Annotated in this window: 48 protein-coding genes; 38 read left to right on the plus strand and 10 right to left on the minus strand. The window is 40.9% G+C overall.

Annotated elements, in window-relative coordinates; genetic code table 11:
* Positions 1-49 precede the first annotated feature (49 nt).
* Complete coding sequence (locus BTO21_RS00895; RefSeq protein WP_052672691.1) at positions 50-1,249, minus strand: EAL domain-containing protein; 1,200 nt, start codon at positions 1,247-1,249, stop codon at positions 50-52.
* Between the two features lie 372 nt (positions 1,250-1,621).
* On the opposite strand from BTO21_RS00895, the gene BTO21_RS20000 reads away from it, so the two are divergent.
* On the plus strand, positions 1,622-1,783 hold the full coding sequence (locus BTO21_RS20000) for a hypothetical protein (RefSeq protein ID WP_170064489.1): 162 nt from the start codon (positions 1,622-1,624) through the stop codon (positions 1,781-1,783).
* Between the two features lie 414 nt (positions 1,784-2,197).
* On the opposite strand, the gene ppx is transcribed toward BTO21_RS20000, so the two are convergent.
* The 3 genes from ppx to BTO21_RS00910 all read right to left on the minus strand — a co-directional run bounded on the left by ppx (position 2,198) and on the right by BTO21_RS00910 (position 6,459).
* On the minus strand, positions 2,198-3,727 hold the full coding sequence (ppx, locus tag BTO21_RS00900) for an exopolyphosphatase (RefSeq protein ID WP_045030806.1): 1,530 nt from the start codon (positions 3,725-3,727) through the stop codon (positions 2,198-2,200).
* Positions 3,714-5,834, minus strand: coding sequence for a polyphosphate kinase 1 (gene ppk1, locus BTO21_RS00905; protein ID WP_045030805.1), 2,121 nt, complete (start codon positions 5,832-5,834; stop codon positions 3,714-3,716). The genes ppx and ppk1 overlap by 14 nt, the downstream gene beginning before the upstream one ends.
* 115 nt (positions 5,835-5,949) lie before the next feature.
* Positions 5,950-6,459, minus strand: a complete 510-nt coding sequence (locus tag BTO21_RS00910; protein WP_332839900.1) for a glycine cleavage system transcriptional repressor — start codon at positions 6,457-6,459, stop codon at positions 5,950-5,952.
* Positions 6,460-6,632: 173 nt separating this feature from the next.
* Between BTO21_RS00910 and BTO21_RS00915 the strand changes: the two genes are divergently transcribed.
* The 4 genes from BTO21_RS00915 (at position 6,633) to phoU (ending at position 12,099) form a co-directional block, all read left to right on the plus strand.
* Complete coding sequence (locus BTO21_RS00915; RefSeq protein WP_045030800.1) at positions 6,633-8,861, plus strand: ABC transporter permease subunit; 2,229 nt, start codon at positions 6,633-6,635, stop codon at positions 8,859-8,861.
* Between the two features lie 15 nt (positions 8,862-8,876).
* Entirely contained in the window at positions 8,877-10,514 is a 1,638-nt protein-coding gene (gene pstA / locus BTO21_RS00920; RefSeq protein ID WP_045030799.1) for a phosphate ABC transporter permease PstA, read from the plus strand.
* Between the two features lie 68 nt (positions 10,515-10,582).
* Complete coding sequence (pstB, locus tag BTO21_RS00925; protein ID WP_181314537.1) at positions 10,583-11,380, plus strand: phosphate ABC transporter ATP-binding protein PstB; 798 nt, start codon at positions 10,583-10,585, stop codon at positions 11,378-11,380.
* A gap of 11 nt (positions 11,381-11,391) precedes the next feature.
* On the plus strand, positions 11,392-12,099 hold the full coding sequence (gene phoU / locus BTO21_RS00930) for a phosphate signaling complex protein PhoU (RefSeq protein ID WP_036795870.1): 708 nt from the start codon (positions 11,392-11,394) through the stop codon (positions 12,097-12,099).
* Positions 12,100-12,220: 121 nt separating this feature from the next.
* On the opposite strand, the gene BTO21_RS00935 is transcribed toward phoU, so the two are convergent.
* Together BTO21_RS00935 and BTO21_RS00940 are read right to left on the minus strand one after the other, a co-directional pair.
* Positions 12,221-12,961, minus strand: a complete 741-nt coding sequence (locus tag BTO21_RS00935) for a copper homeostasis protein CutC (RefSeq protein ID WP_045030796.1) — start codon at positions 12,959-12,961, stop codon at positions 12,221-12,223.
* A gap of 235 nt (positions 12,962-13,196) precedes the next feature.
* Entirely contained in the window at positions 13,197-13,808 is a 612-nt protein-coding gene (locus tag BTO21_RS00940; RefSeq protein ID WP_045030794.1) for a peroxiredoxin C, read from the minus strand.
* A 131-nt stretch (positions 13,809-13,939) separates the two neighbouring features.
* Between BTO21_RS00940 and BTO21_RS00945 the strand changes: the two genes are divergently transcribed.
* From BTO21_RS00945 to aceA, 3 genes are all read left to right on the plus strand, one after another.
* Positions 13,940-14,842 carry a hydrogen peroxide-inducible genes activator gene (locus BTO21_RS00945; protein WP_065192580.1) on the plus strand — a complete coding sequence of 301 codons (903 nt, stop codon included), beginning with the start codon at positions 13,940-13,942 and terminating at the stop codon, positions 14,840-14,842.
* Between the two features lie 691 nt (positions 14,843-15,533).
* A complete protein-coding gene (gene aceB, locus BTO21_RS00950; protein ID WP_105026657.1) occupies positions 15,534-17,147 on the plus strand; it encodes a malate synthase A in 1,614 nt (537 codons plus the stop codon).
* A 37-nt stretch (positions 17,148-17,184) separates the two neighbouring features.
* Entirely contained in the window at positions 17,185-18,492 is a 1,308-nt protein-coding gene (aceA, locus tag BTO21_RS00955; protein WP_045030792.1) for an isocitrate lyase, read from the plus strand.
* Positions 18,493-18,553: 61 nt separating this feature from the next.
* Here aceA and BTO21_RS00960 read toward each other — a convergent pair whose 3' ends face one another.
* The gene (locus BTO21_RS00960) at positions 18,554-19,063 is read right to left on the minus strand and encodes a CBS domain-containing protein (RefSeq protein ID WP_045030790.1); all 510 of its coding nucleotides are present in this window, start codon (positions 19,061-19,063) and stop codon (positions 18,554-18,556) included.
* 273 nt (positions 19,064-19,336) lie between these two features.
* Between BTO21_RS00960 and queA the strand changes: the two genes are divergently transcribed.
* From queA to secF, 5 genes are all read left to right on the plus strand, one after another.
* A complete protein-coding gene (queA, locus tag BTO21_RS00965; RefSeq protein WP_045030788.1) occupies positions 19,337-20,389 on the plus strand; it encodes a tRNA preQ1(34) S-adenosylmethionine ribosyltransferase-isomerase QueA in 1,053 nt (350 codons plus the stop codon).
* Positions 20,390-20,641: 252 nt separating this feature from the next.
* On the plus strand, positions 20,642-21,811 hold the full coding sequence (gene tgt / locus BTO21_RS00970; protein ID WP_105026811.1) for a tRNA guanosine(34) transglycosylase Tgt: 1,170 nt from the start codon (positions 20,642-20,644) through the stop codon (positions 21,809-21,811).
* A gap of 26 nt (positions 21,812-21,837) precedes the next feature.
* A complete protein-coding gene (gene yajC / locus BTO21_RS00975) occupies positions 21,838-22,176 on the plus strand; it encodes a preprotein translocase subunit YajC (protein WP_045030785.1) in 339 nt (112 codons plus the stop codon).
* Between the two features lie 37 nt (positions 22,177-22,213).
* Positions 22,214-24,067, plus strand: coding sequence for a protein translocase subunit SecD (gene secD / locus BTO21_RS00980; RefSeq protein WP_045030784.1), 1,854 nt, complete (start codon positions 22,214-22,216; stop codon positions 24,065-24,067).
* 12 nt (positions 24,068-24,079) lie between these two features.
* Positions 24,080-25,027, plus strand: coding sequence for a protein translocase subunit SecF (gene secF / locus BTO21_RS00985; RefSeq protein WP_045030782.1), 948 nt, complete (start codon positions 24,080-24,082; stop codon positions 25,025-25,027).
* A gap of 408 nt (positions 25,028-25,435) precedes the next feature.
* Here the strand turns inward: secF and suhB are convergent, their stop codons facing one another.
* On the minus strand, positions 25,436-26,236 hold the full coding sequence (gene suhB, locus BTO21_RS00990; RefSeq protein WP_045030781.1) for an inositol-1-monophosphatase: 801 nt from the start codon (positions 26,234-26,236) through the stop codon (positions 25,436-25,438).
* A gap of 245 nt (positions 26,237-26,481) precedes the next feature.
* Between suhB and trmJ the strand changes: the two genes are divergently transcribed.
* From trmJ to BTO21_RS01100, 22 genes are all read left to right on the plus strand, one after another.
* Positions 26,482-27,222, plus strand: a complete 741-nt coding sequence (gene trmJ / locus BTO21_RS00995; RefSeq protein ID WP_045030780.1) for a tRNA (cytosine(32)/uridine(32)-2'-O)-methyltransferase TrmJ — start codon at positions 26,482-26,484, stop codon at positions 27,220-27,222.
* 107 nt (positions 27,223-27,329) lie between these two features.
* Entirely contained in the window at positions 27,330-27,845 is a 516-nt protein-coding gene (iscR, locus tag BTO21_RS01000; RefSeq protein ID WP_045030779.1) for a Fe-S cluster assembly transcriptional regulator IscR, read from the plus strand.
* 31 nt (positions 27,846-27,876) lie between these two features.
* A complete protein-coding gene (locus BTO21_RS01005) occupies positions 27,877-29,091 on the plus strand; it encodes an IscS subfamily cysteine desulfurase (protein WP_045030778.1) in 1,215 nt (404 codons plus the stop codon).
* Positions 29,092-29,124: 33 nt separating this feature from the next.
* Positions 29,125-29,511, plus strand: a complete 387-nt coding sequence (gene iscU / locus BTO21_RS01010; RefSeq protein ID WP_045030777.1) for a Fe-S cluster assembly scaffold IscU — start codon at positions 29,125-29,127, stop codon at positions 29,509-29,511.
* 16 nt (positions 29,512-29,527) lie between these two features.
* A complete protein-coding gene (gene iscA, locus BTO21_RS01015; protein WP_045030776.1) occupies positions 29,528-29,851 on the plus strand; it encodes an iron-sulfur cluster assembly protein IscA in 324 nt (107 codons plus the stop codon).
* 87 nt (positions 29,852-29,938) lie between these two features.
* The gene (hscB, locus tag BTO21_RS01020; protein WP_045030808.1) at positions 29,939-30,454 is read left to right on the plus strand and encodes a co-chaperone HscB; all 516 of its coding nucleotides are present in this window, start codon (positions 29,939-29,941) and stop codon (positions 30,452-30,454) included.
* 33 nt (positions 30,455-30,487) lie between these two features.
* Entirely contained in the window at positions 30,488-32,341 is a 1,854-nt protein-coding gene (hscA, locus tag BTO21_RS01025; RefSeq protein ID WP_045030774.1) for a Fe-S protein assembly chaperone HscA, read from the plus strand.
* A gap of 2 nt (positions 32,342-32,343) precedes the next feature.
* A complete protein-coding gene (gene fdx / locus BTO21_RS01030) occupies positions 32,344-32,682 on the plus strand; it encodes an ISC system 2Fe-2S type ferredoxin (protein ID WP_045030772.1) in 339 nt (112 codons plus the stop codon).
* Positions 32,683-32,808: 126 nt separating this feature from the next.
* Positions 32,809-33,006 (plus strand): Fe-S cluster assembly protein IscX, encoded by a 198-nt coding sequence (gene iscX / locus BTO21_RS01035; RefSeq protein WP_045030770.1) that lies wholly within the window; start codon positions 32,809-32,811, stop codon positions 33,004-33,006.
* Between the two features lie 146 nt (positions 33,007-33,152).
* Complete coding sequence (gene pepB, locus BTO21_RS01040) at positions 33,153-34,436, plus strand: aminopeptidase PepB (protein WP_045030768.1); 1,284 nt, start codon at positions 33,153-33,155, stop codon at positions 34,434-34,436.
* A gap of 129 nt (positions 34,437-34,565) precedes the next feature.
* A complete protein-coding gene (pepB, locus tag BTO21_RS01045; RefSeq protein ID WP_105026658.1) occupies positions 34,566-35,843 on the plus strand; it encodes an aminopeptidase PepB in 1,278 nt (425 codons plus the stop codon).
* Positions 35,844-35,910: 67 nt separating this feature from the next.
* A complete protein-coding gene (gene ndk, locus BTO21_RS01050) occupies positions 35,911-36,339 on the plus strand; it encodes a nucleoside-diphosphate kinase (protein WP_045030764.1) in 429 nt (142 codons plus the stop codon).
* 248 nt (positions 36,340-36,587) lie between these two features.
* Positions 36,588-37,709 carry a dual-specificity RNA methyltransferase RlmN gene (gene rlmN / locus BTO21_RS01055; RefSeq protein ID WP_045030763.1) on the plus strand — a complete coding sequence of 374 codons (1,122 nt, stop codon included), beginning with the start codon at positions 36,588-36,590 and terminating at the stop codon, positions 37,707-37,709.
* Positions 37,710-37,766: 57 nt separating this feature from the next.
* A complete protein-coding gene (gene pilW, locus BTO21_RS01060) occupies positions 37,767-38,525 on the plus strand; it encodes a type IV pilus biogenesis/stability protein PilW (RefSeq protein ID WP_045030761.1) in 759 nt (252 codons plus the stop codon).
* Positions 38,515-39,483, plus strand: a complete 969-nt coding sequence (gene rodZ, locus BTO21_RS01065) for a cytoskeleton protein RodZ (RefSeq protein ID WP_045030759.1) — start codon at positions 38,515-38,517, stop codon at positions 39,481-39,483. The genes pilW and rodZ overlap by 11 nt, the downstream gene beginning before the upstream one ends.
* 16 nt (positions 39,484-39,499) lie before the next feature.
* The gene (gene ispG, locus BTO21_RS01070) at positions 39,500-40,612 is read left to right on the plus strand and encodes a flavodoxin-dependent (E)-4-hydroxy-3-methylbut-2-enyl-diphosphate synthase (RefSeq protein WP_045030757.1); all 1,113 of its coding nucleotides are present in this window, start codon (positions 39,500-39,502) and stop codon (positions 40,610-40,612) included.
* Positions 40,613-40,716: 104 nt separating this feature from the next.
* Positions 40,717-41,985 (plus strand): histidine--tRNA ligase, encoded by a 1,269-nt coding sequence (hisS, locus tag BTO21_RS01075; RefSeq protein WP_045030756.1) that lies wholly within the window; start codon positions 40,717-40,719, stop codon positions 41,983-41,985.
* A gap of 13 nt (positions 41,986-41,998) precedes the next feature.
* Positions 41,999-42,610: a YfgM family protein gene (locus BTO21_RS01080; protein ID WP_045030754.1), complete on the plus strand. Its 612-nt coding sequence runs from the start codon at positions 41,999-42,001 to the stop codon at positions 42,608-42,610.
* A gap of 10 nt (positions 42,611-42,620) precedes the next feature.
* A complete protein-coding gene (bamB, locus tag BTO21_RS01085; protein ID WP_045030751.1) occupies positions 42,621-43,784 on the plus strand; it encodes an outer membrane protein assembly factor BamB in 1,164 nt (387 codons plus the stop codon).
* Between the two features lie 176 nt (positions 43,785-43,960).
* On the plus strand, positions 43,961-45,469 hold the full coding sequence (gene der, locus BTO21_RS01090; protein ID WP_045030749.1) for a ribosome biogenesis GTPase Der: 1,509 nt from the start codon (positions 43,961-43,963) through the stop codon (positions 45,467-45,469).
* A gap of 75 nt (positions 45,470-45,544) precedes the next feature.
* Positions 45,545-46,471, plus strand: a complete 927-nt coding sequence (locus BTO21_RS01095; protein WP_239998034.1) for an alanyl-tRNA editing protein — start codon at positions 45,545-45,547, stop codon at positions 46,469-46,471.
* Between the two features lie 516 nt (positions 46,472-46,987).
* The gene (locus tag BTO21_RS01100) at positions 46,988-47,218 is read left to right on the plus strand and encodes a zinc ribbon domain-containing protein (protein WP_045030747.1); all 231 of its coding nucleotides are present in this window, start codon (positions 46,988-46,990) and stop codon (positions 47,216-47,218) included.
* Between the two features lie 69 nt (positions 47,219-47,287).
* Here BTO21_RS01100 and xseA read toward each other — a convergent pair whose 3' ends face one another.
* A complete protein-coding gene (gene xseA / locus BTO21_RS01105) occupies positions 47,288-48,640 on the minus strand; it encodes an exodeoxyribonuclease VII large subunit (RefSeq protein ID WP_045030745.1) in 1,353 nt (450 codons plus the stop codon).
* Between the two features lie 273 nt (positions 48,641-48,913).
* Between xseA and guaB the strand changes: the two genes are divergently transcribed.
* The 3 genes from guaB (at position 48,914) to BTO21_RS01120 (ending at position 53,466) form a co-directional block, all read left to right on the plus strand.
* Positions 48,914-50,377 (plus strand): IMP dehydrogenase, encoded by a 1,464-nt coding sequence (gene guaB, locus BTO21_RS01110; protein ID WP_065194877.1) that lies wholly within the window; start codon positions 48,914-48,916, stop codon positions 50,375-50,377.
* A gap of 113 nt (positions 50,378-50,490) precedes the next feature.
* On the plus strand, positions 50,491-52,074 hold the full coding sequence (gene guaA, locus BTO21_RS01115) for a glutamine-hydrolyzing GMP synthase (RefSeq protein ID WP_045030740.1): 1,584 nt from the start codon (positions 50,491-50,493) through the stop codon (positions 52,072-52,074).
* A gap of 564 nt (positions 52,075-52,638) precedes the next feature.
* A complete protein-coding gene (locus tag BTO21_RS01120; protein WP_045030737.1) occupies positions 52,639-53,466 on the plus strand; it encodes a hypothetical protein in 828 nt (275 codons plus the stop codon).
* Between the two features lie 823 nt (positions 53,467-54,289).
* On the opposite strand, the gene BTO21_RS01125 is transcribed toward BTO21_RS01120, so the two are convergent.
* The coding region (locus tag BTO21_RS01125) for a transposase domain-containing protein (RefSeq protein ID WP_146107823.1) at positions 54,290-54,446 on the minus strand (157 nt) is incomplete at its 5' end.

A 54,446-nucleotide genomic window follows, 5' to 3' on the forward strand; every position in this document is an offset into this window, starting at 1 on the left:
CGCCACGATGGGCGGTATTTAACAGTATATCTATTTATGCGTATCAAAGTTAGTGGCTATTTTTATAATTAAAACCATTCTTATTTCGTCTTTTTAATTTATCTTTAGCGATTAAAAAGTTATGCATTAATATGTCATGATTCAAAGCATACATTTCTTGCGTTAAAATAATTGATTTTTCATTTAATAATTTAAAATTGGCTAGTAATTCGACATCATCATTAAAGTGATAATTGTTTAACATATTACGCGCTATTAAATGCACTTGATAATGCATATCGCTCAATGCTATAAAATGTTTATTTTTTTTAAAAAAAGAATGCTTTTTATTATTATACCACTGACCAAAATCACATTCATTCCCATTTTTAATATAGCGTAAGGTCTCATTTTCGTTTATATGTTCTTTTTTTATTTTTTTATTAACAACTTCTGTAATGTTCTCAATCCATAAAATATGATTTAATAAAGATAATTTAACAGGTGAAACACAACTATAAGAAAAGAAAGTTTTATCTTCAGACATGAAGGTTACAAAATCGTCATAAGGCAAGGGTTTTGATATATAATACCCTTGTATTTCAGAGCATCCATTTTCTAATAAAAACTCATATGTTTTTAAATCTTCAACACCTTCAGCAACAATTCCTATGCCTAACTTCTTAGCTAAAGCAATCGTTTCCGTTATGATTACTTGATTTTTCTTATTATCAAACAAACCACCTATAAGAGTATTATCTAACTTTATCTTGTTAAATGGTGTATTTATCAATGAAATAAGATTTGAATATCCTGTCCCATAATCATCCATAATAAGAGATATATTTTCAAAAACAAGCATATCGTCAGTTAAGTTATTAACTGCCGTTTCTGTTATTTCATAGTTAATATTTAATTTACAGTCTCCATCCTGATTTTTATTGATTTTATCAAGAAAACATTTATCCTTTAGATCTAAAACAGATAAATTCATTGAATACTGTAAGTTTTTATTAACTTTTAATAAATTTGAAACATCCTTAATAAATACATCAATCATATAAAAAGAAAGAGTAGTAATAAATCCATTTTCTTCGCAAAAAGGAATAAACTCATATGGCGATACTATTTCGCCACTTGGTTTAATCCATCTTATTAAAGCTTCAGCTCCACACACTTTATGTGTTTTTAGATCAACTTGAGGTTGATAATAAAAACAGAACTCATTATTTAATAATGCTTCTGTTATATTATTAATAGTCATGGTCATTATTTTTCTTCTATTATTCCTATAAATAGCAACATATTATTTTTAAAAAACATATACCATTAAATTTAAATACCACCCTCATATATTTCGTTACAAAATATTACATCACAAGCAGAACCATAACCCAAATACCCGTTAAATAGCCCCTAGAAACGATTTTAAAGCCATAAATACCGATCATTCAGCTCGTAGTATGACTTTGCGCTAAAAACGCCTGTATTTAACATATGGCATCTAATGCGATCTGAGACAGTGTAACGGCTAGATACAAGAAAGGCTGGCATGACGATTGATTAGGATTAATCAAAACAATAGTAAACATATCTCATATAATCTACTGTTAGTCATCTAAGACAAACAAGGACAGTGAAAATGAAAAGGAAATGCAAACTACTTAGATACTACAGTGAACTTAAACATATTGAACGACAGCAGCCAGAAGCAATAATCTCAGTAAAAGAAGTTATTGCTCGTCTACATGAAATTAAAATTGATTTAGATACAAAAAAGACAAAACAAAAAGAAATTGCCTAGATATTTTAAAAGGTCTTTTTAATCCTACCTAAACACCCGTCAAATCGCCTCTAGAATCGATTTTAAGACCATAAAGACCTATCACTCGTCACCTAGCATGACTTTTCTCTAAAAACGGCTCTATTTAACATATGGCATCTATCCCGTACTGCGCGATCACACTTCGCTTAAAATAGAGCCCATAAGCCTTGTTTTAAGACGTTGAGATTGCCAACAACTACCAAAATACAGCATGATTATTTTGTTAACGATGTTATTAAATCGCCAAACAGTGTTATCAATCGCATTTCATTAAAAAACCCGCAAAAGTTGCTGTTTAGCTATCACAATCCTGTTTTAATTTATCGCCACTCGCCACTCGCCACTCGCCACTCGCCACTCGCCACTCGCCACTCGCCACTCACCACTCGCCACTTATTCCCCAATACTCAATGTCCAGCCTGCCTTATGCCAATATTGCTGCTCGGTTGCCAGATCGGCAGCGAGAAGGGTATTGATTGCTAGCCAACCTTGGGGCAGGGTTAATTGCCAGTGCTCGTTATTGGCAGTGACACTAATTTGCGGCATGGGAGTCGTACTGCGTTGACCATTAAGGGTGACACCCAACCGTAAGGCGCGAATTAATGGGTATAACTGCTTACGCTTATAAATCGTCAGTGGTGGCATTTCATCTAGTTTTAACCGCTTACGTTGAAAGCGAGCTAAGGTGGCAAGCAGTGTTTGTTGATCGACACTGAACCCCGGCATAGTGCTATAACGTAATAAATACGCTGAGTGACGATGAAAACCGGGGTAACTGATGCTCAAACCGACCTCATGCAATAATGCTCCCCATGCTAATAAAGAGGCTAATTCGGGGTGTTTGTCAGTAGGTGATAATTCAAGTTGTGCATACAAGGCGAGGGCGGTGTTTTTTACTCGCTGAGCTTGGGGCATATCAATATTATATTGTTCTGCTATTGCATTGGCGGTGCGGCTGCGAATATCACAATGACGGAAACGTTGCTCCATTTCATACAATACCCCTTCTCGTAATGCACCCGTTGAAAAATGCATTTTATCAATGTTAAAGGCTGAAAAAAGCGCACTCACAATCGCCACGCCTGCTGCAAAAACAGGTTTTCGATCTTCACTTAATCCGTCTAACACTAATTTATGTTGCTGTTTACAAGCGATGATTGCGGTGATTAATTGCTGTAATCGCGGTTGGGTTATTACCCCATCATGATGACCTTGAGCGATGAGCACTTCTCGAATAGCTTTGATGGTGCCTGATGTGCCGAGCACTTTTTGCCAGCCAAGTTGCTTATATTGATTGGTGATTGTTTCTAGCTTCTGACGTGCGGCTAATTGTGCTGCGGAAAAATTAGTGTCATTGAGCTTACCATCAGCAAAAAAGGTTTTATTGTAGCTCACGCAACCGATGTGTTTACTGGAAATGATATCGGTGTCAAACCCTGAGCCAATGATTAATTCAGTGCTACCACCGCCAATATCAATCACCAGTCTTTTGTGTTGTTGTGGTTGAGTATGTGCCACCCCTAAATAGATTAATCGAGCTTCTTCTGTGCCAGCAATAATTTCAATCGGGTAAGGTATAATCGCTTCTGCGCGACCCATAAAAATATCGGCATTACGTGCTTGGCGCAGGGTGTAGGTTGCTGCAACGCGTACATTTTCAGGTTCAAAACCTTGCAGTCTTTCAGCAAACATAGCTAGACAGGTTAAGCCGCGTTCAATCGCAGCTTGGCTAAGGTTGTGCTGACTATCAAGCCCTGAGGCTAACTGAACTCGTTGTTTATAGCGGCTAATGATTTGTAAGCGTTGACCAATAATCCGCGCAATCACCAAATGAAAACTATTAGATCCAAGATCAAGAGCTGCAATATGTCGTGGTTGTGACGGGTGTTGTTGTGGAGCATGAGGTTGATTATGGCTTGGCATGGTATTTTTTCTCCTTGTGTGCAAGTCGCTGTAAGTGATCTTCACTGCGTTGTAAATAGTGGTAAATCGCGGTTTGAGCGCGTATTTTTGGCTGCTTACCACGACTGACATAACGGTTGCTCATTGATTGATCAAGGAGCCGCGCTGTGATGTTATCAGCCAGTTGTAGATTAATAATATCAATAATACGTTGCTTAAGTACTGGCGATAAAATAGGACAACCGACCTCAATGCGCCGATCAATATTACGGTACATCCAATCGGCGGAGGAAATAAACACTTTAGGGCTGCCATTATTGGTAAAGATATACACTCGCGCATGTTCAAGAAAGCGATCAACAATACTAATAACTGTAATATTGTCACTAATGCCTTTCAGACCTGCGATTAGGCTACACATTCCACGGACGATTAATTGGATCTTAACCCCATGTTGACTGGCTTTATAAAGTTGATCAATTAAGCCTTTATCAATCAAATTGTTCAGTTTGAGGGTGATGCCAGCAGGGTGATGTTGTTGCGCGTGGTCAATTTCACTGTCAATCAGTGCGTTTAAACGTGCCCTCGCATCGGTTGGTGAGACAATTAAATAGTTGAAATGCACTTTACGGATGGGGTTGGCAATGTAATCAAATAATTGCTGCACTTCATGAGTGATCTCTGGGTGACATGTGAACAATGAAAAATCGGTATAGGTTGTAGCGGTTTGCTCGTTAAAGTTACCTGTACCTATATGAGCATAATGAACTAACTGATGCTGTTCCTGACGGCTAATAAGACACAGCTTAGAATGAATTTTCACCCCAACAACGCCAAATAAGACCGTGATCCCTGCGGCGATTAATCGTCGTGCCCAACGAATATTCGCTTGTTCATCAAAACGGGCTTGCAGTTCCACCACTGCTGTTACCTGTTTACCATTATTGGCTGCGGTGATCAGGCTATCAATGATGGTCGATCGTTTTGCGACCCGATAAATATTAATTCTAATCTGACTCACCATCGGATCTAACGCGGCTTGACGTACAAAATCAATCACATGATCAAAGCTGTGGTAAGGGTAATACAATAAGATATCTTGCGCTTTTATGGCATCGAAAACTGTTTTAGCGCGGCTAAAAGGGTAACTCTTAATTGTCGGTAATGGCGCATGGTTAAAGTATTTATTACCGATAATAGGAAAATCAATAAAATCATTGATGTGTTGATAACGCCCGCCAGCAATAATGGTATCGAAACAAGATAGCTTGAGTTGATGTTTTAACAAGTTGAGTAAGTGTGGTGGCATGGTGTGTTGATAAGCTAACCGCAGTGGTTTTGCCGTTAGGCGTTGATTTAGCCCCTGTGACAGTTGCTCTAAGACGGTATCTTCACTGGTCTGGTTAAGCGCATAACAAGCATCACGGGTTATCTTGATGGCATACACACTGAGCTGATCTGCGGTTGGTTGCGCTGTAAAAATATCACCAATACAGTAGCGGATAATGGTTTCAAGCCACACTAGTTGGTGTTGATTGTTACTCGCGGGGAGTTGCACTAATCGGGGCAATTTATCGGTTGGAATTTCAACTAGTGCATAATCAACATTATGATTACGTTTGATTGTTACGGCTAAGTACGCGCAATGATGATGTAAACGCTGCACTAAATCAAAGGGTGCTGAATGTAGCGGTGTCGTATTCAGCTTATTGGGCAGTGATATCGTCGTAAGATGAGGCTGGATATGCTGCCTAAAATAGTCCTTGAGCCATTGTTGCTGCGGTGACTGGAGTTGATGTTCATCAAGTAGACAAATCCCCCGTTGTGCCATTTCCATTAGCAGTGCACGATAGATAACATCAAAAGTGTGTTGTGCTTGTAAGCTTCGTTGTTGAATCTGATCGAGTAATGATTGTTGTGGATGATGTTGATCTCGGCAATGTAATAGTTGGCGTTTAATCTTTGCCACCCGCACTTTGTAAAATTCATCAGTATTATTGGCATAGATGCCCAAAAAACGGACTCGCTCTAGCAGCGGTACCGATTTATCCGCTGCTTGTTGTAATACTCGCTCATTAAATGCTAGCCAGCTAAGTTCTTTTTCAAGATAACGATTGTTGATGGTCATTCGGTGTCAATATCCTTGCCACTTTACAGCCATTAACTCGGAATATTAGGATAAATGGCATGGTAAAGCATGATGATTCGCGTTACATTGCTCTAGTGTATGCCATCTAATTGATTTAGCTAAGTGTTTCAATATCTATAGTTAAATCATCTGCTAACTGCTCTAATTGTTGCTGAATCATATGCTGGTTAATTTCTGTTGGCGTGTGCAATTGAAATTCAGCCACAAAAATAGGATAGCCCCAGTTAGGTGCGCTGTGGGTCTCGGTTTTTAGTTTAGCAATGTTAATCCCAAGCTGAGTTAAATGCTGGGTGACTTCTTTAACAATACCGCAGCGGTCATTACCCGTAACAGTGAGTTGTTGAGCAACATAAGGGGTGGCGGTTTGAGTGTGATCTTCGACGATGTGGATTTGCAGCGCTTCAATGTCAGTTAATGCTTGGCGCAGTGGCACAAAATGTTTATTGGCGACTTCCATTTGTATTATGCCTGCAAACTGACCTCCAAGTTGACTGAGTGAACTGCTCACCCAATTAGCATGATGTAAATAAACGGTGTCAGAGAGTTGTTCTACAAGCCCTGGTTTGTCTTTACCAATAATGGTTACAATCAGTTGTTTCATCATGTTTTTCCTTGTCGTTATAACATTATGATGGCATCTATCAAGGTGGTTGTTTTTTAAGCATGGCTGCAAAGTGTAATTTAGCCAACCCAAATCATCATCATGCTGAGCGCTGTCATAAATTTGTCATAAAATAGCAATACACTTTTAAGCGTATAAATAGGTTAGAGGTCATAATGGCAAACGCCAGCACATTATTAAGGAAAGAAAATCGTTTTCGCCGTGGTAAAGATAAATTAACGCGGGTTGGCGTAACAGCGGGTGGTATTTTTGTCTTGATCACCTTGATGCTGATTTTCTTTTATTTGCTGTATGTGATCGTGCCTATTTTCTCATCAGTTTCTGTTACACCTAAACAGCATTTTTCATTACCCGTGACCAGTAAAACTGCGTTGTTAGGGGTTGATGACAGCAATACCATTGCTTACCGTTTTAGCCGTGATGGCAACGTCACCTTTGTTGATTTACAACCGCAATCTCATCAAGCTGCGGTGATCAAACAGCAGACGATTATTACTGATCCTACAGCATACGCGGTGAGTTTGCCGCGTGATGGGATGGTGGCTTATGGCACCAACCAAGGTCAGGTGACTGTTGTTAAGCCAGAGTTCTCACTAACTTTTGCTGCTGCACATAAACAATTACAGCCTCATATTGAATTTCCTTTTGGTAAAGCGCCATTAACACTGGCACCTGCGGGAGAAGCGATCACGCAACTCGCTATTTCAGGGCGTGATGATCGCACTATTGTGGTCGGTAAAACTGCGACTAATCATCTTTATGGATTGAGCTTATTACTGCCTGAAAATGTGGTCCAACGTGCTAACGGGTGGCAACAGCAGCAGTTTGTGATCGCAGATACTCCCGATAAGATTGATGATTTTCAATTAACCCCTGATGGTAAGACGTTATATTTGCTCAGTGGGTCAAATTTATATCTGTATAAGCTAACCCCAAAAACGGCTTTTCTGCGGAAAATTGAAAATATTGCCACTGGCAGCAGTACGCCTGTTTCAATTACCTTATTATCTGGCGCTAATTCGTTATTAATTACTAACTCTGATAATACTATTTCTCAATGGTTTGAAGTGGTTAAGCAAGGACAACGGCAATTAGTTAACGTGAGAACATTTACGTTTTCGGCGAGTCCTTTAGTGAAAATCGTCCCCGAATATTACCGTAAAGGCTTTTTTGCGATTCAACAAGACGGCACGACTTCGGCTTATTACACTGCCGAACGTAAGCTCATACATAAAGAAAAAGTCTTTACTAACGTACCCATAGATATTGCCATTTCACCGAAAGCAAACTTGCTAGTCACGCTTGATAATGGTCGTTGGCAAACTTACCAAGTGAAAAATGCCCATCCAGATATCGGCCTATCATCACTATTACAAAAAGTATGGTACGAAGGCTATGCAGAACCTGATTATGTGTGGCAATCAACTTCAGCCAGTGATGAGTTTGAACCAAAATTAAGTTTAGTCCCGATTGTATTTGGCACCCTTAAAGCGGCGATTTATTCGATGTTTTTTGCCATTCCTTTAGCACTTGCTGGGGCGATTTATACCGCTTACTTTATGTCAAATAAAGTCAGAAGAATCATTAAACCTACCGTTGAATTAATGGAAGCACTGCCAACGGTTATTTTAGGTTTTCTGGCTGGAGTATGGTTAGCACCGATTGTTGAACAATATTTGGCGGGGATTGCGCTAGGAATTGTGTTTTTACCGTTAAGCATTATTGTTGTCGGCTGGAGTTGGTCAATGTTGCCTGGGCAATGGCGGTCACGGGTGCCAAATGGTTTCCATATCGCCTTGTTAATTCCAGTGATTGTTATTGTGACGTATAGCTGTTTTGGGTTAAGCCCGTGGATTGAAACCCAGTTTTTTAATGGTGATCTACAAGGGTATTTAAATAATTATTTAGGCATTGGGTATGATCAGCGTAATGCGTTAATTGTCGGTATCGCGATGGGATTTGCGGTTATCCCGACGATTTTTACTATTGCTGAGGATGCGATTTTCTCGGTGCCTGGGCATTTAACCAAAGGCTCGTTGGCATTAGGGGCGACGCAATGGCAAACCTTAACTAAGGTGGTGTTATTGACTGCTAGTCCCGGTATATTTTCTGCCATCATGATGGGGTTAGGGCGCGCGGTCGGTGAAACCATGATTGTACTAATGGCAACGGGTAATACCCCTGTTATGGATTGGAATTTACTCCAAGGGCTACGAACATTGGCGGCAACCATTGCCATTGAAATGCCTGAATCAGAAGTCGGTAGCTCACATTATCGGGTGCTGTTCTTAGCCGCTTTTGTGCTGTTTGTGTTTACCTTTGTCTTTAATACGATTGCTGAAGTCGTTCGTCAACGATTACGCGAAAAATACAGTTCGTTATAAATAAGTGATACAGCAATGATTAAATGGTTTAAATCCGGTTCGCCATGGATTTGGTTAACAGCAGGTGCAGTTAGCTTAAGTTTGGTTGCCGTACTCGGTTTATTGTTATTAATTGGCTACAAAGGCTTGAGTTATTTTTGGCCGGCACCTGTGTATCAATTTGATGTCAATCTTAATGGTAAACATCAAGTCGTGATCGGTGAGCTTTATCAACGCACCATGGTTCCGGTGGATCAACTTGCGGATGCTGGTGTCGATGTTAGTCAATTTACTGAAAACAGTGTGCCGCGTTATTTAATTAAAACCGGTAATCGTGGTCAAGGCGCATTAGATTTTTTAACCGTATTACGCTCGCAAATTATCCATCAACAAGTGGCGAATAATATTGCGGTGGTTGATCGTGAAAGTAATGGCAAGTTTTATGGCTATCCCGTCAGTGTTATTGAAGGCGGCGAACCACAACCGTTATCGCAGTTACCTGCAGCGTTAGCCCAAGCTGATAAAGTACGTTCAGAATTACGCTCATTACAAAGTAACGAGATTGCCAATATTAACTGGCATTTAGAACGATTAAGAATTGAAAAAAGACGTTTGGAATTAAGCGGTAAGCTGACGGCTGTTGATGGTTTACGCATTGATCGTGAGCAAGCAAATTACAACACGATTTATAAGAATATTGAAAATAGACTGTTTGCGTTGCAAGGGCAATTAGATCATGACGCGTTAGTGTTACGCGATCAAAGTGGCAAAAATGTGACTATTCCGATGATGCAAGTGTTGGACATGTGGCAGCCCAATAATTTGTCGTGGTTTGAAAAAATGCAGCATTGGGGGCATCAGGTCTATAAGTTTTTAGCCGAAGCACCACGTGAAGCCAATACGGAAGGTGGCGTGTTTCCTGCCATCTTTGGTACGGTATTTATGGTGCTTTTAATGAGCGTGATGGTAACGCCATTAGGGGTACTTGCTGCGGTTTATTTACATGAATATGCCAGTAATAATCGTTTTACGAAACTGATTCGTATTGCTGTTATTAATCTTGCCGGTGTGCCATCGATTGTGTATGGCGTGTTTGGATTAGGTTTTTTTGTATACATGGTTGGCGGCACTATTGATGATGTGTTTTTCTCGGCGCAATTACCGACACCGACCTTTGGTACGCCAGGGATTTTATGGTCAGCACTGACGTTAGCTATCATGACATTACCTGTGGTGATTGTGTCAACCGAAGAAGGCTTAGCCCGTATTCCAAGTTCAGTGCGTAATGGCTCCTTAGCGTTAGGTGCAACCCAAGCCGAAACGTTATGGCGGATTGTATTGCCAATGGCAAGCCCTGCAATCATGACTGGACTTATTTTAGCTGTGGCGCGTGCGGCAGGTGAAGTTGCGCCATTGATGCTGGTGGGAGTGGTAAAAATGGCCCCGACATTACCTTTAGATATGCATTTTCCGTATGTACACTTAGATAGAAAATTCATGCACTTAGGTTATCATGTGTATGACGTTGCTTTTCAGAGCCCTAATGTTGAAGCGGCGCGACCATTAGTGTACGCAACCTCATTTTTATTAGTAACGGTTATTATCAGTTTAAACTTAACGGCTATTGCTATACGTAATCACCTTCGGGAAAAATTCCGCGCTTTAGAGCTATAACCGTCAGTATCAATAACACGAGATCACCTATGTATAACGATCGTTCTCTCTTTACCGACCACTCACCAATGGGGTTATTTGAACCGTTGGATTTATCGTTATTGGCTGATGATAAAACCGCATTGTCGATAGAAGGTTTAAACCTCCATTATGGTAAGACGCAAGCCTTGTTTGATATCAACATGCGGGTTGCTAAAGGCCAAGTTACAGCATTTATTGGTCCTTCAGGTTGTGGTAAATCAACCTTGTTAAGCTGCATTAACCGTATGAATGATCTTATTGATGGCTGCCATATTGACGGTAAGGTCATGCTGCATGGTCAGAATGTGTATGATAATAATGTTGATGTTGCCGCTTTACGACGTCAAGTCGGGATGGTGTTTCAACGGCCTAATCCTTTTCCTAAATCAATTTATGAAAATGTGGTTTATGGACTGCGATTACAAGGGATCAGGGATCGACGAGTGCTTGATGATGCGGTTGAAAGCTCGTTACGCTCTGCGGCATTATGGGATGAGGTGAAAGGGCGTTTACATGAGAATGCATTTGGTCTTTCTGGCGGTCAACAACAGCGATTAGTGATTGCGCGTGCGATTGCAATTGAGCCTGAGATTTTGTTATTAGATGAGCCAACATCTGCGTTAGATCCGATTTCAACCTTAACCATTGAAGAGTTGATTAATGATCTAAAAGCAAAATATACCGTGATTATTGTCACCCATAATATGCAGCAAGCGGCGCGAGTCTCAGATCAAACCGCTTTTATGCATATGGGGGAATTAGTGGAATATACCAGTACCAATGATATATTTACCACTCCCAAAGAAAAACGTACTGAGGATTATATTACAGGGCGTTATGGTTAAGGATCGACAGCATGTTAAATACAATTAGCCTTGGCCGTCATATTTCTGGTCAGTTTAATCATGAATTAGAAAGTATTCGCACCCATGTGTTAGCAATGGGGGGCTTGGTTGAACAGCAGTTAGCTGACAGCCTAAAAGCATTACATAAACAAAATGAAGAATTAGCCAAACGGGTGATCAAAGACGATCATAAAGTCAATGCGATGGAAGTAGCGATTGATGAAGCTTGCACCCGTATCATTGCCAAACGTCAGCCAACAGCAAGTGATTTACGGTTAGTCATCGCGATCATTAAAACCATTACTGATTTAGAGCGAATTGGTGATGTTGCCGAGAGTATTGCGAAAGTTGCGTCGGAGAACTTTACCAATAAGCAATATAACTTATTAGTTTCACTTGAATCGTTAGGTCAGCATGCCGTACGTATGTTACATGAAACACTCGATGCATTTGCACGAATGGATGTAAAAGCGGCGATTGAAGTGTATCAAGAAGATGACCGTATTGATCGTGAATATGAAGCGATCATACGTCAATTAATGACTTATATGATGGAAGATCCTAATTCGATTCCTAACGTGATGAAAGTGATGTGGGCGGCGCGTTCAATTGAACGAGTTGGGGATCGTTGCCAAAATATTTGCGAATATATTATCTATTTTGTGCAAGGAAAAGATATTCGCCACACTAACCCTGAAGACATTAAAAATATGCTCTAGCAACAAATATTGCTTATGTTGTGGCAGTGCTAAAATGAACCTGCACCGTAAACATAAAAAGGGACGTGATGATCTATTGCTAGATAATACGTCCCGATTTAACCGCTGGTGGTTATTGTTATCACAGCTGAAGTTGAGCGATCACTGCTGCTATATTGGCTGCGCCCGTAATAGGGATCTCAAAATCATCAATATCAGCGCTACCCATATGCGCTTGTTTCGCCACTGTAATCATATGACTTGGACGGGTGGTTTTACCTGATAGGTGGATCTCATTAATGCCTGTTCGAGCAATGATTTCACGTACGTTATGACTATTAACGCCCGCGCCTGCCATAATCTTTAACCGCTGACCACAGTGTTGATGCATTTGGTTAATCATGCTAATACCGTCATAGGCATTAGCTTGTAAACCTGAGGTGAGAATACGTTCACAGCCCGCTGCCATTATCGTATCGAGTGCTGCCATTGGCTCAACACACTGATCAATCGCACGATGAAAGGTGACGCCCATTCCTTGTGCTTGCTTGACGAGACGAGTCACAATATCACTGTCGACTAAGCCATGTGGCGTTAATACGCCAATTACTACTCCCTGTAATCCTGCCTGTTTCGCCGCATAAATATCAGCCAGCATAATTTCTACATCTTCACTGCTAAATAAAAAGTCACCTTGGCGCGGACGGATCATCGCATAAACAGGAACGGTGGCATATTTAGCGGCAGCGTGCATAAATCCAGCGCTGGGTGTGAGCCCACCAAGTGCCAGTGATGAACATAGTTCGATACGGGTTGCGCCACCTTGCTCGGCATAACGCAGTGATTCAAGGTTATCGATACAAACTTCGAGTTGAATAGTCATTGATTATTAACAATATTATAAAAGAGGGTGTTCAGTGTAGAAGATAATTGCAGGCGGGGCGAACAGTGGCAGTTGATAATGTGCGGTCGGTTGAAAATGAAATAAACGGCTAAACGAGAGATAAAAAAAGGGCCCGGTATATTCCGAGCCTCATTGTATTTTTATTTGAGCTGACTTTGGCTCTATGTAGCACTAATGCAATTCATAACACCGTGAGCATGGTGTTAGCAGGTAATTACTTCTTACCTAGGTCTGCAGTGTGCTCAGATAGGTAGTCTGCTACACCTTTTGGTGATGCATCCATACCTGCTTTACCTTCTTCCCACTGTGCAGGACATACTTCGCCGTGCTTCTGGTGGAAGTTCAATGCATCAACCATACGTAGCATTTCATCGATGTTACGACCTAGTGGTAGATCGTTAACTACTTGATGACGAACCATGCCGTCTTCATCGATAAGGAAAGAACCACGGAAAGCAACACCTGCTTCTGGATGCTCAACATCGTAAGCTTTACAGATTTCGTGCTTAATATCAGCAACTAGCGGGTATTTAACTTCACCGATACCGCCGTTTTCAACAGCAGTGTTACGCCATGCGTTGTGCGAGAACTGTGAATCAATTGAAACACCAATAATTTCTACACCCTTCGCTTGGAAATCTTCAAAGCGCTTATCAAAAGCAATTAGCTCTGATGGGCATACGAAAGTGAAGTCTAGTGGGTAGAAGAAAACTACCGCTTTTTTACCTTTAGTAAACTCTGCAAAGTTGAATGAATCAACAATTTCGCCGTTACCTAGAACAGCTGCAGCAGTAAAATCTGGTGCTTGACGACCTACTAGTACCATTTTGGTGCTCCTTGAATATTGGGGATTGCCAACCTTTTTAGGCGGGCTCCATACTTGGACGAGACAAACTATAGCTAAACTGTTAAATTGAAAAAAGCGGAATAAACAGATTGAAGTAATCGAAAAATACGATGAATAAATTTCCATCACTTAAACAGCTCCACTATTTAGTTACTCTATCGGAAACACATCATTTTGGCGAAGCGGCTAAACGATGTTTTGTGAGCCAGTCGACATTAAGTTCGGGTATTCAAAATCTTGAAGACTTACTTGACTGTCACCTCGTTGAGCGTGACACCAAGGCTAAAACCTTAGTTTTTACTTCAATGGGTGAGCAGGTTGTCGATAGAGCGCGAGAATTATTAGCGTGTAGTCGTGATTTAGTCGAGCTTTCTCGTTGTAGTGGGGATGTTATGGAAGGACCATTGCGGGTGGGTTGTATTCCAACTATTGCGCCTTTTTTATTATGTGGTTTAGTACAGCAAGTTAATCTCTTATATCCCAAACTCAATTTATTATTACGTGAAGATACCACGACTAATTTATTAGAAGCACTGCAGCATGGTGAAATGGATGTGTTGATTTTAGCGTTACCTGTCGATATTCATGGTATGTCGAGTAAGGTCGTTGGACGTGATGCATTTAAAATGGTGATCAGTAAAAATCAAGCAGCCTCGGTGACGGTGCCGTTGCATTATGCTGATTTGCCCGATAAATCAGTTTTCTTATTAGAGAAAGAGCATTGCTTAACTGAACATGCGGTATCTGCATGTAAATTAACCTCGAAAGAAAAAATCAATCCTTTTACGGCAACGAGTTTACATACTCTAGTACAAATGGTTGCTAATGGTTTAGGAACGACCTTTATTCCACAAATGGCGATTAAACACGGTATTTTAGAAAATCAAAATTTAGTTATTATTGAACCGCCAGGTCAGGATGCTTACCGTGAGATTGGTTTAGTATGGCGACCAACATCAAGCCGTACTGCTGTTTTTGAAAAGTTGGGTGATATTGTTAAAGATTTATTGTAAGTCGGTTTAATGGCTCGTGATGGTAATAAGAAGCCTGAAGTAATAATCATTAATTACACTGCAATTTTAGGGTAGTTATTATGGTTACTCAGGCTTTTTTGTGAGCGCTATATGGCTAATGGGTATTTTTAATGATTTTTAGTTGAATATATTGCCTATTTGTAAATAACCGAAAGATTATATTGTCGAGTATTCTATCTATAACTCACTGTTTTGTTGGATAATTTTGTTTCTCATTGCAAAATAATGACTTTTTTATTTAGTCTTATTTAATGTTAATTGTTTTATTATTCTAATTATTGATGATTAATTATTTTATTAATCATGCTGTTATAGGTAATTTGTATATTAGTATTTGTTTTAAACGGGTTTTTAAATAAATACCATTATAAGGTTCGGTGTAATTTAATTACGTAACTACATACAAAAACCCCTTTTTTAATATAAATTCAAATTCCGAGTAAAGAGCTAATATTTTTATTAATTTGATATTTTGCATATTTCACTATTTACAGTAACTGTTTGATATTATTTGATTTGTGTTTTTATGATGAGTATCAAATAGCTGTTTTTTATTTGCATTCCAGCTATGGTTACGGCAACGTAAATATATGCTTTAAATGATTTAACAGGGAATCATTGCTTTTGTTATTGATAAAAGTAGTGATTAAGTTACAAGCTGGAGGTGCATATGACAGACACAGCCATTCAAGCAAATGATCATACTCAGTTATTACTGCAGCATCCTCTGACGGAACAGCAACAACAGATTTTAACCGAAGATGCATTATCCTTTATTGGACGGTTAGTTGAACGATTTGCTGAGCGAGTACCGTTATTGTTAGAGGCGCGCGAACAGCAGCAATTAGCGATTGATCGTGGTCAACTCCCCGATTTTCTACCCGAAACTCGTGCTATCAGAGAAGCAGGGTGGAAAATACAAAACATTCCCCATGATTTACAAGATCGCCGTGTAGAAATTACCGGTCCTGTTGATCGTAAAATGGTGATTAATGCTCTAAATGCTAACGTAAAAGTGTTTATGGCTGATTTTGAAGATTCGTTTTCACCGTCGTGGAATGCGATTATTGAAGGTCACCAAAACTTACGTGATGCGGTTAATGGCACCATCAGTTATACCCACCCAAAAACGGGTAAACAATATCAACTTGATGATGATCCTGCGGTATTGATCTGCCGTGTGCGTGGTTTACATCTGATTGAAAAAAATATCTTGTGGAATGGCAACCCTATTCCTGGCGCATTACTTGATTTTGCCTTGTATTTTTATCTCAACCATCAAGCGTTATTAGCCAAAGGCAGTGGCCCTTATTTCTATTTACCGAAATTACAGTCTTATCGTGAAGCCGCATGGTGGAGTGATGTCTTTAGTTATACCGAAGATGAATTTGGTTTAACGCGCGGTACGATTAAAGCCACGGTATTGATTGAAACCTTGCCCGCGGCATTTGAGATGGATGAAATATTATTCAATCTTAAAGAACATATCGTTGGACTTAATTGTGGTCGTTGGGATTATATCTTTAGCTATATAAAAACTTTACGCAACTTCCCTGAATGTGTTTTGCCTGATCGCCAAGTAGTGACCATGGAAAAACCCTTCCTTAATGCTTATTCACGGTTATTAGTGCGTACCTGTCATCATCGTGGCGCATTAGCTATGGGCGGTATGGCGGCATTTATTCCATCTAAAGATCCCAAGCAACAAGCGTGGGTACTTAATAAAATTAAAACCGATAAAGCGCTTGAAGCCAATAATGGTCACGATGGTACATGGGTTGCCCATCCGGGGTTAGCTGATACTGCACGCGCTATTTTTGATGAGGTGCTTGATCAACGAGTGAATCAACTGGATGTGAGTCGTGAGCAAGATGCACCCATTACTGCAGCTGAATTATTAGCACCTTGTGATGGTGAACGAACCGAAGCGGGTATGCGACATAATATTCGAGTGGCGGTGCAATATATTGAAGCATGGATCTCAGGTAATGGTTGTGTACCTATTTACGGCTTGATGGAAGATGCGGCAACAGCAGAAATTGCTCGAGCGTCAATTTGGCAATGGATAAAACATGGAAAAACCTTATCCAATGGTCAAGTGGTAACGAAAGCATTATTTACCCAAATGTTAACTCAAGAAATGCAAGTATTACAGCAAGAATTAGGCCAGGAGCGGATGGCAAAGGGGCGTTTTGATGAGGCAACCTATTTAATGTCGCATTTGGTTACTAGTGATGAATTAGACAATTTCTTAACCCTAAAAGGGTATGACTATTTAGTGTAGTAACGGACTAACGCCGATTGACTAGAGGGATATTATTATGACATTAACTCGCCAACAACAAATTGCAGCCCTAGAACAAGACTGGGCTGAAAACCCACGCTGGAAACACGTTAAGCGTACTTATACTGCCGAAGAAGTTGTTAATCTTCGTGGTTCATTTATTCCTGAGAATACCATTGCCCAACGTGGCGCTGATAAATTATGGGAATTGGTTAATGGTAGCGCTAAAAAGGGCTATGTTAATTGTCTTGGTGCCTTAACGGGTGGGCAAGCGGTTCAACAGGCAAAAGCGGGTATTGAAGCGATTTATTTATCTGGTTGGCAAGTTGCCGCTGATAATAATACCGCATCAGCAATGTACCCTGATCAGTCTTTATACCCAGTAGATTCAGTACCAGCGGTTGTAAAACGGATTAACAACTCTTTCCGTCGCGCCGATCAAATTCAATGGTCTAATGGTGGCTCGCCAGCGGAAGGGATTGATTATTTCTTGCCGATTGTCGCTGACGCAGAAGCGGGTTTTGGTGGCGTACTTAATGCGTATGAATTAATGCGTAATATGATTGAAGCTGGCGCGGCTGGGGTTCACTTTGAAGATCAATTAGCCTCAGTGAAAAAATGTGGTCACATGGGCGGTAAGGTCTTAGTCCCAACCCAAGAAGCGGTACAAAAGTTAGTGGCTGCACGTTTAGCGGCTGATGTTGCGGGAACGACAACGTTAGTTATTGCACGTACTGATGCTAATGCTGCCGATTTATTAACGTCAGATTGCGACCCATATGATAAAGACTTTATTCTTGGTGATCGCTCTGCCGAAGGTTTTTACCGCGTTCGGGCGGGTATCGATCAAGCGATTGCACGTGGTTTAGCCTATGCGCCTTATGCCGATTTAATCTGGTGTGAAACAGCCAAGCCATGCTTAGAAGAAGCACGTAAATTTGCTGAAGCGATTCATGAGCAATACCCTGATCAGTTATTGGCCTATAACTGTTCACCGTCGTTTAATTGGGAAAAGAACCTTGATGCTGAAACCATCGCTAAATTCCAACAAGAATTAGCGAATATGGGTTATAAGTACCAGTTTATTACGCTCGCGGGTATTCATAATATGTGGTTTAACATGTTTGAACTTGCTCATGCTTATGCGCAAGGTGAAGGGATGCGTCATTACGTTGAAAAAGTACAGCGTCCAGAGTTTGAAGCTGCAGATAAAGGCTATACCTTTGTTGCTCACCAACAAGAAGTGGGAACAGGCTACTTTGATACCATGACTAATACCATTCAAGGTGGTAATTCGTCAGTGACGGCATTGACAGGATCAACAGAAGAAGAACAGTTTAAATAAGCGTATTTGATACGGAATTTAAACTATCGGGGGGAGCGTAATGCTCCCTTTTTATTAGCGGTTATAAGCCACGTTCTATATCAAGATCACCAATCTCACCAATATCACCGAGGTCATCAAGGCCATCTTGTTCTTGCTCAACCGGATCCACTTCCTCTTGCATTTCAAGTAACGTCACGGCAATGGCGACAAAATCACTGTTAGTAATAATGCCCACCAATTGTTTATTCTCAACCACGGGCAAACAGCCAATTTGATGTTTGTGCATATACAGTGCCGCTTCTTTAAGACCAGCATGACTATCAACACTGAACACATCACGGTTCATACAATGTTCAAGTAAGGCTTCTAATGGTGAGTGGGAATGACTGACGATAACAGATTTTAAATTGGAGTCTTGCGCGGCGAGGACATCACGTTGAGAAATTAAACCTAATAAATGATGGTTATGATCAGTGATCGGTATATGACGAATTGACTGGGTTTGCATCATTTCTTTAGCATCAAATAAAGTGTCATTGCGTGATAGCGTGTATGGTTTTTGAGTCATCATATCGGCAACAGTAAACATAGCAATCTCCCGTTTTCATATAATAGTTAATTGTTTTTTTTGTTAATATCCTCTTTTGAATGTAGCGAATTATCGGCAATTATCCCATGACGGTGGTCATAAATTTCAAATGTCATAAACGATTAAACTTCATCTTTTATTGTTAAATAAAGACAGAGCAGATTGTTCGGCTCCGGTTTTGTTATGGAAAATACGCTTTAATTGCTTCGGGGTTTCGCATCTTTGGTGGAGTTAAGTATAATGCCCGCCTGCTGTTATTTAAGGCGTATTACGATGCAAGTTTCTGATTTTGATTTTGAGTTACCAGATGAGCTAATTGCTCGCTACCCACAACCTGAGCGTACCGCGAGTCGTTTGTTACATATGACGGGCAATACCGGTGAATTAGCACATAAAGGTTTTAAAGATGTGTTAGATCTGGTTGAGGCTGGAGATTTATTAGTTTTTAATAATACCCGTGTTATTCCTGCGCGTATGTATGGCCATAAAGCGTCTGGTGGTAAAATTGAAGTGTTAGTTGAGCGAATGTTGGATGATAAATCCATTCTTGCTCACGTGCGCGCATCTAAACCGCCAAAGCCTGGTATGGAATTGTTATTAGGTGAGCAGGGTGAGTTTTCTGCGGTAATGGTTGCTCGCCATGACGCACTATTTGAAATTCGTTTTAACAGTGATCAAACCGTTTTAGAAATTTTAGATCAGGTGGGGCATATGCCATTACCACCTTATATCGATCGTCCAGATGAAGATGCGGATAAAGAGCGCTACCAAACTGTTTATAATGCGAAGCCTGGTGCAGTTGCAGCACCGACTGCGGGCTTACATTTCGACGAAAAACTGATGGCTGATTTAAAAGCGAAGGGCGTTAATTTTGCTTTTGTTACTTTGCATGTCGGCGCGGGTACTTTCCAGCCAGTACGTGTGGATGATATTAACGATCATCACATGCACTCTGAATATGTTGAAGTACCGCAAGAGGTTGTGACTGCCGTTAATGAAACCCGTGCTAATGGCGGCCGTATTATTGCGGTTGGTACCACATCAGTGCGTTCACTTGAAAGTGCAGCACAAGATGCAATTAAGAATGGTACTGAGCTAAAACCTTTTTTTGGTGATACCGAAATCTTTATTTTCCCTGGGTATCAATTCCAGCTCGTCGATGTGCTAATTACTAATTTCCACTTACCAGAATCAACCTTGATTATGTTAGTGAGTGCGTTTGCAAGTTATGAGTATACGATGAATGCATACCATCAAGCGGTTGCTAATCAATATCGTTTCTTTAGCTACGGCGATTCGATGTTTATTACTCGTAAAAATGTGTGATATTGATTACGTTAACACTTATTAAAAATTAAGTGTTTAGGCTGCTTTTTGTTACAATTGCAGCCTTTGTTGTCTCTGCTATATGATATAAATTTATTTATGTAGTATTTACAACATAATAAATGCTTTTTGCTCGATGTGATCATTACTATTATTGATGGTAATGCTGATGTTGTGAGCAGCGATGGTCGTTATTAACGGCCATTATTTTTGTGGCTGATCAGGCAATCGCCTGTGGGGCTTAATCCTGTAATGGGAATCTGTCAGATTGTTTCTCTGGCTTTTGGAGGTCTTGTGAAATTTGAATTAGATAAAACTCAAGGTCGCGCACGTCGCGGTCGTTTGCAGTTTGAACGCGGTACGGTGGAAACGCCAGCATTTATGCCTGTAGGTACTTACGGTACTGTTAAAGGCATGACACCTGAAGAAGTTGAACAAACGGGTGCACAAATCATTCTAGGTAACACGTTCCATTTATGGTTACGTCCTGGACAAGAAGTGATGAAGATGCACGGTGATTTGCATGACTTTATGCAATGGAAAGGCCCAATCTTAACCGATTCAGGCGGCTTCCAAGTATTTAGCTTAGGCGCATTACGTAAAATCACTGAAGAGGGTGTGCATTTCCGTAACCCTGTTAACGGTGACAAGATTTTCATGGACGCTGAAAAGTCGATGGAAATTCAAAAAGATCTTGGTTCTGATATCGTGATGATCTTTGACGAATGTACGCCATACCCAGCGACTCACGACGAAGCTAAAAAGTCGATGGAAATGTCACTTCGTTGGGCTCAACGTAGCCGTAATCACTTTGATGAACTTGAAAACAAAAATGCCTTATTTGGTATTATTCAAGGTGGTGTGTACGAAGATCTACGTGATGTGTCTGTTGAAGGTCTAACCAAGATTGGTTTTGATGGCTATGCAGTCGGCGGTTTGGCAGTTGGTGAGCCAAAAGAAGATATGCACCGTATTCTTGAGCATACATGCCCACAATTACCAGAAGACAAGCCTCGTTACCTTATGGGTGTAGGCAAGCCAGAAGATCTTGTTGAAGGCGTTCGTCGCGGTATCGACATGTTTGACTGTGTAATGCCGACGCGAAATGCGCGAAATGCACACCTGTTTGTGACTGGCGGTGTGATCAAGATCCGTAATGCGAAACATAAAACAGATACAACAACACTAGATCCTGAGTGTGACTGTTACACTTGTAAAAATTACTCAAAAGCGTATTTGTATCATCTAGATAAATGTAATGAAATTCTAGGTGCGCGCTTAAATACAATCCATAATTTACGTTACTACCAGCGTTTGATGGCAAGTATCCGTAAAGCGATTGACGAAGATCGTTTCGATGCATTTGTAGAAGAATTCTACGCGCGTCGTGACCGTGAAGTTCCACCATTACAAATTGTATAAATCATAATAAATCGAGGACGTTATAAATGAGCTTTTTTATCTCTCAAGCACATGCTGCAACTGAAGGTGCTGCTGCAGGCGGTTCACCGTACCAGTTATTCATTATGCTGGGTCTGTTTGCTGTAATTTTTTACTTCATGATTTACCGTCCACAAGCTAAGCGTGTTAAAGAACACAAAACGCTTATGACTTCGATGAGTAAAGGCGATGAAGTAATGACTAACGGTGGTCTTCTAGGCCGTATTACTAAGTCATCATCTGAAAGTGATTACATCGTTCTTGCGCTAAACGACAATACTGAAGTAACTATCAAAAAAGACTTCATTACTGCTGTTTTGCCAAAAGGCACAATGAAGTCTCTATAAGACTATAAAAAAACATTCGCTTTGAAGGATCATAGCAGTGCTTAACCGATACCCTCTGTGGAAGAACTTATTAGTGTTGTTCGCACTAATCATAGGTTTGCTTTATGCACTTCCCAACGTATACGGTGAAGATCCAGCGATTCAAATAACTGGGGCGCGTGGCGCCTCAGTTACTATGAACGCTTTGGATACTGTCACCGAAGATTTAAAAAAGAACAATATCTCCTATAAGTCAGTGGTATTTGAAAAAGGCTCAATACTGGTCCGCTTCAAAGATACTGATACCCAAATCAGCGCTCGCGATATTCTTAATAGTGAATTAGGTGACAAATATATTGTTGCACTCAATCTCGCACCCTTAACACCCTCTTGGTTAGAAGCAATTGGGGCAACTCCCATGAAGCTCGGCTTAGACTTGCGTGGTGGGGTTCATTTCTTAATGGAAGTGGACATGGATGCGGCGATGGAAAAACTATTAGGTCAGCAAGAAGAAACCTTTAGAGCTGAACTACGCCAAGATAAAATTCGTTATCGCGCCATTGATAAAAGTAAAGAAACGGTCTCTGTACGTTTACGTGATGCCGCTCAATTAGAGCAAGCCAAAGCGTTATTAGAGCCTCTTCATCCCGATATGATCTTTACTGAAAATGAAGCGAAAGGACGTTTTGTATTAATCGCGAGTTACTCTGAAGCCCGTCTTCAAGAAATCCGTAACTATGCGGTTGAGCAAAACATTACTATTTTACGTAACCGTGTTAATGAATTAGGCGTTGCCGAACCATTAGTACAGCGTCAGGGCGCTAACCGCATTGTGGTTGAGCTACCGGGTGTTCAAGATACGGCGCGCGCTAAAGAAATTTTAGGTGCAACCGCAACGCTTGAGTTCCGTGAAGTCGATAGTAGTGCTGATCTTGCGGCAGCTGCTGCGGGTCGAGTACCTGCGGGTAGTGAAATCAAGATGACCCGTGATGGTCGTCCTGCGGTATTGAAAAAGCGCGTTATTCTTGCGGGTTCTCATATTACAGATGCAACCTCAAGTGCTGATGAATATGGACGTCCTCAAGTGAATATTTCGCTTGATACCGAAGGCGGTAGCAAAATGACGGCGTTCTCACGTAATAATGTCGGCAAATTAATGGCGACCGTATTTACTGAGTACAAAGACAGCGGCAATCGTACCTCTGAAGGTAAAGTCATTCTTGAAAAGCATGAAGAAGTGATCAACCAAGCGACCATTCAAACGGCACTTGGACGTGACTTCCGCATTACAGGTATTGATTCACAGTCAGAAGCACATAACCTTGCTCTATTGTTACGTGCAGGTGCGTTGATTGCGCCTATTTCGATTGTTGAAGAACGCACCATTGGTCCATCTATGGGTCAACAAAATATCGATATGGGTATTCAGGCGTGTATCTGGGGCATGGTGGCAGTAATGCTATTTACCTTATTGTACTACCGTGGTTTTGGCTTGATTGCCAACTTAGCATTAATGATGAATCTAGTATTGATTATTGGTGTGATGTCGATGATCCCTGGGGCAACTATGACCTTGCCTGGTATTGCAGGTATTGTGTTAACCGTTGGTATGGCCGTTGATGCTAACGTGCTTATCTTTGAGCGTATACGTGAAGAATTACGTGACGGTCGAAGTCCGCAGCACGCTATTCAACAAGGTTATGCCAATGCGTTCAGTACCATTGCTGATGCCAATATCACTACCTTAATGACCGCAATTATTTTGTTTGCTGTTGGTACTGGTGCAATTAAAGGCTTTGCGGTGACATTATCGATCGGTATTTTGACTTCGATGTTTACTGCTATTGTTGGTACTCGTGCTGTGGTTAACTTAGTCTATGGCGGTAAACGCGTAGATAAGTTGTCAATTTAGGAGGACGCATAAATGAAACAATTATTGAATACAGATAAAGTTACCGACTTTATGCGTTGGTCAAAGTTAGCGTTTATTTTATCGTTAATAATGATTACAGCTTCTATTGCGACAATATCAACCAAAGGTTTGAACTGGGGCTTAGACTTTACCGGCGGTACGCTGATTGAAGTGAGCTTTAAGGAACCTGCGAACTTACCATTAATTCGTGAGTCATTGGCAACATCGGGCTTTGGCGATGCGATAGTGCAGAACTTTGGTACAGCGCGTGACGTGATGGTTCGTTTGCAACCGCGTGATGGTATTAAAGGTGAAATACTGGGTAACCAGATCATTGAGGCTTTAAAAACCGGAACCGGTCAACAAGTTGAAATGCGTCGGGTTGAGTTTGTAGGACCCAATGTCGGTGATGAACTAGCGGAAGCGGGTGGATTGGCAATTTTAATTGCACTACTTTGTATTCTGCTTTATGTCTCTATGCGTTTTGAATGGCGTCTAGCCGCGGGTGCGGTGTTGTCATTGGCACACGATATTATCATTACCGTTGGTGTCTTTGCGATATTACAAATTGAAGTTGATTTAACTATTGTGGCTGCATTGCTAACGGTAGTCGGTTATTCACTTAACGATACCATCGTAGTGTTTGACCGGATTAGAGAAAACTTCCGTAAGATGCGTAAACAAACCGCTGAAGAAATTATGAATTGTTCGCTTTCTCAAACATTAAGCCGAACATTAATTACTTCTAGTACCACCTTGTTTGTTGTGATTGCCTTGTTCTTAAAAGGCGGTGCGATGATTCAAGGTTTTGCATTAGCTTTATTGCTGGGTATTACCATCGGTACGTATTCTTCAATCTATGTGGCATCAGCGTTAGCGCTTAAATTGGGTATCACCCGTGAGCACTTAATGCCAACGCCACTAGATAAAGAAGGTGAAGAAATTGATGCGATGCCATAGCAGTAAGTAGCGTCTATTTGTTACCAAGCACACTATGGTGCAAATAATAATATAAATAATGCGGAGTCTTCGGGCTCCGTTTTTTTGCGTTAATTTTAAGTTTTCTATTGTTATTTTCTAGTGTGGGCAGACGAGCGAACAAGGTAATACCAATTACAATAAGTTGTTAACTTCATTTAATGTTCTTGATCGTCATTCTCTACAGTGAATGCCTGTGAGGGCGATAGGCAATTGAATGGTTTTAAAAGATGACCAGTTAATTAATCAGATTGGTATAACGGATAAATAGGATGAGGATAAGTGAATATGAGGAGGGGGATAAATAGGGAGATGTTAACGATAGAAACAAAAACGCCCCACAGATAAATATCCGTGGGGCGTTTTTATTTAACAGGTTGTAATCAAAGATTACTTAGCCAGAGCATCGCTACCGAATTCACGGATTTTAGCTAGCATTGGCTTAACTACGCGTGCGTTACCAGCAACAATGTTGCCAGATACTAGGTAGTTAGTGTTACCCGTAAAGTCAGCACAGATAGCACCAGCTTCACGCGCGATTAATTCACCAGCAGCAAGTTCCCAAGGCTTTTGGCCTAGTTTAAATACGCCATCAACACGGCCAGCAGCTAGGTAACAAAGATCCAATGCAGTAGAACCTGATTGACGCATGTCATCACATTCAACAAATAAAGCATTTTGGATTTTTAGGTAGCTTTCTGCGTGTTGCTTAGCAGCAAAAGGAAGACCTGTAGCTAATACAGTACCCGTTAGATCACGAGGTTGTGATGCACGTAGACGTAGGCTATTAAGTTGCGCGCCTGAACCACGAGTAGCTGTGAATAGTTCGTTACGAGCTGGGTCGTAAACTGCAGCAACTTCTGTACGGCCACGCATACGTAGCGCGATAGAAATTGCATAGTGAGGGTAACCGCGAACAAAGTTCATGGTGCCATCCACTGGGTCAATAATCCACTGACACTCTTTGTCACGTCCTTCTATCGTACCTGACTCAGCTGCAAGAATGCAGTGTTCTGGGTAAGATTTACGGATTGTCTCGATGATGATAGCTTCTGCTTCAAGATCGATATTGGTAACAACATCATTACCTTTATTAGCAACCTCAATAGATTGAGGTTTTTCTAGAGATTTAATGACATGGTCACCAGCCTTTCGCACAGCGCGAATGGCAATATTAAGCATCGGATGCATAGGATTTTCCCAACGGATGTTAAAGAACATAAAAAGCGGCGGCGAGTATAACAGAGCTATAAAAAAAAGGAAGTGGTTATTTTTTCGACGTTAGCTGATGCAGAATAAAATGAAAATGACGCTATTTTATTTATTGATGGCAGTAATAGGTAATAACGATCATCAAATAGACATGTTTTCTTCATTTTTGTGATGGCTGTGCTACTATCTCTGAGCGTTAAATTAGACTGGAATATAGCGACATCATGTTAGATAAAATTCGCGTTGTCCTCATCGGCACGTCACACCCTGGAAATATCGGTTCAGCAGCTCGCGCAATGAAAGTAATGGGGTTAACTAACCTTGTTCTTGTTGATCCTGCGTGCGAAATTGATAGTCATACAATTGCTTTAGCGGCAGGTGCAGCTGATGTGGTTCAGAACGCTAAGATTGTAAAAACATTAGATGAAGCCGTTGCTGATTGCGGTTTAGTTGTTGGTTCAAGTGCACGTTCTCGTACTTTAGAGTGGCCACAATTAGACCCGCGTGAAAATGGCATTAAAGTTATTGCGGAATCAGAGCAGCACCCTGTAGCGATTTTATTTGGTCGTGAGCGTACTGGCCTCACCAATGAAGAATTACAAAAATGTCATTGCCATGTTTATATTCCTGCTAATCCTGAATATAGTTCATTAAACTTAGCGATGGCAGTACAAACAATAACTTATGAAGTTCGTATGGCGTATCTTAATGCGACTAAATATCAATCTTCTCCTGTTGTTGATGAATATCCACGCGCAGATGAACTTGAAATGTTTTACCAACATCTTGAAAAAGTAACCAGTCAAACTCGGTTTATTAATAAAAACCATCCTGGCATGGTAATGGTGAAACTACGTCGTATGTTTACTCGTGCTCGCCCAGAGCAACAAGAATTAAATATTTTACGTGGTATTTTATCGTCAATAGAAAAGACGATTGAAACCTTAGAGAAGAACAATAAGTAATAATGGCGCAACCTGCTAAAGACCAACTGTTTTAGTGGGTTAAATACTTGACCAAATTAGTCAGGTATGAGAGACTGCTGGTATAAATTCAAGTAGGTGGCCATGTTATGAAGTTGACCTCAAAAGGAAGATACGCAGTGACTGCAATGCTAGATGTAGCATTGCATTCGCATAATGGACCAGTACCTTTGGCTGATATTTCAGAACGTCAAGGGATCTCATTGTCCTACCTAGAACAACTCTTTTCGCGTCTTCGCAAAGCGGGTCTGGTAACAAGTGTCCGTGGTCCTGGTGGTGGTTATCGCCTTGGTGAAGATGCCAGCGACATTGCTGTTGGTATGGTTATCGCAGCAGTTGATGAATCAGTTGATGCCACTAAGTGTCAAGGTAAAGGCGGTTGCCAAGGTGGCGTCCGTTGTTTAACTCACACCTTATGGCATGATTTAAGTGATCGTATCAGCGGTTTTTTGAATAACATCACTCTTGGTGAGTTGATGAAGGATAATGATGTACAAACGATTGCTGACCGTCAGGATATAATCCTGCAAAGTAACAATAAAACATCATTTGCAAATAAAAAATCACACGACAGTGCCCCTATCGGTGTCGATGTCCGCTCCTAGAGACCAGACGTTCGTGTTTTCGGAGAAGAAAATGAAACTGCCAATATATTTTGATTACTCTGCAACTTGCCCGGTAGATCCTCGTGTTGCTGAGAAAATGGTTCAGTGTTTAACTATGGATGGTACGTTTGGTAATCCAGCGTCACGTTCACACCGTTATGGCTGGCAAGCGGAAGAAGCCGTTGATGCTGCTCGTGAGTATATTGCTGAGTTAATCAATGCCGATCCCCGTGAAATAGTCTTTACATCAGGTGCTACAGAATCTGATAACCTTGCAATTAAAGGTGCTGCGCATTTCTATAATAAGAAAGGTAAGCACGTTATTACATGTAAAACTGAGCACAAAGCGGTTCTTGACCCATGTCGTCAATTAGAGCGTGAAGGTTATGAGGTAACATACCTTGAGCCTGAATCAAATGGTCTTATTGATTTGGCAAAACTACGCGACGCAATGCGTGAAGATACTGTGCTGGTTTCTATTATGCATGTGAACAACGAAATTGGTGTTGTTCAAGATATTGCAGCGATTGGTGAAATTTGTCGTGAAAATAAGACAATATTCCATGTTGATGCGGCACAATCAGCAGGTAAACTGCCGATTGATATCCAAACAATGAAAGTGGATTTGATCTCATTTTCAGCACATAAGATTTACGGTCCTAAAGGTATTGGTGCACTATATGTGCGTCGTAAACCTCGTATTCGTCTTGAAGCACAAATGCACGGTGGCGGCCATGAACGTGGTTTCCGTTCTGGTACTTTACCGACTCACCAAATTGTGGGTATGGGTGAAGCTTTCCGCATTGCTAAGCTTGAGATGGCACAAGATTACCAACACGCAATTGACATGCGTGAGCGTTTACTTAAAGGCCTTGAGGGCATCGAAGAGATGTCAATCAATGGTGATATAGAACACCGCATTCCCAACAACCTTAATATTAGTTTTGCGTTTGTTGAAGGTGAATCATTGCTGATGGCATTGAAAGATCTTGCGGTATCATCGGGCTCTGCATGTACGTCTGCGAGCTTAGAGCCATCATATGTACTGCGTGCATTAGGCCTAAATGATGAACTTGCACATAGTTCAATCCGTTTCTCTTTTGGTCGTTTTACGACTGCGGAAGAAATTGATTATGCTGTTGTTCAAATTAAACAAGCAGTAGATAAGCTACGTGCAATGTCACCACTTTGGGATATGTTCAAAGAAGGCATTGATTTAAATACAGTTGAGTGGGCACACCACTAATCTGCGGTTAGACATTATTCGAGGGAATTTATCATGGCATATAGTGAAAAAGTCATCGATCATTATGAAAATCCGCGTAACGTGGGTTCATTTGACAACGACGATAAAAGCATTGGTAGCGGTATGGTGGGTGCACCAGCCTGTGGCGATGTAATGAAACTTCAGATCAAAGTAACTGAAGATGGCATCATTGAAGATGCAAAGTTTAAAACCTACGGTTGTGGTTCTGCTATCGCATCAAGTTCACTGATCACCGAATGGGTGAAAGGTAAAACACTAGACGAAGCGGCATCAATCAAAAACTCTGCAATTGCAGAAGAGCTTGAGTTACCGCCAGTTAAGGTTCACTGTTCAATTCTTGCAGAAGATGCAATTAAAGCAGCAGTTAGCGATTATAAAAAGAAACACGAACAAAAATAATTCTGAGGTTTGAAGTATGGCCATTACTATCACTGAAGCGGCAGCAAGTCGCGTATCGAGTTTTTTAGCTAACCGTGGCAAAGGCATCGGTTTGCGCCTCGGAGTGCGCACTTCAGGATGTTCGGGTATGGCGTATATCCTTGAGTTCGTCGATGACCTTGACGAAGGGGACCAAGTCTTTGAAGAGCAAGGTGTAAAAATTATCGTTGATGCAAAAAGCATGGTTTACCTTGATGGTACCGAGCTTGATTTTGCCAAAGAAGGCCTGAATGAAGGTTTTCAATTTAACAACCCTAACGTGTCGAGCGAATGTGGTTGTGGTGAAAGCTTCAACGTATAATTGCTCATAATGTTTGATTAAACCTGGCTGCTGGCCGCCATTATGGCGAGTGAGTGTCAGGTTTATTTTTTATATATGGTTGCGAGTATGAATCATTTCGAATTATTTGGATTGCCGTTTCAATTTGATGTTGACGGTAGTTTACTAGCAACACAATTCCGCGAATTACAACGTCGATTCCATCCAGATAACTTTGCAACAGCATCTGAACGTGATCGATTACTATCGGTACAAAAAGCGGCTCAGATTAACGATGCCTTTCAAACGTTGAAAAATCCTGTCTCCCGTGCTGAATATATGCTTGCTGAACGCGATGAAGATATTCGTGGTGAGCAAAAGACGCTCCAAGATATGGATTTCTTAATGCAGCAAATGGAGCTGCGAGAAGCGTTAGAAGCGATTTCTGAGTGTGTTGATCCTGAATCTGCATTAGCTGACTTTGAACAACAAGCTACAAAAATGTATCAACAACAGTTACATAAACTGGCACAATTGCTTAACCAAGAAAATTGGTTTGAAGCTGCAGATGCAGTACGTAAGTTAAAGTTTATTGTTAAGTTGCGTGATGAAGTCGAACGTCTTGAAGAATCATTATTCGATTAATCAGCCTCTTGCGTTATTTAGACAGGAACGAAAATGGCATTTTTACAGATTTCTGAACCCGGTCAAAGTGCAGCACCGCACCAACAAAAATTAGCGGTTGGCATTGATTTAGGGACGACAAACTCATTAGTTGCAACCGTCCGTAGTGGCGTTGCAGAAACATTAAAAGATGCTGAAGGCCGTTCAATTTTACCCTCAGTTGTTCATTATGCAGAGAAGCATGTATTAACAGGAGATGCTGCACGTGCGTATGCACAGCGTGATCCGGTTAATACTATCTTATCGGTTAAACGCCTAATGGGACGCTCATTGGTTGATATTGAGCAGCGTTATCCGCAATTGCCTTATCAATTTACCGCATCAGCAAATGGCTTACCGCAGCTAGTGACTCGTCAAGGGGCGATGAATCCAGTACAGGTATCGGCTGAAATTTTAAAATCATTAAGTCAGCGTGCAGTAGAAAGTTTAGGTGGCGAGCTTGAAGGGGTAGTGATTACTGTTCCTGCTTATTTTGATGATGCACAACGTGCAGGTACAAAAGATGCAGCTAAGTTAGCGAATTTAAATGTTTTGCGCTTACTTAATGAACCTACAGCAGCAGCGATTGCTTATGGCCTTGATTCAGGCCAAGAAGGTGTTATTGCTGTTTATGATCTTGGTGGTGGTACGTTTGATATTTCGGTTCTACGGTTGTCAAAAGGCGTATTTGAAGTATTAGCCACTGGCGGTGATTCGGCATTAGGCGGTGATGATCTTGATCAGCTGATTGCCGACTGGATTCTCATTCAAGCTCAATTGACCGCGACATTAACGCCACAGCAGCGTCGTGAACTGCAAGACGCAGCTCAGCAGGCGAAAGTCGCGCTGAGTGATGCAGATAGTGTTGAGATTAATGTTCTTGGTTGGCAGGGTGACATTACCCGTGAGCAATTTAATGGTTTAGTTACCCCATTAATTAAGAAAACATTATTTGCTTGTCGTCGCGCACTAAAAGATGCTGATATTACCATTGATGATGTTATTCAAACGGTGATGGTAGGTGGTTCAACTCGCGTACCGTTAGTGCGTGAGTTAGTAGGTACATTTTTTGGTAAGACACCCTTAACCTCAATCGATCCTGATCAAGTGGTTGCGATTGGTGCTGCTATTCAGGCTGATATTCTGGTGGGTAATAAACCCGATGCAGATATGTTGCTGCTTGATGTGATTCCATTGTCATTAGGCATTGAAACCATGGGCGGCATGATTGAGAAAATTATTCCGCGTAACACCACGCTACCTGTTGCTCGCGCCCAAGAATTTACCACCTTTAAAGATGGTCAGACTGCAATGTCAGTTCATATTGTTCAAGGTGAGCGTGAAATGGTGAGCGATTGCCGTTCATTAGCCCGCTTCACTTTACGTGGTATTCCACCAATGGCAGCAGGCGCTGCACACATTCGAGTGACTTACCAAGTTGATGCTGATGGTTTGTTATCGGTAACTGCGATGGAAAAAAGCAGCGGTGTGCAATCATCGATTCAAGTGAAGCCCTCTTATGGTCTTTCTGATGATGAAATTGCGACCATGTTACGTGATTCAATGACATTTGCTCAAGACGATAAAGACGCACGTGCATTAGCGGAACAGCAGGTAGAAGCGGATCGAGTACTTGAAGGGTTAATTGCCGCACTGGCTGCGGATGGTGACACCTTGTTAACGGCTCAAGAACGCGAAGAATTAGAAACTGTAATGATGGAACTGGTTCAATTACGTCAGAGTGGCGACGCTCGTACTATTGAAGCTGGAATTAAGAAAACTGATAAGGCCAGCCAAGAGTTTGCGTCACGTCGAATGGATAAATCTATTCGTCAAGCGTTAGCTGGTCAGTCTATTGATGAGGTTTAGGCATGCCTAAGATTATAATTTTACCCAATGAAGAACATTGCCCTGAAGGCGCAATTTTAGAAGCAAAATCTGGCGAAACTATCCTAGATGTTGCACTGCGTAATGGCATTGAAATTGAGCATGCGTGTGAAAAGTCTTGTGCATGTACCACGTGTCATGTTGTTGTTCGAGAAGGCTTTGACTCTCTAAATGAGAGCGATGAACTTGAAGATGATATGCTCGATAAAGCATGGGGACTTGAGCCAGAATCTCGATTGAGTTGTCAGGCGCGGGTTGCTGATGATGACTTAGTGGTCGATATTCCTCGTTATACAGTGAATCTCGCTTCTGAAGCACATTAATCGAAACAGATAAATAGGTCGCCATTATGGTGGCCTATTTTTTTAGCTATTGATTAGGATTGCGGTTATTTATCAGAGTCATGTTACGTTAATTTGTTATTTTTATTCAAAAAATGAGGATTTATTATGAGTCTACAATGGATTGATTCACGTGATATTGCCATTGAACTGGTTGAGTTATACCCAGAGGTAGATCCGACTCAAGTACGTTTTACTGATCTTCGCGATTGGATCATTGCACTGGATGAATTTGACGATGATATTGATCATTGTAATGAGAAGATTTTAGAAGCGGTACAAATGTGTTGGATTGACGAACAATAATCGGCATAACGAAAAACAGGTTTTATTGTTGCCTCTAAAGGTTGATAAGCATAATCTTATTCGTTACAAAAATAGAATAACAATAACGCAGTAATTGGCATTTTTTAATGGCCTTAGCTGTGTGATATTTATCAAGGAGCTTATCAATGTCTACCATGATGTCAGTCTTTCTTTCTCATCACGTTGCGGAGAGTCACTGGGGTGCAAATGCACTCGTGAGTTTTAATACCGAAGGGACGCTTATCCATGTTACTGCAACAGATTCTTTAGGCAATATTCAACGAGCAGCACGTCGCTTGGATTCGCAGGGAATTAAACAGGTTACACTGATAGGATCAGAATGGAATCAAGAGGCGATTTGGGCGTTCGTACAAGGCTATCGTAATCCAAAAGCGGATAATACGGTGACTTGGGAACCACTAAATGAAACTGATGAAGTAGAACTGCAAGCACGGATTAAAACCACTAATTGGGTGTGCGATATTATCAATCAACCGGCAGATGTGGTTGCCCCTTCACAATTAGCAGCACGTGCTGGTGAGTTTATTAAATCGTTAGCGCCACAACATGTCACCTATAAAATCGTTAAAGGTAACGACTTATTAGATGAAGGCTGGAATGGTATTCATGCAGTAGGTCGTGGTTCTGATCACCGTCCAGCAATGCTACGTTTAGATTACAATCCTACCGGTGATGCTGATGCGCCAGTTTTTGCATGTATCGTTGGTAAAGGTATTACCTTTGATTCTGGCGGTTATAGCATCAAGCCATCAGCAGGTATGGCATCAATGAAAGCAGATATGGGCGGCGCAGCATTAGCGACTGGTGGTTTAGCGTTGGCAATGGCACGTGGGCTTAATAAGCGGATTAAATTAGTACTATGTTGTGCTGAGAATATGATTTCAGGCCGCGCACTAAAATTAGGCGATATCATTAAATATAAAAATGGTAAAACCGTTGAAGTGTTAAATACCGATGCCGAAGGACGATTAGTCTTGGCTGATGGTTTAATGTATGCCAATAGCCAACACCCTGAGTTGATCATTGATTGCGCGACGTTAACAGGCTCTGCCAAAATGGCATTGGGCAATGATTACCACGCGTTATTGAGTTTTGACCAAGACTTATCGCGCCAAGCATTAGCGGCAGCAGCACAAGAAGGTGAAGGTATGTGGCCGCTACCTTTAGCTGAAATCCACCGTAATATGTTGCCATCAAATTTTGCTGATCTTGCCAATATTTCTAACGGTGATTTTATGCCAGGAGCCAGTACAGCGGCGGCATTCTTGTCGTATTTTGTTGATGATTATCAGCAAGGTTGGATGCATATCGATGCCAGCGGTACGTATCGTAAGAGCGGTAATGATCAATGGGCTGCAGGCGCAACAGGTATGGGTGTTAAAACCTTAGCCCGTATTTTAGCGCAATAGTAACCGTTAAAAAATAAAGCCTTCTTAATGATTTTGTTTCTAGTTAAAATCGTTTAAGAGGGCTTTTTTGTATTTAAATTACGCTAAATAAAAAATATAGACTATAAATAAAACAAGAGGTTATCAATAATGTTGACAGTTAATTTATCAAAAGAGCCTGCTCGTGCTCCTTGGGGTATCAATGCATTACTCAGTTACCAAGCTGATAGTGTTACTGTGCATTACGATGCTGCATTTAGTTTACGGCGTATTCAACAGGCGGGTCGACAACTTCAAGCTCAAGCGATTGAAGCGGTCAGTTTACAAGGTGATGGTTGGAACTATGAACGCCAATGGGCATTTTATTGTGGTTTTGCCGCGACGATGCATGCAGTTACTATAAAATGGGCATCGATTGATGAAGATGAACTTGAGCTGTTAAATGCTCGTCGACACAGCCATGATTGGGCACGCCAGATCATCAATGCGGGTCCTGATACAGTATATCCACAAAAATTAGCTCAAGCGGCAGTCGCTTTTTTATCGAATATTGGTGGCGAACATATCCATTCTCAAATGATTGTTGGTGATGAATTGCTCGCTGATGGTTGGGTGGGTATTCACAGCGTTGGCCGTGGCAGCCAACATCCACCGGTATTGCTAGAAGTTGATTATAACCCAACCGCCGATCCTGATGCGCCCGTGAGTGCGTGTTTAGTGGGGAAAGGGATCACCTTTGACTCTGGTGGCTATAGTTTAAAGCCCAGTGCCGGTATGGTCAGCATGAAGTGTGACATGGGGGGCGCTGCGACAGTTACTGCTGCATTAGGGTATGCCATTGCACAAGGGTTAGCTCAACGGGTCAAACTTATTCTTTGTTGTGCTGAAAATATGGTGTCAGGCGATGCTTATAAGCTCGGCGATGTGCTAACGTATAACAATGGGGTATCAGTTGAAATCGTCAATACTGATGCCGAAGGTCGATTAGTATTAGCGGATGGCTTGTTATTGGCCTCTGCCACTAAAGCACCGTTAATTATTGATGCTGCGACGTTAACGGGCGCGGCAATGATGGCGGTGGGTAGCGACTACAACGCTATTTTTGGTTTTGATAAATCATTATTAGCGCGTGCACAACAGTTATCAGAATTGGTTAATGAGCCTGCATGGCCATTACCGCTAGAAAAATGGCATCAAGATTACTGTCCGTCTGCGTTTGCAGATACCGCCAATAGTCGTGTTCAAAAAGGTGGTGGTATGGGCGGCGCATCTAATGCTGCTGGGTTTTTATCGCGCTTTGTCGATACTGATAATAGCCGTTGGATTCATTTCGATCTGGCAGCATGTTATCGTGATAGCGCTGATCCACGTTGGGCAGTCGGTGCGACGGGCTTAGGTATTGCAAATATTGCAGGATTACTATTGTAAGTAATCTTGCTTATCAGTGGCTACTAAGTAAATGGACGGCAACTAGACTCAAAAGGAAACTATAATAATGACAATAGAAAAAACTTTTTCAATCGTAAAGCCGGATGCTGTTAAACGAAATTTAATTGGCGCTATTTATCAACGTTTCGAAAATGCAGGATTAAAAATTGTAGCGGCAAAAATGCTACAACTCACTAAAATTCAAGCGCAAGGTTTTTATGCCGAGCATGAAGGCAAACCTTTTTTTGATGAATTAGTCGATTTTATGATATCAGGACCTGTGATGGTGCAAGTACTTGAAGGAGAGGACGCCATTGTTCGTTATCGAGAACTAATGGGTAAAACTAATCCTCAAGAAGCTGCTTGTGGCACTCTTCGTGCTGATTTTGCGATTAGTTTACGTTATAACTCTGTTCATGGCTCAGACAGCCCTGTATCGGCTGAGCGTGAGATTGGCTACTTTTTTGCCGCTGATGAATTATGTCCTCGCAGTTAATGATTGCGTTGCGGTGAAAAAACAAGCAAAACCAAATACTAAAGGGAGGCTAAGGCTTCCCTTTATTATTTTAAGCGCCAAGATTGTTATAACCACTAAAATAACCATACAGTGAACGGGTGGAAACCCGCGGCTAAAGGCTGTACAATTTCGCGCCTTAAACCCTGATAGCTATGATGAGACTGTCAATTGCAGATCTCCGAGTTATAAAGGCGCAGCAATAGTCATTTTTAGTGAGGCACCAACCGATGACAACTGTCAAAATTAATCTGCTGGATTTCGATCGCAAAGGTCTGCGTAAATACTTTGTCGAAGAGCTAAATGAAAAGCCATTCCGAGCAGATCAGATAATGAAATGGATATATCATTTCGGTTGTGATGACTTTGAGCAAATGAACAACATTAATAAAAAGTTGCGTGAAAAATTACAGCGTGTTGCTGAAATTCGTGCACCTGAAGTTTCTAACGCACAATATTCGACTGACGGCACTATCAAATGGGCAATGCGTGTTGGCGATCAAGATGTAGAAACGGTTTATATTCCTGATGAAGATCGCGCAACCTTATGTGTTTCTTCTCAAGTAGGCTGTGCACTTGAATGTAAGTTCTGTTCAACGGGTCAACAAGGCTTTAACCGTAATCTGCGTGTCTCTGAGATTATTGGTCAGGTGTGGCGTGCAGCGAAAGAGATCGGTCTTCAAAAAGAAACGGGTCGTCGTCCTATTACTAATATCGTAATGATGGGTATGGGTGAGCCGTTACTGAACATGAAAAACTTAATTCCAGCATTAGAAATTATGCTTGATGATTTAGGTTTCGGTTTATCTAAGCGCCGCGTTACCGTATCAACATCGGGTGTGGTATCAGGTTTAGAGCAAATGATCGGTACTATCGACGTTGCGCTGGCTATTTCATTACATGCACCGACAGATGAATTACGTTCGCAAATTATGCCAATCAATGATCGTTGGAATATTGAAACGTTTTTAGATGTTGTTCGCCGTTATGTTGACTCAACTAATGCTAACCGCGGTCGTGTAACGATTGAATATGTGCTACTGGATCATGTTAATGATGATATGGAGCATGCGCGTCAGTTAGGTCGCCTATTAAAAGATACCCCAGCGAAAATTAACTTGATCCCGTTCAATCCATATCCGGGTTCACCGTACAAAAAACCTAGTAATTCACGTATAGATCGCTTTATGAAAACGCTAATGGAGTATGATTACACCGTAACTGTACGTAAAACGCGTGGTGATGATATTGATGCTGCATGTGGTCAGTTAGTCGGTGATGTTATTGACCGCACAAAACGTACCCAAGCTAAATTACCAGTGGGTGAGCCTATTGCTGTTAAAACCCTTTAATTAGATTAGCGATTATAATCTCTTCGCGGTTTAACATGGATGTTAAGGTGAATAAAAATGATACGATGGATGAACTATCCATTATTTTCTTGTTTACTGTTGGCCGGATGTGCCACTGTGACGGTAGAAGATAGCGCTGAACAATTTAATGCCATTGATGCTGCTGAAGCACGAATGACATTAGGGTTAAATTATTTAAAAGTAGGCCAATGGCAACGTGCAAGTGAAAATTTGGAGCAAGCATTAGCTTATGCTCCTGATTACTATCGTGTACAAAATGCGATGGCCTATTATTATCAAAAGGTTGGAGAAATAGACGCCGCTGAAAAAATGTATAAAAAAGCCTTAAAGGACGCACCTAAAAATGGTGATGTACTTAATAATTATGGGGCATTTTTATGTAGTGAAGGGCGTTATGACGAAGCCATCAGTGCTTTTGTTAAAGCCATCAACCAACCTTACTATTATCTTATTTCGGCAAGTTATGAAAACGCAGGTTTATGTAGTAGTAAACAAGGCAATGACGTACAAGCGATAGATTATTTTGAAAAAGCACTTTCTCATGATCCATATCGTCCGAAATCAATGTTACAACTGGCACGACTAGAATTAGACGCTAATAATTATAAAGACGCTCGTGTACTGTTGTTTAAATTTAATAAGCGATATGGGCATACAGCAAATAGTTTGTTGTTGCTTATTCAGTTAGAAAACCAAACTGGACGGTTAACTTTGGTCACTAAATACGCTAACTTATTAAAAGAACAATTTCCTGATTCTCAGCAATATCAGAATTATCTAGCCAATGAATACTGAACATAACGATTCACCACAACCAGATAATGTTGCACGACCAGGCGATATGCTTCGTCAGGCGCGAGAGCAACTTGGATACTCGCAAATAGATATCGCGAATCGATTACGATTACGCTTATCTGTTATTAATGATATCGAAAATAACTGTTTTGATAGTGCTACGATATCTACATTTACCAGAGGGTATGTGCGTTCGTATGCAAAATATGTTGGGTTAGATGATGTTGCTGTAGTTGCCTTGTTAGATGATTACGGCCACTCAAAACCTAAAGCACAAGAAATGCAAAGTTTCTCACGTCGCACTAACCGTGAGGCGCATGATAGCCGTATAATGGGGTTAACATGGATTTTAGCCGTGATCTTTGTTGGTGTTACTGCTGTATGGTGGTGGCAAAACAGTCATTTAGATCGCGACCTAACGCCAGCGGTTGATGTTGCTAATGTTGAAGCGCCAACGGTTACTACTCCTGTTGTAGAACCATCAGCAGTGGTCACTACTACCTCAAATAATGTCGCTGTCACTGACGGAACAACAACGAATGTTCCAGCAACAACAGTGGTAACAACGGTAGCTACTGATGCCGATGCAACTCAAACACCGGCGGTGAATACTGAAGCCGTAACGCCTGCTGTTGAACCTGTAGTAGCAACGACAGCAGAGACTGAGATAAAAGATCCAGCGACAGTGACACCTGTTGCGGCCCCTGAGGTTGAAGCGGCACCAACATTACAATTAACGTTTGCTGCCGATTGTTGGGTTGATATTCGTGACGCGAATGGTAAACGTCTCGAAAGTGGTATTAAGACAGCAGGTCAAACACTTGATATTAATGGCAAGGCACCATTCCGAGTTCGACTTGGTGCACCGAGTGCCGTTAAAATAGAAATTAAAGGGCAACCTTTCGATCTTAGCCGTTATCCGGCAGGTCGACCTGTAACGCTAACGTTGCCGCAGTAATAGAGAATGATAAAACATGCATAACGAATCACCCATTATACGTCGTCAATCAAGCCGAATTTATGTCGGTAATGTTCCTATCGGCGATGGCGCTCCGATTGCCGTTCAGTCAATGACCAACACCCGAACGACGGATGTTGAGGCAACGGTTGCGCAAATTCGCGCGTTGGAAAAAGTAGGGGCAGATATTGTTCGTGTTTCAGTGCCGACAATGGATGCCGCCGAAGCGTTTAAATTAATTAAACAACAAGTCAATGTTCCTTTAGTTGCTGATATCCATTTTGATTATCGTATCGCATTAAAAGTGGCTGAATACGGCGTTGATTGTTTGCGTATTAATCCGGGGAATATTGGTCGTGAAGATCGTATTCGCTCTGTGGTTGAATGTGCGCGTGATAACAATATTCCAATTCGTATTGGCGTTAATGGCGGTTCGTTAGAAAAAGAAATTCAACAAAAATATGGAGAGCCAACGCCTGCTGCTTTAGTTGAATCAGCTTTGCGTCATGTTGAGATTTTAGATCGCCTTAACTTTGATCAATTTAAAGTCAGTGTTAAAGCCTCTGATGTGTTTTTAGCGGTTGAGTCTTACCGTCAGTTAGCGAAGCAAATTATACAGCCATTGCATTTAGGTATTACTGAAGCGGGCGGCGCGCGTGCAGGTTCAGTGAAATCTGCTGTGGGCTTAGGAATGTTATTAGCGGAAGGTATTGGTGATACTTTACGTATTTCATTAGCCGCCGATCCTATTGAAGAGATCAAAGTTGGTTTTGATATTTTAAAATCACTGCGTATTCGTTCGCGTGGAATTAACTTTATTGCTTGTCCAACCTGTTCTCGTCAAGAGTTCGATGTTATCGCAACGGTTAATGAATTAGAGCAACGTTTAGAAGATATCGTGATTCCAATGGATGTTTCTATTATTGGTTGTGTGGTTAATGGCCCCGGTGAAGCAGAAGCATCACATTTAGGCATTGCTGGTGGTAGTCGTAAGAGTGCGTTCTATGAAGATGGTATTCGTCAAAAAGAGCGCTTTGATAACGACAATGTGATTGATCAACTTGAGGCGAAAATCCGCGCAAAAGCCTCAATGTTAGACCTAAACAATCGCATTGATATTACGCAATAAGATAAAATAGCAAAAACCATGCTGTTATTGTGGCAGTATGGTTCACTATTTCTGCAATAAATTATATATTCGATTTAAATCCCCATCGAAAACTGAGAATAATCGTGGCGAAACAAATTCAAGCAATTCGAGGCATGAACGATTGCCTTCCAACACAAACTCCACTTTGGCAAAAAGTCGAAGGTACTGTTAAACAAGTGATCAGTGCATATGGTTACAATGAAATCCGTATGCCAATTGTTGAGTCGACACATTTGTTTAAACGTGCGATCGGTGAAGTTACGGATGTTGTTGAAAAAGAAATGTACACCTTTGATGATCGTAATGGTGATAGTTTAACATTACGTCCAGAAGGTACAGCAAGCTGCGTGCGTGCTGGGATCGAAAACGGTCTGCTTTACAATCAAGAACAGCGCCTATGGTACATGGGTCCAATGTTCCGTCATGAGCGTCCACAAAAAGGCCGTTACCGTCAATTCCACCAAGTTGGCGTGGAAGTGTTCGGTATTGATGGTCCTGATGTTGATGCTGAACTTATCATGATGACGGCGCGTTTATGGCGTGAACTTGGTATTAATGACCATGTTCGTCTAGAGTTAAATTCTATTGGTTCACTGCAAGCACGTGCAGAGTACCGTATCGCTCTAATTGCATTCCTTGAGCAACATATGGATGTATTAGATGAAGATGCTAAGCGTCGTATGTACACCAATCCATTGCGTGTTTTAGATACTAAAAATCCTGCGATTCAAGAAGTTCTTGTTGATGCACCAATGCTTTCTGCGTACCTCGATCCAGAATCAAAGCAACATTTTACTGGATTATGTGAACTATTAGACGCTGCTGGCATCAAATATCAAGTAAATGAACGCCTTGTACGTGGTTTAGATTATTATAACCGTACTGTATTTGAGTGGATCACTGATAGCTTAGGTGCACAAGGTACAGTATGTGGTGGTGGTCGTTATGACGGCCTAGTTGAACAACTAGGTGGTAAAGCAACCTCATCAGTTGGTTTTGCTATGGGACTTGAACGCCTAGTATTACTGATGGAAGCATTAGAGCAAGACGATGTTCGTCGTTCGGTTGATGTTTACATGGTAACCGCTGGAGAAGGTACTTTAGCAGCAGGTATGATGCTTGCAGAAAAATTACGTGATCAATTACCTCAGTTACGCATTATGTCTAACTTTGGTGGCGGTAATTTTAAAAAGCAATTTAAACGCGCTGATAACGTAGGTGCAGCAATTGCATTGGTTCTTGGTGAAAATGAAATTGCACAAAACACCGTAGTGGTTAAAGATTTACATGGTGGTGAACAAACAACCATAGCACAGGACGAGGTTGCCGCGAAGCTGGCAGCATTGATTTAAGAGAGGACAGGAAGTGAACGAGTACGCCACAGAAGAACAACAGGTTGAAGCGATAAAATCGTGGTGGCAAGATAACGGCAAAGCCGTTGTTCTAGGCGCCGTGATTGGTTTAGGCGGTCTATTAGGTTGGCGTTACTACCAGTCTGAAGTCCATATTGCTAAGCATTTAGCATCTGACTCCTATACTCAAGTAGTTACAGCTCTCGACAATAATAGTAAAACTGCTGTCACTGAAGCGCAAACGTTCATTGAAGCTAACAAAGACAGTCAATATGCTGTTTTGGCAGCGTTACAATTAGCGAAAGTTCAAGTTGAGAATAACGACCTTGATGGTGCGGTTAAGCAACTTAATTGGGTAATCAGTAACACTAAAGATAACGCAATTTTACCGTTAGCAGTAACGCGTTTAGCACGTATTTATGCCGAACAACAAAAATTTGATCAAGCTTTAGCGGAACTTAAAAAAGTTACAATCCCAAGTTGGAATGAAAATATTGCTGAATTACGCGGTGATATCTTATTGCAAAAAGGCGATATTCCTGCGGCACGTGAAGCATATATAGAAGCTCAGCAAGATGGTTCATCACCAGCATTGCAAATGAAGCTTAATGACTTAGCTCAATAAGGCGGACATGATGCATAAGGTGTTAAAACGAGCTTTAGCAGTCGCAATTGCTGTGAGTGTATTATCGGGTTGTGCGAGTGAAGTTGATTCAATTCATATGGCACCATTGCCAAAAGTTGATAATACCTTCACACCGAAAACAGATTGGAGTCGTAGCGTTGGTGACGGCGTTTCGGGGTATTATTCAAAACTGACCCCTGTGGTTGGTCAAGGCAAGATCTTTGTTGCTGATCGTAATGGTTTGGTTGAAGCTCTAGATCCCAATAACGGTAAAGTGTTATGGAAAAACGATCTAGAAAAAGACACGCGCGTTAAAATTTCTGGAGGCTTAGTATTAGCCGAAGGCAAAATCTTTATGGGCACTGAAAATGCGGATGTTATCGTATTAGATGCCGAAACAGGTAAAGAAGTTTGGCGTGCTAAAGTCGCTGGTGAAGTGTTATCAAAACCTTTAGTCGATAATGGAATTGTGGTTGTTAATACCAGTAGTGGTGTGCTAGAAGCACTTAACGCTGATACAGGTAAGAGCAAATGGCAAATCAGCAATGAGATACCAACGCTAACATTACGTGGCACCAGTTCACCGGTTGCTATTTCTGGTGGTGTTTTCTGGGGGCTATCAAATGGCCGTTTAGAAGGCGCAATCTTAAATGATGGTCGTGTGTTATGGCAGCAATCAATCTCAACCCCGAAAGGTTCAACTGAAATTGATCGTTTAGTAGATGTAGATGCTGCGCCAGTGATTTCTGGCGATCGTTTATATGCTATTGGCTATAATGGTTCACTAGTATCAATTGATCTTCGTAGTGGTCAAATTGCGTGGAAGCGTAATTACTCATCAGCAACAAACTTTGTTGTTGACGGTAATGAGTTGTTCTTAGTGACCGCCAAAGATCATATCGTTGCCGTTGATGCGCGTAGTGGTACTGAACTGTGGCAAAACAAAGATCTTCAATATCGTCAACTGAGTGCGCCTGCTGTTATTGATGGCTATTTAGTAATGGGCGATGCTGAAGGTTACCTGCATTGGTTAGATACTCAATCAGGTGAATTTGTTTCACAAGAATCAATTGATGGTAGCGGTATTGCGGTACCGCCCGTTGCGCTAGACGATAATGGCTTTATAGTTGTGACCCGTGATGGTGAAATCAACAAAATGCAAATATCGAAATAAGTCGGTATACTGTCGCTAGATTAATTTGTCGGCTCCAGCTGTCTTATGCAGTTGGAGCCGTTGTTGTTATATCCGTTGTGTATATTATTGTCGGATGAAGATAAGTAAATATGCTTATTTGAGGCAAGAATGGACGGATTTATGTCAATTAAGACTATGAAAAATAAGAGGTAGTTATGATTCCTGTTGTTGCCCTTGTCGGGCGCCCAAACGTGGGTAAATCGACGTTGTTCAATCGTCTTACCCGCACGAGGGATGCACTAGTTGCAGACTTTCCTGGTTTAACTAGGGATCGTAAATACGGTAGAGCTGAGCTAGAAGAGCACGAATTTATTGTTATTGATACCGGTGGTATTGATGGCACTGAGGAAGGTGTTGAAACTAAAATGGCTGAACAGTCATTAGCGGCAATCGAAGAAGCAGACGTTGTACTGTTTTTAGTTGATGGTCGTGCAGGATTAACATCTGCTGATGAAGCAATTGCAAAACACCTTCGCAGCCGTGAAAAGCCAACATTTTTAGTGGTTAACAAAGTTGATGGTATTGACCCTGATACAGCGTGTGCTGAATTTTGGCGCTTAGGCGTTGATGCGATGTTCCAAATTGCAGCAACCCAAAACCGTGGCGTAACAGCGCTAATGGAACGTGCGTTAGCACCATTCTCTGACAAGTTAAATGCAGAGTTAGCGGCTGAAAATGGCGAAGAAGGTGGTGAGTTGACTCTTGAAGACTTAACCTCAGTTGCAGACATCGAGAAAGCAAACCTTTCTGAAGAAGATGCTGAAGCTGCGTATAAACGTCTCCAAGAACAACCAATTAAGATGGCTATCATTGGTCGTCCTAATGTGGGTAAATCAACGTTAACTAACCGTATTCTTGGTGAAGAACGTGTTGTTGTTTACGACATGCCGGGAACAACTCGCGACTCTATTTACATTCCAATGGAACGTGATGGTCAAGAGTACGTATTGATTGATACCGCAGGTGTTCGTCGCCGTAAGAATATGAGCATGGCGGTTGAGAAGTTTTCTGTTATTCAAACATTGAAAGCTATCGAAGATGCTAACGTCGTATTGTTAGTTATTGATGCGCGCGAGAATATTTCAGATCAAGACTTAAGTTTACTTGGTTTTGTACTGAACTCTGGTCGCTCATTAGTGATTGCTGTTAATAAGTGGGATGGTTTAGATAACGACGTTAAAGAGCGTGTTAAGTCTGAACTTGATCGTCGTCTTGGTTTTGTTGACTTTGCGCGTATTCACTTTATTTCTGCATTACACGGTACTGGTGTTGGTCACTTATATGAATCAGTTATTGAAGCATACAAGTCAGCAACTAAGCGTATCAGCACATCATTGCTAACCCGTATTATGCAAATGGCACAAGATGATCACCAGCCACCAATGATCCGTGGCCGTCGTGTGAAACTAAAATATGCCCATGCTGGTGGTTATAACCCACCAATTATTGTTATTCACGGTAACCAAGTAAATGACCTTCCTGGTTCTTACAAACGTTACCTGATGAACTACTACCGTAAGTCATTAGAAATGATGGGTACACCTATTCGAATTCAATTCCAGAATAGCGAGAACCCATTTGAAACGACAAAGCAAAAGTTGACTGTTTCTCAGGAACGTCAACGTAAGCGCTTAACCAGTGCTTTACACGATCGCAGAAAGTAATTTAGCGATATAGTGCGTTGTCTCTAAATGTAAAAACCCAGCCTTCGTGTTGGGTTTTTTTATAAGGAAAATATCATGGCTGCTGTTACGCCAACGAGTGTTACGCCAACTATTGTTACGTCAATCAGTGTTATGCCGACGAATGTATTGTTCACTCAAAATCAGTGGCAAATAAACACGACTGTCGTTTGTGTCGCTGCTACTGATAAAAACACTGGCATTTGGATTGTTACTGCACAAACACCTTTTCATCCTGTCAGTCATATTTGGCCTGATCATCCTGCTGATCGCGGTGATTTGATCTATCAAACTAAGCATTACTCGGTTACAGACTGTGTTGTTGGTGCAATAGAAATAGCGACTCAGCAATTGTATATCGCGAGTGACATTCCCGTTAAACGTGATACTGAGGGATGGGTGTTTGTGGTGGCTCACTATATAGCATTGCCATTGGTTATTGCCGTAGGAGCAGAGGTAACACTGGTGGTTGATAAGGGCTACCAGCAAGGTTTAAGTCGAGGTCATAGCGGCGGTCATTTATCATCATTGGCATTGAATAAAGTGCTGCATAGTGATTTTTGGCGTAAAGATCCAACTCGACGTGATGAATTAGGTAATTACGATTTTCATAGTTATGCGCAAGAAAAGAGTCTTGTCAGTGAAAATTGCAGTACCGATCATTATCGATTGGGTAAAACATTACGTAAACGTGGGCTTAATAGTGCAGAAATGATAGCGGATATTGACCAAATAACCGTTAAAATTAACCAACAATTAGCGCTATGGATAGCATTAGCGACGCCAATTGTGATGCGTCGTGAAGGCGATGCATTAACCGATTGTCGTTATTGGCAATGTGATCTAGGCCTTGAAGGGGTAATTGAAATACCCTGTGGTGGAACGCATGCGACCTCATTAGCTGAATATCAGGCGTTAGCTGTAAAGTTTGAAATTATCTCGGATCAAGAATTAGTCATGATAACGACGGCGATCGTCGCATAAATAATGACTTTTTTATTCTCTATAAATCGTCTTCGGACGATTTTTTTATCGCTGTTATCACTGATCTTTTCTTTTGTTCTCTAGCGTGGCAGTCCTTTCTCAGTAGTATTATATTGACTGGTAACGATCATGTTTGGTGGTGTTATCAGTAGTTATTTAAGCTTATATTTAGTTTTTTTTTGGCATTAACCTATTTTATTAAATATTGTTATATACGGATTGATCTCGAGTTTACTAGAGGTTTATGCTGTTTAAAATCCATATGCAGGATATGTAACTTATGCTTTCGGGATGTGTATTGATAAATGTTCTTTTACTAGCTGATCGCTGATCATGGTTAATTAACACGATGATCACCCATAAGGGTAATGATCATCTTAGGGATCATGTATTCAGGATGAGATGTGGTCGGTGAGGATTTATTGCGTCAAATATTCATTGAAAGGCTTTAATTTTAGTAGCGTCTAACCGGATAATTTTGCATGCTAGAGGAAATTTATTTAGGAGTTACATCGAGTGAGTGAAAATATTTGTCCACAATGTGAAAGTGAATTGAGTTGGAAAGATCAGGGATATTTTTGTGATTATTGCCAACAAAAAGTGTCTAAAACGGCATTTTGTCCTGACTGTTCAGAGCAGCTAGAGAAGTTACAAGCGTGTGGTTCTGCAAGTTATTTTTGTAACCATTGCAATGAGTTAAAATCAAAGTCACGAGTTAAAAGTGTATTTAATATCGTTACAGATTAGCATTGTAGTGAAGATATATGCCGCAATAATGATCACTATTGCGGCATAAAAGATGAGCCGTTATTGTGATTATTGATCATTTACCGTGGTATAGATCTTTCCATCTGTAACGGTAGTGATCAGTTGATCGCCAGCTTTAACTTGATCACAATGGCGAATGAGGCTGCCTTGATCATCACGGGTAATTGAATAACCACGACTAAGAGTTGCCAGTGGACTGACCGTATCGAGTTTCTCAGCCGCTAACACTAATTTATGATTGGCATTGAGCAGCTTACGATCCATGGCGTCCAATAAGCGGTGTTTGGCATTTATCAGTGCTGTTTTATTGTGTTGCAGGCGTTGCTGTGGTGAGTGAAGTGACAGCTTATATTGGTTTTGAGTAATACGTTGTTGCTGTATTTGTATTTTTTTCAGCATTATCTGCTGTAATCGACGGGTTATCTCATCCAAATGTTGCTGTTGTTGGTTCAAACGTAGTTGGGGATGTTGACGTTCTAAACGATGATTTAATTGATTAATATGCTGTTTTTGTTCAGAGAGATAACATTGAATCGCATGGTGTAATTGTTGTTGTTTATGCTTGATTTTATCTGCTTGAGTGCTGTTATCACGGCTGATCAATTCTGCCGCTGCTGATGGCGTTGGGGCACGCATATCTGCGACGAAATCAGCAATAGTGACATCGACTTCATGACCGACAGCACTGACGATTGGGATCTGACTTGCGGCAATAGTACGCGCAACAATTTCTTCGTTAAAGGCCCATAAATCTTCTAATGAACCGCCCCCTCGACCGACAATTAAAATATCACATTCTTGACGTGAATTTGCCCGTCCTATCGCTTGAGCAATCGATATTGCTGCACCATCACCTTGTACCATAGTGGGATAAATAACCACCGCTAAACTTGGATCTCGACGCTTTAACACCTGCAAAATATCATGCAGGGCAGCCCCAGTTTTAGAGGTAATAATACCGACACGTTGAGGGTGTTGTGGTAATGGTTTTTTCAATGCTTGAGCAAATAATCCTTCAGCAGCAAGGGTCATTTTTAGTTGTTCAAATTGTTGCTGTAAACGACCATCACCTTCAGGTTGCATGCTTTCAATGATTAGTTGATAGTCGCCACGAGGCTCGTAAATAGATAACCGCGCTTTCACTAAAACTTGATTACCATTGCCCGGTTTAAAGCTGACATGGCGATTGGTGCCTTTGAACATCGCGCATTTTACTTGAGCACGAGCGTCTTTAAGGGTGAAGTACCAGTGACCAGAAACAGGCATCGAGAAATTCGACAATTCACCGACAAGCCAAACAATCCCCATTTCATTTTCAAGAATCAGACGGACTTGTGCATTGAGGCTGGAAACGGTGTAGATACGATCGTTGGATTGGCTTTGAGAAGCGAATAGAGTCACGAAGTGAGGCACCTGCTAACGAATGAGTGGCGGCAGGCGGTCAGAAAACTATCAAATAGAACAAAAAACGCCTAGGCAGATCAATGGACAGATCTTGGCCGTATTTCGTCGACCGCATCACCGGATAGTTAACCGAAATATACTACTCAGCAATTGTTTTTTGTCAATTAAAAAAATAAAAATAATTCTAGCCAAACGATTGCTTCATACGTATAATCCGTTCGCAATATTTTAATCTTCTTTGTAAACCTTTAAATTGGTGTGAGATATTGCATGTTACGAATTAAAAAAGAAGCGTTGACGTTTGATGATGTATTACTAGTTCCTGCTCATTCTACAGTCCTACCTAACACTGCCGATCTGCGCACTCGTCTCACGAAAGAGATTGCTCTTAACATTCCTATGCTATCAGCATCTATGGACACAGTGACTGAAGGTCGCCTAGCCATTGCACTTGCTCAAGAGGGCGGCATTGGTTTTATCCACAAGAATATGTCTATCGAACAACAAGCGGCTGAAGTTCGCATGGTTAAAAAGTTCGAAGCAGGCGTTGTTGCAGAACCTGTTACCGTTAAATCGAATAATACTATTGCAGATGTTAAACGTCTGACATTAGAAAATGGTTTTGCAGGTTATCCTGTGGTTGCAGATAACAATGAATTAGTTGGTATTATTACTGGCCGTGATGTTCGTTTTGTTACTGACCTTTCAATTAAAGTTGAAGAAGTAATGACCTCTAGAGAGAAGCTGGCTTCTGCTAAAGAAGGCGCATCTCGCGAAGAAGTTGAAGCTATCATGCAACAGTACCGCGTTGAAAAGGTACTGCTAGTTGATGACGACTTCCGCCTAAAAGGCATGATTACTGCGAAAGACTTCCAAAAAGCAGAACGTAAACCCAACGCGTGTAAAGATGCTCGCGGTAGTTTACGTGTTGGTGCTGCTGTTGGTGCTGGCGCGGGTAATGAAGAACGTGTTGCTGCACTGGTTGAAGCTGGCGTTGACGTATTACTTATCGATTCATCTCATGGTCATTCAGAAGGCGTTTTACAACGTATTCGTGAAACTCGTGCTGCTTTCCCTAATCTGCCTATTGTTGGCGGTAACGTTGCAACCGCTGAAGGTGCTCGCGCACTGATTGAAGCCGGTGTAAGTGCAGTTAAAGTCGGTATCGGCCCTGGTTCAATTTGTACTACACGTATTGTTACAGGTGTGGGTGTTCCACAAATCACCGCTATTTCAGAAGCAGCTTCTGTGGCTGACCAATACGGTATTCCGGTTATTGCTGATGGTGGTATTCGTTACTCTGGCGATTTATGTAAAGCAATCGCTGCGGGTGCATCATGTGTAATGGTTGGCTCAATGTTCGCCGGTACTGAAGAAGCACCGGGTGAAGTTGAACTATACCAAGGCCGTTCATACAAGTCATACCGCGGTATGGGCTCACTTGGCGCAATGTCAAAAGGCTCTTCTGACCGTTACTTCCAATCTGATAACGCAGCAGACAAACTTGTGCCTGAAGGCATTGAAGGCCGTGTTGCTTACAAAGGCTTGATGAAAGAAATCGTTCATCAGCAAATGGGCGGCTTACGTTCAAGCATGGGCTTAACGGGTTCTGCAACGATTGAAGATTTACGCACGAAAGCTGAATTTGTACGTATTTCAGGTGCTGGGATGAAAGAATCTCATGTGCATGATGTAACGATTACAAAAGAAGCGCCTAACTACCGTATGGGTTAATTCTTCGGCAGTCGGTAGTCTTTCGACGAAAACGATTGCCTAAGTTGCGAAGTTAGATAAAATCGGGGCTAGATATAGCCCCCAATACATTCAATTTTTGAGATAGCTCTATAATGACCACTACCGCAAATATTCATGACCAACGTATTCTTATTTTGGATTTTGGTTCGCAATACACTCAGTTAATTGCCCGTCGTATCCGTGAAATCGGCGTTTACTGTGAGCTTTGGAGCTGGGATGTTGATGAAGCTGATATCCGTGATTTCAATCCAAACGGTATTATTCTTTCTGGTGGTCCTGAAAGCGTAACTGAAGCGGGTTCTCCTCGCGCACCACAGTATGTATTTGAAGCGGGTGTTCCTGTATTTGGTGTATGTTACGGCATGCAGACCATGGCAGAACAACTGGGTGGTAAAGTTGCTGGTTCTGATGAGCGTGAGTTTGGTTATGCGCAAGTTAAGATTGTTGAGCAAACGGCTTTCTTAAAAGATATTCAAGATGCCGTTGCTGCTGATGGTACACCATTGCTTGATGTGTGGATGAGCCACGGTGATAAAGTTGTTGAAATTCCAGCTGATTTTATTAAAGTCGCTGAAACAGATACCTGTCCATTTGCTGCGATGGCAAATGAAGACAAACGTTTCTATGGGGTGCAATTCCACCCTGAAGTAACGCATACTCGTCAAGGCATGAAGTTAATTGAAAACTTCGTGATGAATGTGTGTGGCTGTGAAAAGCTATGGACATCAGCTAATATTATTGAAGATGCGATTACACGTATTAAAGAACAAGTGGGTGACGATGAAGTTATCCTTGGTCTGTCTGGTGGTGTTGATTCATCAGTAGTTGCAATGCTTATTCACCGCGCGATTGGCGATAAGCTAACATGTGTATTTGTTGATAACGGTTTGCTTCGTCTTAACGAAGGCCAGCAAGTTATGGACATGTTTGGTGATGATTTTGGTCTAAAAATCATTCATGTTAAAGCAGAAGATCGTTTCTTAGATGCGCTTGCAGGTATTGATGAGCCTGAAGCTAAACGTAAGAAAATTGGTCACGTGTTCGTTGATATCTTTGATGAAGAATCAAAGAAATTGAAAAATGCTAAGTGGTTAGCACAAGGCACTATCTACCCTGATGTAATCGAATCAGCAGCGTCTAAAACGGGTAAAGCACATGTGATTAAATCACACCATAACGTTGGCGGTTTGCCAGATGATATGGAAATGGGCTTGGTTGAGCCATTACGTGAGTTATTTAAAGATGAAGTACGTAAGATCGGTTTAGAACTTGGTTTACCTTATAACATGCTATACCGCCACCCATTCCCTGGGCCTGGTTTAGGTGTACGTGTATTAGGTGAAGTAAAGAAAGAGTACTGTGATCTGCTACGTCGTGCTGATGCAATCTTCATTGAAGAACTGCATAACGCTGATCTTTACAATAAAGTATCACAAGCATTTACCGTGTTCTTACCTGTACGTTCAGTGGGCGTGATGGGCGATGGCCGTAAATATGATTGGGTTGTATCGCTACGTGCGGTAGAAACTATCGACTTTATGACTGCACATTGGGCACACTTGCCATACGATTTCTTAGGTAAAGTATCGAATCGTATTATCAATGAAGTAAATGGCATCTCTCGTGTTGTTTATGATATTTCAGGCAAACCACCTGCAACGATCGAGTGGGAATAAAATTAGGTTAATCCCTATATCTAACTCATTGTAACACTTGAAGATAAGCCTTGATGAATACCACATTGTGATGACCTTTGTGGTGACCGTCAAGGCTTTGTTGTATCTGTAAAGGTATCGCCCATAAGTAACAAGAGGCAGGCATTGGGGTAAATTCGTAGAATTGATTACTTACATGGTGAGACATGAATTTATAATATTTTTTGAAAGTGAAGGTTATCAAGTTGATGAAATCACCACAGAATCACAGTGATAATAATCTGAATAATGATTGTTAAGTTTTATTAAGTCTATTATTTGTCATATTGTGATTACTCCTTAAGTTATGTCAGTGTGTTTGTTTATTTGTGTGTATATGTTTCTCTCTTTTCAGTGCTTCACTTGGTGCTTTGCTGGTGGAATGGGAAAAGATGATATTGAATAGCGACATAAGGAGTGAGTAACCAATGGGCTATTGATTAAGTCTATACGGTTAGGAATATTAGTGACGCTAAAGTGCTTACCAGTGAGTATGAATAGACATATAATAACCATAATTGTCTTAATATCCTCATGAACCTATCAATGAATAATCCTTTTGAATCAATTCGTAAGTTAGCTCTAAGTAAGTTATCCCAATTTAAATTCATCATGACGATAGTGATGTACTTAGCAGCAGTCATTCCGTTACTGTCTCTTGGCTATCTCATGGGGAAAACAACACCTGAGGCGTCTAAGTGGTTACTTGATTTAAGTTCATTGCTTGGTTCTATTGGTAGCCTTTTAGGTGGACTCGCTACAGTCTTTGCTGCATGGGTTGCCTTTGGTGCTTATGGTGCTTGGAAGAAACAAATAACACATCCAGAGATGTTTCAGAATCATCGAGATTCTCTTTTAAAATTAGAGAAATATCATGCTATCTTGCATAGGGTTGTAGAATATGATGTATTTAATATTGATATGATGCTATTTGATTTTCAAGGTGAGATTGATTCTATTGAAATAGGGAAAAGACAATGTTTAGAAAATAAAGATGAGATTATTAAAAATTACGAGTCTAAAGTTAATATAGTTAAAGAAAATTTGAACTCTTATGGGTTTCATCAGGATTTTTTTATTGATATAAAAACTGAAGTAATCTTAAAAAATAAAAAAATATCTATTAGTGATGACGAAACATTAGTTTTAATGAATCGATATTATAATGTGGCAAGAGAAATAAATAAGATTGTTTATTTTTGTTTGGACTTGAATAATTTCTCTAAAGTATCTTATTTCCATCATTTAACATTTAAGAGTATTATCTTTAAAAAGGAAGTTAACATTCATGATATAAATGGTGATTATGTTAGAGAATTAAATTTTCTATATGATAAAATAATCGAGGAATATAATAAAGATTGGATGCTATAAACAAGCTAAGACCAAAGTAGTGAAATACATAATAGTCTATCACTTATTTATATTTAGCTTATAATATTAAGTTGATGGATATCCCTGAATGACAGACGTAGTGAAACCTCAGAAGTTAATCTGCTTAAGAGTCTGCCAGTATCAGGGATTTTGTATTACATGGTTGTTATGGTGATTTCACTATACCATTATTGCTATTATTCAGAAGTCATCCTTCAGCATTAATTATTTTTGTTGCCAGTGTGAATGACGTAGTGTTGTACTTTTTGATGTGTAAGGATATAAGGGATATTAATAGTATTCATTTAATATACTTAAAGGATTATTGATACATCATAAAAGATATCATTAGTATGAAAGTTATAATAAGTAATACAATCTTAATTAATATCTCTATCTTTAATAAACATAAAGAATGAATATATTGTTAATGTATCACTGATTATAATAACAACAAGAAGAATTTAATCATTATAATAATACTTGTCTTAAATGGTCTTAATAAGATATCTTTAAGTTGTATTATTATGTAAAAATCCTGAGCCTGTAGAGGTAAGTAAACCTATACTGATACAAGTCCATATATAAATATCTATATGTGTCTATACCAGTCAATCTCTTGCTGATACTTCTCAAATTTAGTTCCTTGAGCTTTAATTCCTGTGAGTGGCTGCCTGAATTGCCACAAAGTACGTTTAAGTGAAGGTCTATATCCCAAATGTATTGCCTCTTTAGTGGTCACCATTACGTGTTACACCTCATGAAGGTAGTCAATTACAATACTTGTTGATATGTAAGCGCGCAATTAAGCAGTGAGGCCTTATTAGGCCTCATCTATTGGGAAGTTCCAGGGCATAAGATCGGTGAGATCATCTTGTGGAGTACGGGTTGGTAGCACTTTGAATAAGTGTGCGAAGTAGTAATACGGATTAATATTATTGGCACGACAGGTCATCACTAAACTATACAAGTTAGCACTC

Origin of the sequence: Photobacterium phosphoreum (genome assembly GCF_002954725.1) — a bacterium.
GTDB classification, from domain to species: domain Bacteria; phylum Pseudomonadota; class Gammaproteobacteria; order Enterobacterales; family Vibrionaceae; genus Photobacterium; species Photobacterium phosphoreum.

Excerpts from the sequence above, each read along its gene's own strand:
- BTO21_RS00935 (WP_045030796.1), bottom strand. The coding sequence starts at position 12,961 with ATGACTATTCAACTCGAAGTTTGTATCGATAACCTTGAATCACTGCGT.
- pstA (WP_045030799.1), top strand. The coding sequence starts at position 8,877 with ATGATTAAATGGTTTAAATCCGGTTCGCCATGGATTTGGTTAACAGCA.
- ndk (WP_045030764.1), top strand. The coding sequence starts at position 35,911 with ATGACAATAGAAAAAACTTTTTCAATCGTAAAGCCGGATGCTGTTAAA.
- BTO21_RS00945 (WP_065192580.1), top strand. The coding sequence starts at position 13,940 with ATGAATAAATTTCCATCACTTAAACAGCTCCACTATTTAGTTACTCTA.
- guaA (WP_045030740.1), top strand. The coding sequence starts at position 50,491 with ATGACCACTACCGCAAATATTCATGACCAACGTATTCTTATTTTGGAT.
- ppx (WP_045030806.1), bottom strand. The coding sequence starts at position 3,727 with ATGCCAAGCCATAATCAACCTCATGCTCCACAACAACACCCGTCACAA.
- pepB (WP_045030768.1), top strand. The coding sequence starts at position 33,153 with ATGTCTACCATGATGTCAGTCTTTCTTTCTCATCACGTTGCGGAGAGT.
- trmJ (WP_045030780.1), top strand. The coding sequence starts at position 26,482 with ATGTTAGATAAAATTCGCGTTGTCCTCATCGGCACGTCACACCCTGGA.
- BTO21_RS01120 (WP_045030737.1), top strand. The coding sequence starts at position 52,639 with ATGAATAATCCTTTTGAATCAATTCGTAAGTTAGCTCTAAGTAAGTTA.
- der (WP_045030749.1), top strand. The coding sequence starts at position 43,961 with ATGATTCCTGTTGTTGCCCTTGTCGGGCGCCCAAACGTGGGTAAATCG.
- hscA (WP_045030774.1), top strand. The coding sequence starts at position 30,488 with ATGGCATTTTTACAGATTTCTGAACCCGGTCAAAGTGCAGCACCGCAC.
- hscB (WP_045030808.1), top strand. The coding sequence starts at position 29,939 with ATGAATCATTTCGAATTATTTGGATTGCCGTTTCAATTTGATGTTGAC.
- pstB (WP_181314537.1), top strand. The coding sequence starts at position 10,583 with ATGGGGTTATTTGAACCGTTGGATTTATCGTTATTGGCTGATGATAAA.
- BTO21_RS01095 (WP_239998034.1), top strand. The coding sequence starts at position 45,545 with ATGGCTGCTGTTACGCCAACGAGTGTTACGCCAACTATTGTTACGTCA.
- BTO21_RS00910 (WP_332839900.1), bottom strand. The coding sequence starts at position 6,459 with ATGATGAAACAACTGATTGTAACCATTATTGGTAAAGACAAACCAGGG.
- rlmN (WP_045030763.1), top strand. The coding sequence starts at position 36,588 with ATGACAACTGTCAAAATTAATCTGCTGGATTTCGATCGCAAAGGTCTG.
- aceA (WP_045030792.1), top strand. The coding sequence starts at position 17,185 with ATGACATTAACTCGCCAACAACAAATTGCAGCCCTAGAACAAGACTGG.
- BTO21_RS00960 (WP_045030790.1), bottom strand. The coding sequence starts at position 19,063 with ATGTTTACTGTTGCCGATATGATGACTCAAAAACCATACACGCTATCA.
- BTO21_RS01005 (WP_045030778.1), top strand. The coding sequence starts at position 27,877 with ATGAAACTGCCAATATATTTTGATTACTCTGCAACTTGCCCGGTAGAT.
- iscX (WP_045030770.1), top strand. The coding sequence starts at position 32,809 with ATGAGTCTACAATGGATTGATTCACGTGATATTGCCATTGAACTGGTT.
- aceB (WP_105026657.1), top strand. The coding sequence starts at position 15,534 with ATGACAGACACAGCCATTCAAGCAAATGATCATACTCAGTTATTACTG.
- BTO21_RS00915 (WP_045030800.1), top strand. The coding sequence starts at position 6,633 with ATGGCAAACGCCAGCACATTATTAAGGAAAGAAAATCGTTTTCGCCGT.
- bamB (WP_045030751.1), top strand. The coding sequence starts at position 42,621 with ATGCATAAGGTGTTAAAACGAGCTTTAGCAGTCGCAATTGCTGTGAGT.
- iscR (WP_045030779.1), top strand. The coding sequence starts at position 27,330 with ATGAAGTTGACCTCAAAAGGAAGATACGCAGTGACTGCAATGCTAGAT.
- rodZ (WP_045030759.1), top strand. The coding sequence starts at position 38,515 with ATGAATACTGAACATAACGATTCACCACAACCAGATAATGTTGCACGA.
- iscA (WP_045030776.1), top strand. The coding sequence starts at position 29,528 with ATGGCCATTACTATCACTGAAGCGGCAGCAAGTCGCGTATCGAGTTTT.
- BTO21_RS00940 (WP_045030794.1), bottom strand. The coding sequence starts at position 13,808 with ATGGTACTAGTAGGTCGTCAAGCACCAGATTTTACTGCTGCAGCTGTT.
- fdx (WP_045030772.1), top strand. The coding sequence starts at position 32,344 with ATGCCTAAGATTATAATTTTACCCAATGAAGAACATTGCCCTGAAGGC.
- BTO21_RS20000 (WP_170064489.1), top strand. The coding sequence starts at position 1,622 with ATGAAAAGGAAATGCAAACTACTTAGATACTACAGTGAACTTAAACAT.
- yajC (WP_045030785.1), top strand. The coding sequence starts at position 21,838 with ATGAGCTTTTTTATCTCTCAAGCACATGCTGCAACTGAAGGTGCTGCT.
- tgt (WP_105026811.1), top strand. The coding sequence starts at position 20,642 with ATGGGAATCTGTCAGATTGTTTCTCTGGCTTTTGGAGGTCTTGTGAAA.
- guaB (WP_065194877.1), top strand. The coding sequence starts at position 48,914 with ATGTTACGAATTAAAAAAGAAGCGTTGACGTTTGATGATGTATTACTA.
- pilW (WP_045030761.1), top strand. The coding sequence starts at position 37,767 with ATGATACGATGGATGAACTATCCATTATTTTCTTGTTTACTGTTGGCC.
- iscU (WP_045030777.1), top strand. The coding sequence starts at position 29,125 with ATGGCATATAGTGAAAAAGTCATCGATCATTATGAAAATCCGCGTAAC.
- ispG (WP_045030757.1), top strand. The coding sequence starts at position 39,500 with ATGCATAACGAATCACCCATTATACGTCGTCAATCAAGCCGAATTTAT.
- BTO21_RS00895 (WP_052672691.1), bottom strand. The coding sequence starts at position 1,249 with ATGACCATGACTATTAATAATATAACAGAAGCATTATTAAATAATGAG.
- suhB (WP_045030781.1), bottom strand. The coding sequence starts at position 26,236 with ATGCATCCGATGCTTAATATTGCCATTCGCGCTGTGCGAAAGGCTGGT.
- phoU (WP_036795870.1), top strand. The coding sequence starts at position 11,392 with ATGTTAAATACAATTAGCCTTGGCCGTCATATTTCTGGTCAGTTTAAT.
- secF (WP_045030782.1), top strand. The coding sequence starts at position 24,080 with ATGAAACAATTATTGAATACAGATAAAGTTACCGACTTTATGCGTTGG.
- ppk1 (WP_045030805.1), bottom strand. The coding sequence starts at position 5,834 with ATGACCATCAACAATCGTTATCTTGAAAAAGAACTTAGCTGGCTAGCA.
- queA (WP_045030788.1), top strand. The coding sequence starts at position 19,337 with ATGCAAGTTTCTGATTTTGATTTTGAGTTACCAGATGAGCTAATTGCT.
- pepB (WP_105026658.1), top strand. The coding sequence starts at position 34,566 with ATGTTGACAGTTAATTTATCAAAAGAGCCTGCTCGTGCTCCTTGGGGT.